At 42.4% G+C, this 57,671-nt stretch carries 52 protein-coding genes (2 of these 52 running past the window's edge); 32 read left to right on the forward strand and 20 right to left on the reverse strand.

Annotation, left to right across the window (positions count from 1 at the left end; translation table 11 throughout):
* The 12 genes from ES754_RS09930 to lpxC form a co-directional block, all read left to right on the forward strand.
* On the forward strand, positions 1 to 1,340 hold the 3' portion of the coding sequence (locus ES754_RS09930) for an Lnb N-terminal periplasmic domain-containing protein (RefSeq protein WP_227677815.1). 916 nt of this gene lie to the left of the window's left edge; 1,340 of the gene's 2,256 nt are visible here — the last part of the coding sequence; its start codon lies beyond the left edge, outside the window; its stop codon occupies positions 1,338 to 1,340.
* 52 nt (positions 1,341 to 1,392) lie between these two features.
* Complete coding sequence (locus ES754_RS09935) at positions 1,393 to 2,226, forward strand: SDR family oxidoreductase (protein ID WP_147224035.1); 834 nt, start codon at positions 1,393 to 1,395, stop codon at positions 2,224 to 2,226.
* A 103-nt stretch (positions 2,227 to 2,329) separates the two neighbouring features.
* Positions 2,330 to 3,337 carry a hypothetical protein gene (locus ES754_RS09940; RefSeq protein ID WP_147224036.1) on the forward strand — a complete coding sequence of 336 codons (1,008 nt, stop codon included), beginning with the start codon at positions 2,330 to 2,332 and terminating at the stop codon, positions 3,335 to 3,337.
* Positions 3,338 to 3,385: 48 nt separating this feature from the next.
* Positions 3,386 to 4,072 (forward strand): orotate phosphoribosyltransferase, encoded by a 687-nt coding sequence (pyrE, locus tag ES754_RS09945; RefSeq protein WP_147224037.1) that lies wholly within the window; start codon positions 3,386 to 3,388, stop codon positions 4,070 to 4,072.
* A 53-nt stretch (positions 4,073 to 4,125) separates the two neighbouring features.
* Positions 4,126 to 5,106 (forward strand): glutathione synthase, encoded by a 981-nt coding sequence (gshB, locus tag ES754_RS09950; protein ID WP_147224038.1) that lies wholly within the window; start codon positions 4,126 to 4,128, stop codon positions 5,104 to 5,106.
* A 251-nt stretch (positions 5,107 to 5,357) separates the two neighbouring features.
* Positions 5,358 to 6,455: an undecaprenyldiphospho-muramoylpentapeptide beta-N-acetylglucosaminyltransferase gene (gene murG, locus ES754_RS09955; protein WP_147224039.1), complete on the forward strand. Its 1,098-nt coding sequence runs from the start codon at positions 5,358 to 5,360 to the stop codon at positions 6,453 to 6,455.
* 130 nt (positions 6,456 to 6,585) lie between these two features.
* Entirely contained in the window at positions 6,586 to 8,058 is a 1,473-nt protein-coding gene (gene murC, locus ES754_RS09960; RefSeq protein WP_147224040.1) for a UDP-N-acetylmuramate--L-alanine ligase, read from the forward strand.
* 214 nt (positions 8,059 to 8,272) lie between these two features.
* Positions 8,273 to 9,187 carry a D-alanine--D-alanine ligase gene (locus tag ES754_RS09965; protein ID WP_147224198.1) on the forward strand — a complete coding sequence of 305 codons (915 nt, stop codon included), beginning with the start codon at positions 8,273 to 8,275 and terminating at the stop codon, positions 9,185 to 9,187.
* A gap of 408 nt (positions 9,188 to 9,595) precedes the next feature.
* Entirely contained in the window at positions 9,596 to 10,372 is a 777-nt protein-coding gene (locus tag ES754_RS09970; protein WP_147224041.1) for a cell division protein FtsQ/DivIB, read from the forward strand.
* A 193-nt stretch (positions 10,373 to 10,565) separates the two neighbouring features.
* Positions 10,566 to 11,858 (forward strand): cell division protein FtsA, encoded by a 1,293-nt coding sequence (gene ftsA, locus ES754_RS09975; protein WP_201538802.1) that lies wholly within the window; start codon positions 10,566 to 10,568, stop codon positions 11,856 to 11,858.
* 176 nt (positions 11,859 to 12,034) lie between these two features.
* Entirely contained in the window at positions 12,035 to 13,231 is a 1,197-nt protein-coding gene (ftsZ, locus tag ES754_RS09980) for a cell division protein FtsZ (protein ID WP_147224043.1), read from the forward strand.
* 326 nt (positions 13,232 to 13,557) lie between these two features.
* A complete protein-coding gene (lpxC, locus tag ES754_RS09985; RefSeq protein WP_201538801.1) occupies positions 13,558 to 14,475 on the forward strand; it encodes a UDP-3-O-acyl-N-acetylglucosamine deacetylase in 918 nt (305 codons plus the stop codon).
* Positions 14,476 to 14,762: 287 nt separating this feature from the next.
* Here the strand turns inward: lpxC and ES754_RS09990 are convergent, their stop codons facing one another.
* A complete protein-coding gene (locus ES754_RS09990; RefSeq protein WP_147224045.1) occupies positions 14,763 to 15,266 on the reverse strand; it encodes a DciA family protein in 504 nt (167 codons plus the stop codon).
* 164 nt (positions 15,267 to 15,430) lie between these two features.
* Between ES754_RS09990 and ES754_RS09995 the strand changes: the two genes are divergently transcribed.
* The gene (locus ES754_RS09995) at positions 15,431 to 16,138 is read left to right on the forward strand and encodes a CHAP domain-containing protein (RefSeq protein WP_147224046.1); all 708 of its coding nucleotides are present in this window, start codon (positions 15,431 to 15,433) and stop codon (positions 16,136 to 16,138) included.
* 184 nt (positions 16,139 to 16,322) lie between these two features.
* Here the strand turns inward: ES754_RS09995 and ES754_RS10000 are convergent, their stop codons facing one another.
* Positions 16,323 to 17,129, reverse strand: a complete 807-nt coding sequence (locus ES754_RS10000; protein ID WP_147224047.1) for a DOMON domain-containing protein — start codon at positions 17,127 to 17,129, stop codon at positions 16,323 to 16,325.
* A gap of 178 nt (positions 17,130 to 17,307) precedes the next feature.
* The gene (locus ES754_RS10005) at positions 17,308 to 17,619 is read right to left on the reverse strand and encodes a YhbY family RNA-binding protein (protein ID WP_147224048.1); all 312 of its coding nucleotides are present in this window, start codon (positions 17,617 to 17,619) and stop codon (positions 17,308 to 17,310) included.
* A 435-nt stretch (positions 17,620 to 18,054) separates the two neighbouring features.
* Here ES754_RS10005 and ES754_RS10010 point away from each other — a divergent pair, with 435 nt between their 5' ends.
* The 7 genes from ES754_RS10010 to ES754_RS10040 all read left to right on the forward strand — a co-directional run bounded on the left by ES754_RS10010 (position 18,055) and on the right by ES754_RS10040 (position 25,599).
* On the forward strand, positions 18,055 to 18,687 hold the full coding sequence (locus tag ES754_RS10010; protein WP_147224049.1) for an RlmE family RNA methyltransferase: 633 nt from the start codon (positions 18,055 to 18,057) through the stop codon (positions 18,685 to 18,687).
* Between the two features lie 361 nt (positions 18,688 to 19,048).
* Positions 19,049 to 20,941 (forward strand): ATP-dependent zinc metalloprotease FtsH, encoded by a 1,893-nt coding sequence (gene ftsH / locus ES754_RS10015; protein ID WP_147224050.1) that lies wholly within the window; start codon positions 19,049 to 19,051, stop codon positions 20,939 to 20,941.
* A 160-nt stretch (positions 20,942 to 21,101) separates the two neighbouring features.
* Positions 21,102 to 22,010 (forward strand): dihydropteroate synthase, encoded by a 909-nt coding sequence (gene folP / locus ES754_RS10020; RefSeq protein ID WP_147224051.1) that lies wholly within the window; start codon positions 21,102 to 21,104, stop codon positions 22,008 to 22,010.
* A 68-nt stretch (positions 22,011 to 22,078) separates the two neighbouring features.
* Positions 22,079 to 22,372 carry an FAD assembly factor SdhE gene (locus ES754_RS10025; RefSeq protein WP_147224052.1) on the forward strand — a complete coding sequence of 98 codons (294 nt, stop codon included), beginning with the start codon at positions 22,079 to 22,081 and terminating at the stop codon, positions 22,370 to 22,372.
* 78 nt (positions 22,373 to 22,450) lie between these two features.
* Positions 22,451 to 22,909 (forward strand): protein YgfX, encoded by a 459-nt coding sequence (locus ES754_RS10030; RefSeq protein ID WP_147224053.1) that lies wholly within the window; start codon positions 22,451 to 22,453, stop codon positions 22,907 to 22,909.
* A gap of 233 nt (positions 22,910 to 23,142) precedes the next feature.
* Entirely contained in the window at positions 23,143 to 23,859 is a 717-nt protein-coding gene (locus ES754_RS10035) for a YidB family protein (protein WP_147224054.1), read from the forward strand.
* A gap of 282 nt (positions 23,860 to 24,141) precedes the next feature.
* Entirely contained in the window at positions 24,142 to 25,599 is a 1,458-nt protein-coding gene (locus ES754_RS10040; protein WP_147224055.1) for an anion permease, read from the forward strand.
* 18 nt (positions 25,600 to 25,617) lie between these two features.
* Here the strand turns inward: ES754_RS10040 and ES754_RS10045 are convergent, their stop codons facing one another.
* The 3 genes from ES754_RS10045 to trmB all read right to left on the reverse strand — a co-directional run bounded on the left by ES754_RS10045 (position 25,618) and on the right by trmB (position 29,522).
* Entirely contained in the window at positions 25,618 to 26,694 is a 1,077-nt protein-coding gene (locus ES754_RS10045) for a regulatory protein RecX (protein ID WP_147224056.1), read from the reverse strand.
* 35 nt (positions 26,695 to 26,729) lie between these two features.
* Positions 26,730 to 27,788, reverse strand: a complete 1,059-nt coding sequence (gene recA / locus ES754_RS10050; protein ID WP_147224057.1) for a recombinase RecA — start codon at positions 27,786 to 27,788, stop codon at positions 26,730 to 26,732.
* A gap of 1,002 nt (positions 27,789 to 28,790) precedes the next feature.
* Positions 28,791 to 29,522, reverse strand: a complete 732-nt coding sequence (gene trmB, locus ES754_RS10055) for a tRNA (guanosine(46)-N7)-methyltransferase TrmB (RefSeq protein WP_147224199.1) — start codon at positions 29,520 to 29,522, stop codon at positions 28,791 to 28,793.
* A gap of 359 nt (positions 29,523 to 29,881) precedes the next feature.
* Here trmB and ES754_RS10060 point away from each other — a divergent pair, with 359 nt between their 5' ends.
* Complete coding sequence (locus tag ES754_RS10060; RefSeq protein ID WP_147224058.1) at positions 29,882 to 30,811, forward strand: DUF2628 domain-containing protein; 930 nt, start codon at positions 29,882 to 29,884, stop codon at positions 30,809 to 30,811.
* 105 nt (positions 30,812 to 30,916) lie between these two features.
* Here the strand turns inward: ES754_RS10060 and ES754_RS10065 are convergent, their stop codons facing one another.
* The 8 genes from ES754_RS10065 to gmk form a co-directional block, all read right to left on the reverse strand.
* Positions 30,917 to 32,806 carry a monovalent cation:proton antiporter-2 (CPA2) family protein gene (locus ES754_RS10065; protein WP_147224059.1) on the reverse strand — a complete coding sequence of 630 codons (1,890 nt, stop codon included), beginning with the start codon at positions 32,804 to 32,806 and terminating at the stop codon, positions 30,917 to 30,919.
* 112 nt (positions 32,807 to 32,918) lie between these two features.
* Positions 32,919 to 33,623 (reverse strand): hypothetical protein, encoded by a 705-nt coding sequence (locus ES754_RS10070; protein ID WP_147224060.1) that lies wholly within the window; start codon positions 33,621 to 33,623, stop codon positions 32,919 to 32,921.
* A 696-nt stretch (positions 33,624 to 34,319) separates the two neighbouring features.
* Entirely contained in the window at positions 34,320 to 35,516 is a 1,197-nt protein-coding gene (locus tag ES754_RS10075; RefSeq protein WP_147224061.1) for a cation diffusion facilitator family transporter, read from the reverse strand.
* A 184-nt stretch (positions 35,517 to 35,700) separates the two neighbouring features.
* Positions 35,701 to 37,959 (reverse strand): primosomal protein N', encoded by a 2,259-nt coding sequence (locus tag ES754_RS10080; protein ID WP_147224062.1) that lies wholly within the window; start codon positions 37,957 to 37,959, stop codon positions 35,701 to 35,703.
* 161 nt (positions 37,960 to 38,120) lie between these two features.
* A complete protein-coding gene (locus ES754_RS10085; RefSeq protein ID WP_147224063.1) occupies positions 38,121 to 38,501 on the reverse strand; it encodes a Rid family detoxifying hydrolase in 381 nt (126 codons plus the stop codon).
* Positions 38,502 to 38,624: 123 nt separating this feature from the next.
* The gene (locus ES754_RS10090; RefSeq protein ID WP_147224064.1) at positions 38,625 to 40,814 is read right to left on the reverse strand and encodes a RelA/SpoT family protein; all 2,190 of its coding nucleotides are present in this window, start codon (positions 40,812 to 40,814) and stop codon (positions 38,625 to 38,627) included.
* Positions 40,815 to 41,205: 391 nt separating this feature from the next.
* Entirely contained in the window at positions 41,206 to 41,466 is a 261-nt protein-coding gene (rpoZ, locus tag ES754_RS10095) for a DNA-directed RNA polymerase subunit omega (RefSeq protein WP_062533720.1), read from the reverse strand.
* A 156-nt stretch (positions 41,467 to 41,622) separates the two neighbouring features.
* Positions 41,623 to 42,249 carry a guanylate kinase gene (gene gmk / locus ES754_RS10100; RefSeq protein WP_147224065.1) on the reverse strand — a complete coding sequence of 209 codons (627 nt, stop codon included), beginning with the start codon at positions 42,247 to 42,249 and terminating at the stop codon, positions 41,623 to 41,625.
* Between the two features lie 268 nt (positions 42,250 to 42,517).
* On the opposite strand from gmk, the gene ispH reads away from it, so the two are divergent.
* From ispH to ES754_RS10150, 10 genes are all read left to right on the forward strand, one after another.
* Complete coding sequence (ispH, locus tag ES754_RS10105) at positions 42,518 to 43,474, forward strand: 4-hydroxy-3-methylbut-2-enyl diphosphate reductase (protein ID WP_147224066.1); 957 nt, start codon at positions 42,518 to 42,520, stop codon at positions 43,472 to 43,474.
* Between the two features lie 107 nt (positions 43,475 to 43,581).
* The gene (locus ES754_RS10110) at positions 43,582 to 44,397 is read left to right on the forward strand and encodes a thioesterase family protein (RefSeq protein ID WP_147224067.1); all 816 of its coding nucleotides are present in this window, start codon (positions 43,582 to 43,584) and stop codon (positions 44,395 to 44,397) included.
* Between the two features lie 222 nt (positions 44,398 to 44,619).
* On the forward strand, positions 44,620 to 46,653 hold the full coding sequence (gene htpG / locus ES754_RS10115) for a molecular chaperone HtpG (protein ID WP_147224068.1): 2,034 nt from the start codon (positions 44,620 to 44,622) through the stop codon (positions 46,651 to 46,653).
* Positions 46,654 to 46,884: 231 nt separating this feature from the next.
* Positions 46,885 to 48,387: a C13 family peptidase gene (locus tag ES754_RS10120; protein WP_147224069.1), complete on the forward strand. Its 1,503-nt coding sequence runs from the start codon at positions 46,885 to 46,887 to the stop codon at positions 48,385 to 48,387.
* A gap of 287 nt (positions 48,388 to 48,674) precedes the next feature.
* Entirely contained in the window at positions 48,675 to 49,583 is a 909-nt protein-coding gene (fghA, locus tag ES754_RS10125) for an S-formylglutathione hydrolase (protein WP_147224070.1), read from the forward strand.
* 283 nt (positions 49,584 to 49,866) lie between these two features.
* Positions 49,867 to 50,130, forward strand: coding sequence for a TIGR03643 family protein (locus ES754_RS12375; protein WP_276528570.1), 264 nt, complete (start codon positions 49,867 to 49,869; stop codon positions 50,128 to 50,130).
* A 55-nt stretch (positions 50,131 to 50,185) separates the two neighbouring features.
* Complete coding sequence (gene rpe / locus ES754_RS10135) at positions 50,186 to 50,884, forward strand: ribulose-phosphate 3-epimerase (protein ID WP_147224072.1); 699 nt, start codon at positions 50,186 to 50,188, stop codon at positions 50,882 to 50,884.
* A 131-nt stretch (positions 50,885 to 51,015) separates the two neighbouring features.
* Entirely contained in the window at positions 51,016 to 51,378 is a 363-nt protein-coding gene (locus ES754_RS10140) for a hypothetical protein (protein ID WP_201538800.1), read from the forward strand.
* Between the two features lie 101 nt (positions 51,379 to 51,479).
* Positions 51,480 to 51,791 carry a hypothetical protein gene (locus ES754_RS10145; RefSeq protein WP_147224073.1) on the forward strand — a complete coding sequence of 104 codons (312 nt, stop codon included), beginning with the start codon at positions 51,480 to 51,482 and terminating at the stop codon, positions 51,789 to 51,791.
* Positions 51,792 to 51,963: 172 nt separating this feature from the next.
* Positions 51,964 to 52,275: a hypothetical protein gene (locus ES754_RS10150; protein WP_147224074.1), complete on the forward strand. Its 312-nt coding sequence runs from the start codon at positions 51,964 to 51,966 to the stop codon at positions 52,273 to 52,275.
* Between the two features lie 131 nt (positions 52,276 to 52,406).
* Here the strand turns inward: ES754_RS10150 and rpmG are convergent, their stop codons facing one another.
* Positions 52,407 to 52,562 carry a 50S ribosomal protein L33 gene (gene rpmG, locus ES754_RS10155; RefSeq protein WP_068037488.1) on the reverse strand — a complete coding sequence of 52 codons (156 nt, stop codon included), beginning with the start codon at positions 52,560 to 52,562 and terminating at the stop codon, positions 52,407 to 52,409.
* A 39-nt stretch (positions 52,563 to 52,601) separates the two neighbouring features.
* Complete coding sequence (rpmB, locus tag ES754_RS10160; protein WP_147224075.1) at positions 52,602 to 52,838, reverse strand: 50S ribosomal protein L28; 237 nt, start codon at positions 52,836 to 52,838, stop codon at positions 52,602 to 52,604.
* A gap of 485 nt (positions 52,839 to 53,323) precedes the next feature.
* Here rpmB and ES754_RS10165 point away from each other — a divergent pair, with 485 nt between their 5' ends.
* On the forward strand, positions 53,324 to 55,378 hold the full coding sequence (locus tag ES754_RS10165; RefSeq protein ID WP_147224076.1) for a hypothetical protein: 2,055 nt from the start codon (positions 53,324 to 53,326) through the stop codon (positions 55,376 to 55,378).
* Positions 55,379 to 55,573: 195 nt separating this feature from the next.
* On the opposite strand, the gene ES754_RS10170 is transcribed toward ES754_RS10165, so the two are convergent.
* The 4 genes from ES754_RS10170 to ureE all read right to left on the reverse strand — a co-directional run.
* A complete protein-coding gene (locus tag ES754_RS10170) occupies positions 55,574 to 56,152 on the reverse strand; it encodes a HupE/UreJ family protein (RefSeq protein ID WP_147224077.1) in 579 nt (192 codons plus the stop codon).
* Between the two features lie 58 nt (positions 56,153 to 56,210).
* Complete coding sequence (ureG, locus tag ES754_RS10175; RefSeq protein ID WP_147224078.1) at positions 56,211 to 56,858, reverse strand: urease accessory protein UreG; 648 nt, start codon at positions 56,856 to 56,858, stop codon at positions 56,211 to 56,213.
* Between the two features lie 84 nt (positions 56,859 to 56,942).
* Positions 56,943 to 57,632, reverse strand: a complete 690-nt coding sequence (locus ES754_RS10180) for an urease accessory protein UreF (RefSeq protein WP_147224079.1) — start codon at positions 57,630 to 57,632, stop codon at positions 56,943 to 56,945.
* Between the two features lies 1 nt (position 57,633).
* On the reverse strand, positions 57,634 to 57,671 hold the final stretch of the coding sequence (ureE, locus tag ES754_RS10185) for an urease accessory protein UreE (protein WP_147224080.1). Its footprint extends 433 nt past the window's final position; the window shows 38 of its 471 coding nt (coding positions 434-471); the start codon falls outside the window, past its right edge; it ends in the stop codon at positions 57,634 to 57,636.

Raw genomic sequence — 57,671 nt, forward strand, 5'->3', positions numbered from 1 at the left:
TCGATGGCGATACTGCCGATAGTTTTGTTGTTTTTGCGATTAAAGCCATGAGCGGTGGCTATAATAATAGTATTGAGATTGACCCTTATCCAAAAAAGCTAGCAGATTATCTAAAAGACGATGAGCGTGATACCTGGACCTATCAGTTAGATTTGACCCCAACCGAGGTTCGCCAAATTATGGCGCACGTCTGGGAGACTAAAGATCTAGAGATACCCTATTACTTTGCAACCGATAACTGTGCCTCTGAGATTTTACGTCTTATCGATGTGGTGCGTCCTGAAAAGCATCTGCTAAGTCAACTGCCTTATGTAGTAATTCCATCCGATGTGGTAAATTTACTTGATAAAGAAAAAATGCTGGTAAGTACACGCTATACGCCATCTGATAGCACCGTACGCCAAGCACAGCTGAACACAGCCCGTCAGGCTGCTAAATTAGGGTATCAAGGTTTAGATAAAGAGACTGAAAACAAGATTAAATCAGCCGCTAGCAATCCCGCATCGAGTATGTCAGAGGATAAGCAAGTATTACAAGCGCCGATGATTGCCGTTTCTAATAATAATCCACTCGACCGTCATCCGCTGCAGCGTGGACAAATGGGCATCGGTCATCGCGGCGACAACAGCTATATCGATGTTGGTCTACGTGCTGGTTTTCATGACATCCTTGATCGTCCGGCAGGCTTTAAGCAGTTTTTTAATTTAGAAGGTGTTGATGCGACGCTACGTTTTTATGATACTGATGATGACAAAGACAATAAGCAGCCATCAAGCGTAGTATTGCAGAACTTTACGCTAATTCGTGGGCGCTCCTTTAATCCAGTGAATACCGCACAAAAAGGTCAAACTTGGGGCGCAAATATTGAGGCCACCCGTATCAATGACGGCTCTCAGCAAGAAGGCACAGACCATCTAGTGGGCAGTACTACCCTTGAATACGGCAAGTCATGGGCATTTGGCACGCCGCGCACTGGGCCATCGGGCTTAGTGACCGGTGAGATGCCGCCGCAGCTATGCTATACCTTAGCAACAGGCACTGTACAAGCAGGGCGCGGGATTAATAAAGGTTATCGGGTTGGCGCTGGTGTGAATGCCGGTTGTCTGTACCAGATTAACAATCAGTTACGCGCGCAAGCTGAATTGCAACTGCCATATTGGTATCATGGCAGCAGCGATGAGCCTGATGTTCGTGGGCACTATTGGCAACCAATCACTACCTTGGGTCTGCAATACGATATCGATAAAAAACAGGCGTTACGACTCAATGCCAGTTATGACTGGCAAGATCGCGTTGATGCCAATGAGGATATAAAACTGGCTTATATGCGCTACTTTTAAGCAGAGTTCTTAAGCAGCAATTTATTAAGGTAATTATAAATAAGGGTGTTTTATGATGAACCAACAATTTTTTATTATCGGTCAAGGTGATATCGGCTTGCCAGTGACCAATATGCTGGCTCAAGATGATTTATCTGTTACTGGGCTGGCGCGTAGTGAGCGTGCCCATTATGACTTAGATGACAAAGCCAAGTTTATGCAAGCCGATGCGCTTAAACTCAGTGCTGATCAATTGCAGGATTTTACTCGCATTGCGATTATTGTGACGCCTGATGAGTATTCAACCAGCGGTTATAACGACAGCTATTTAGGTATTTGTCAGCATATCGCTGAGCTGGCAGCTAAGCTGACGAACCTCGAGCGGATAATCTTTATCTCATCGACGGGTATTTATGGCCAAGATAATGGTGAATGGATTGATACGGATACTGCGCCTGTGACACCTAAGCGTGATGCCTCCAAAGTAATATTACAAGCAGAGCAAGCGCTACAACAAGGCTTTGGTGATAAGGCTATCATCATTCGCCCCAGTGGTATTTATGGCCGTGAGCGTTTGATGCGCCTGCGCAAAGCACAAGAGTCACATAAAGCGCCTATTGCTGCCAAAGAGTGGACCAACCGTATTATGGACACTGACTTGGTAACGATTATTACCAAAGTGTTGACCACAGATATGCCCAAGCCTATTTATATTGCGACTGATTATTTGCCGGTAACCTCGTTAGAGCTGACCACTTGGCTCAGCAGACAAGTAGGGGAGACGCTGCCAGAAGTTGATACTAATAAAACCTCTGTTGCGGGCAAGCGCTTGCATAGTAATATCCCATTGGCTTGGCTCAATTATCCTGATTGGCAAGCAGGTTATCAGGATATTTTGCAGCATTAAGACTTATAATATCAAGAGGTATACCATCAAGCTTAGCACTAATATTATGTCAGTTAAGCATAAGTGTTATTAATAATAAGCTTCTTACCGTTTTGGAAACCGCATGACTCAGCCATCTACTTTTGATGATAGTTCACCTAATATGCAGTCAAAATTAGGGCAGGGTAAGAGTGCAGAAGACAGTGCTGAGCGGGCATCTAAGCTGGGTGATAGTGCTCAACCTGCAATTATCCACCCTAACTTCGACCCTATGCAGACGCCACTTGATCCCGCACGACCGCTGACTGATATTCCAGAACCAGCACGGCGTATGAATGGGCAGTTACGGCGTTTATATGGCAAATCCACTCGCTTCTATCAGTCTAAAGAGCAGTCGCTATCGAAGTGGCAGTTGATGGCCTCTGAACCTTTTTCAGAATATTTAGCACTCCTAACTGCGGCCAAGCTTATAGCATTGCCTGACAGCTTTTATCGCTATTCTCATAGCCCAAGCTCGCAGCCGTTATTGTCCTCGCTTGAGAGTATGAGGTTATTAGATTTGTTGGATATTCAACGGATTATGACTCAGTATCCACAACTAACCCGCTATGGGTTTAGTGCTACTGCTAGGGTAGCCAAAAGTTCAGATAGCACCTCAAATGGTGATGATAAAGAATCTATCACCCTACGCGCCATCACCAAAAGCTATAACCCAGATGAATTGCTAAACAGTCTGTACGCCGATGATTGGCAAGTGGTATTACAACCAGAGCAGTTCGAAACGGGCACAGGAAGTTTAGTAACCGATATTATGGCCTGTAGTGTGGCGGTGCATGTGCTCAAACAAAATGCGACTCGCAAAAGTATCAACCAAAGCTATAGCGCCGACCAAATCTGTCACTATGTCCGCAGCTATTTACTCAGCCAAGTTTGTCGCTTGCCTGCGCATCGTTATCAGTATCGACAGATTCACTTATTTACTGGACATATTATTGTCGCTGCTGCCTATCTAGGGTGGGATATGCAAGTGAGTGCCGATGGCTCTTGCTATTTTAATATCTCATCGCGCTGCGGTCTGCTGACACGTTATGCCAATATGCAAGATTATCTTATCAATGGTTGGTCAAGCTGAACAGTATTGCGTACAATGATGCAAAAAATTTACCCATAGGAATGCCTCATGAACACCCCATCATTTACCCCTCATGATTTTATTCAATTAGCCTTAGATAATAAAGTCCTTAAGTTTGGTGAGTTTGTGCTTAAATCTGGACGTATCAGTCCCTATTTTTTTAATGCGGGCTTGTTAGCAACAGGTGAGATGCTGTCGTTATTGGCACATGGTTATGCGGATGCATTAGCTGAGCAAATGCAGAATGATGCTAATAGTGACAACAATAAAGAGCTGGTCATTTTTGGCGCCGCTTATAAAGGTATTCCGTTTGTTGCTGCCACTGCACAGGCATTATGGCTACATCATGGTATCAATGCGGAGTGGGGCTATAACCGTAAAGAAGTAAAGACCCACGGCGAAGGCGGTAATTTGGTCGGTGCTGATGTCAGCGGCAAGGCGGTTTGGATACTCGACGATGTCATTACCGCAGGCACAGCCATGCGCGAAGTCATTGAAATTTTAGAAGCTGCAGGTGCTAGCGTCGCCGGTATTATTGTCGCCCTTGATCGTAAAGAAAAAGGACAAGCAGAACAATCAGCCATTCAAGAGCTGGTCGCTAACTTACAAGTACCAGTACACGCACTTGTCAATATGGATGACTTAATCGTTTATTTAGCTGATGATCATAGCGAACACAAAGACGCTACCCAACTTGCAAAAATGCAGCATTACCGCACTCAGTACGGCGTATAATTTGCCATATTCTTTAGCCCTACTATCAATAACAACAAGTAAGTGAGCCTATCATGAGCCAAGCTGCCCCCTCCAACGTATTAAATAGTCGTTCTTTGAACATACTGGTTATCATGGATCCTATTGAGCAGGTTAACTATAAAAAAGACACCAGTCTGGCGATGATGTGGTCGGCTCAAGATCGAGGGCATACGCTAGGGTATTGTCAGATTCATGATTTGTGGTTAGATCGCGGTCAGTTAATGATAGATTCGCAGCCAGTAACGGTAAAGCGTGACCCGCAAGACTTTTATACTTTAGGTGAAAAAGCCACTTGTCCGGTCAGCGATTATGATGTGATTTTGATGCGTAAAGATCCGCCGTTTGATATGCGTTTTATTTATGCTACTTATTTATTAGACCACGCCAAAGCGACAGGCGTGCTCGTCGTTAATGACCCAAGCGCGATTCGTGACTGTAATGAAAAGCTATTTGCTACATGGTTTAGTGACTATATGAGCCCAACGATTGTGACCAGTAAACAGGCACATATTCGTAAATTTATCACTGAGCAGCAAGACGTTATTGTCAAGCCGCTTGATGGCATGGGCGGTACGGGAATTTTTCGTCTCACGGCTGATAGCCCTAACATCGGTGTCACGCTTGAGATATTAACTGAGCTTGAAACCTTACCGATTATGGCGCAGCGTTATTTACCAGAGATTAAAGAAGGCGATAAGCGCGTATTGATTGTTGATGGGGTAGTGGTCGATTTTTCGTTAGCGCGTATTCCGACCAAAGGTGAAACCCGTGGTAATTTAGCGGCTGGCGGGAGCGGTGTTGCGATGCCGTTGACTGATATCGAACGTCAAGTGGCAGAAGTAGTGGCACCTATCGTGAAAGAAAAGGGCTTAATGTTTGTCGGACTCGACTTAATTGGCGGTCGTATTACTGAAATTAACGTGACTAGTCCGACTTGTGTACGCGAGATTGACGATCAGTGCGGTACTGATATCGCTACAGACTTTATACGCGCAATAGAATCACGTTTTTAAAAGTTAGTATTTAAAATAAGCTTAAAGATCAGATAAAATACGTAATAAAGTGTTGATTAACGCAAAGTTTTTTAATATATAAAACTGTTATTCAATCACCTATTTAGCCTATAAAACGCTATATATACAGAGATGATTTCATCTATACTATGCGGGCTTTACGATATGGCATTTTATTAGGCATTGCGTCTATTAATCCACGATTTATAAGTGCTTACTACTCATTAAAAAGATAAGAAAGGCTGAGGGCAATGAAGACACCGTACGTATTAATGATGGCTGCAGGTACTGGCGGGCACGTGTTTCCAGCGCTTGCTGTTAGTGAAGAGCTAACTCAGCGCGGCGCGGTGATTCATTGGCTTGGTACGGCAAATGGAATGGAAAATCGTTTGGTTGAGCCAACCGGTTATACCTTTCATACCATCGGCATGCAAGGCTTGCGCGGGAAAGGCGTAGGCCGTTTGCTTAAGATGCCCGTTACTTTGTTATCAGCAACTATGGCAGTCATCAAAATTATTCGTAGTAATAAAATCGATATAGTAGTGGGCTTTGGTGGTTATGTAACAGCGCCAGGTGGTATCGCTGCCCGTATGACAGGTACGCCGCTGATTATCCATGAACAAAATGCGATAGCGGGTATGAGCAATCGCTATTTGGCCAAAATTGCCACCAAAGTTCTGCAAGCCTTTGAAAATACTTTTGCCAATAGCCAGCTAAATACTGAGTCTAATAACAAGCTTGAAACGGTTGGCAATCCAGTACGTAATGCCATCAGAGGCGTTGCCGCACCTTCTGACCGTTATGATATTAATGATGACTCTCCACTACGCTTATTAGTCGTAGGCGGCTCATTAGGTGCGCAAGTGCTTAATAATACCGTTCCCAAAGCGTTAGCACTTATAGACAGTCCGTTTGAAGTGCGTCATCAATGCGGCCGTGATAATGAAACGGCAACTCAAGCTGCCTATGATGTTGAGGATTTGAGCGCACACCAAGTCACTGTGCAACCTTTTATTACGGATATGGCAGCTGCTTATAAGTGGGCAGATATTATTGTTTGCCGGGCGGGCGCGCTGACGGTTACTGAAATTCAAAACGTTGGGGTTGCCGCGATTCTTGTGCCCCTGCCTAGTGCCGTTGACGATCACCAAACTGCTAATGCGCGTACCTTAACGGGATATGATGCCGCGATTTTACTACCGCAACCTGAACTAACCCCTAAACGATTAAGTGATGAGCTGGCTGTACTTGATCGACGTGCCTGTTTAGAGATGGCCAAAAAGGGTCATGCGCTTGCCAATCGTAGCGCTAGTCAGCAAGTGGCTGATATTATTTGGCAAGCACTTTAGTACTTTTTTTATTTTAATATTGGTTCTAACAGTATTACGATCACTGAGTGATACATCGTTTAATGTTACTGGCCTATTTTAATAACCATCATCACCGTATTTTATGATTCCTTACTAAAGAGAAACCCTTATGTCCACAGCCGCTCCTGTCAGTGTCACATCTGCTGCGCTTAATAATAAATCTTTACCTACACGTCTGATTGAAATACCAGAGATGCGCCGTATCCAGCATTTGCATTTCGTGGGCATTGGGGGTTCGGGTATGTGCGGCATCGCGGAAGTGATGAGTAACCAAGGGTATCAAGTGAGTGGCTCAGATATCTCTGAAAGTCCGGTAACTAAGCGCTTACAAGATATTGGCATCGAGATATTTATCGGTCATGATTCGAAGAATATCGAACATGCCGATGTGGTGGTGGTGTCAACTGCTATTGATCGTAGTAACCCTGAGATTACAGCGGCGCTCAAAGCGCGTCTGCCAGTCGTGCGCCGTGCTGATATGCTCGGTGAGTTGATGCGCTATCGTCATGGTATTGCCGTTGCTGGCGCGCACGGTAAAACGACGACGACCAGCTTGCTGACCACTATGCTTGCGGAAGGGCAACTTGATCCGACGTATGTGATTGGAGGCAAACTGAATGCCTCAGGCAAAAATGCCGCACTGGGTAGCAGTCGTTTTTTAGTGGCTGAAGCTGATGAGTCCGATGCCTCATTTTTAACCTTGCATCCGATGGCCGCGATTGTGACCAATATCGACCAAGATCATATGGAAACTTATGATAATAGCTTTGAGAAACTAAAAGCCGCTTATATTCAATTTTTACAAAATATGCCGTTTTATGGCTTGGCAGTAGTCTGCGGTGATGATCCCGAACTTTATGCGATGATTGATGATATCGGGCGTCCGGTATTGACCTTTGGGCTTGAACCTTTTAACGATGTACAAGCCATTGACGTGGTGGTTGAAGGTACTAAAACCCATTTTACGGTTCTACGCCGTGACCGCGAACCATTACATTTGACCTTAAATATTCCTGGTATCCACAACGTATACAATGCACTAGCTGCAGTTACCATGGCAACCGATGAGGGCGTCGACGATGAAGCGATTAAGCGTGCGCTACATAAGTTTGAAGGCGTTGGTCGCCGTTTTGAGCAGCATGAACCTGTTGTTATCGGTGAAGGCGATGTGTTGTTAATTGATGATTATGGCCATCATCCAAGAGAAGTTGATGCCACAATTAAAGCCGCACGCCAGAGCTTCCCTGATCGCCGTTTGGTCATGCTGTTCCAGCCACACCGTTATAGCCGTACTCGTGACTGCTTTGATGATTTTGTTGAAGTATTATCGTCAGTTGATGAGCTGTTATTATTGGATGTCTACTCAGCAGGAGAAAGTCCGATAGCTGGAGCAGATACCAAGGCTTTGGCACGCAGTATACGTTTGCGCGGTGCAGTTGAACCGACGATTATTGATAAAAATAATATAGCTCCAGTCATGCAACGCTTACTACAAGCGAACGATATGCTTTTAACCCAAGGTGCTGGAAATATTGGTCAAATTGCTATTGACTTGGCCGCTAACAATCTATATCTCAGATAACTCTTAATAAATAGGTTTCAAGAAAATTTTAGGAATTTTACTTATGTCGAGTAATAAGAATCAAGAAAATATAAATAACTCTGAATATGTTGCTGCTACTCCAGACGAGAAAACTATTGTTAATCCGGAGCTGGCTTTAGCAGCTGCTGCGCAAACTGATTATGATAATAATCAAAAAGTTAACGAGAAGATTGTAAGCGTACTTCCTGTCAAGGTGCATGATGCCAGTGTATTTGGTAAAGTTGCTGTGGTTTATGGTGGTAATAGCAATGAGCGTATTATTTCGTTAGATAGCGGGGCAGCAGTATTGCAAGCGCTTCAAAATCAAGGTGTTGATGCCACCCATTTTGACCCTAAGCATCAAGACGTGACTGAGCTGCGTGATTTCGATCGGGTATTTAATGTTCTACATGGCCGTGGCGGTGAAGATGGCGTGCTTCAAGGCATGCTGCAGTGGTTAGATATCCCGCAGACTGGCTCAGGGGTATTGGCATCAGCACTGGGTATGGACAAAGTGCGTACCAAGCAACTGTGGCAAGGTTGTGGCTTATCAACAGCACCGTTCTCACTGCTTACTGCGGCTACTGACTGGCAGCAAGTGGTCAATACACTCGGACTCCCGTTAATTATTAAACCGGTGCATGAAGGGTCTAGTATTGGCATGACCAAAGTAAATCATTTAGATGAGCTACCAGCAGCTTACGCTACCGCCGTACAATGTGGTGACGTCGTAATGGCAGAGCGCTGGATTACCGGCCGTGAATTTACCATTGTCATTATTGATGAGGAAGCTTACCCAGTCATCCGTTTAGAGCCTGCTGATATCACTAATTTTTACGATTTTGAAGCCAAGTATAATCGCACTGACACCGGCTACTACATTCCCTGTGGTCTGAGTGATAGCGAAGAGAAGCATCTGCAGGCATTAAGCCTTGCAGCATTCCGTGCCGTTGGTGCTAAAGGCTGGGGGCGTGTTGATGCGATGCAAGATAATGATGGTAACTTCTGGCTACTTGAAATCAATACTGTACCTGGAATGACCAGTCACAGCCTAGTACCCATGGCAGCAAAAGCGCGCGGTATGGACTTTGATGCGTTATGTTGGCATATTTTAGCGCAAACTTTATAGTGAAAAGCTCATCCCAGTAAGTCGAGTATTTCAAATCGAGATAGCAGTAGTAACACCATTGATGTGTCCCTAGTTATGCTAAACCATAGCTTAGTGTAACTTCGTGTAAATTTAACAGTTACAGCTTGGGTTAAGCTATTGTTTATGATGAAAATACGTTAATATTGTAAGTGTAAATATAAACCCATAATATTAAGTTATTTTGCGTGTTGAATTCCTTGCATCATATAAATAATTATTATTAGATAGTAATAGTCAATTATGACTAACGGGTCAAAGTTAAACGCGAGTTGAGAGTAGCGAAAATATATTGGCACTATAATATTTATTACTTTTCTCCTTCTATTGAATAAGACTGATTAAACATATCAAATATAAGTTACATTAAAAATAAGGGCGAATGTGATTATGGCTCAAGCTGTCAACGATATAACTGACTTAATGAGTGATAAGATTAATCGCCCAAAACATAGCAAACCAATGCTACCTTCGGCCAAATATCTCTTCATGGCACTGGTGGTAGGGTTGTTATTATTGATATTAATTATGGGTGGTAAGGCCTTACGTGATGCGCCACCAGCTGCTATTGAAGTCAGTCATCAAGGGCTAACGATAACGCAATATCAAGCGTTGCAGCAGACCATGAACCAACAGTCGGTAAGTGGTTTTTTTACCACTGACTTACAAACCCTGCGAGACATTGGTATTAATTTGTCTTGGGTAGATCAAATCAGTGTTACCCGAGATTGGCAGCGTGGTATTGTTATTACGGTATTACCAAAAAAGGCAGTCGCTAACTTCGGTACAGAGCGTCTTGTTGATGCCAAAGGTGAAGTGTTTGTTCCGGCTGACAATGAAGAGCTGACGCAAGCGCAGTATGCCACTTTACAAGGTGAGCTCACTCAAGCTCCGGTTATTATGCAGCAAATGCAACAAATTAATGAGTGGTATGCGCCACTCGATATGCAGGTTGAAGATATTATTCTGTCCCCACGTATGACTTGGTTGGTACGTTTTGATAATGGTGTACGTGTTATTGTCGATAATGAGAATACCGCGCAAAAGTTGCTCAGTTTGAGTAAGATCTTAGACAATCAATTACGCATGCGCCGTAATGATATACAATCGGTAGACCTGCGCTATAAGAACGGCTTTAGCATTACATGGCATACAAAAGAAACATAAGCTGAAAAAGATAGGGCGACTGAGTCATCCACATTGCAGCTTAGATATACGGTATTACTGCTTATTGAGTGCAGAGCTCTGTTCGACCTTATGTTTTTTAAATATAAAACCCTTATTTGAATTTAGTATTCACTTTGATGATTTAATGGAGACGTCATGTAGTCTCCTGTTTAGCGATAATTTGTTTGGTACCATGAAAAATACTGAGAATCTAGTTGTTGTCCATTTAAGTGCCACTGCTGTGTATGCGGTGATCGGTAGTGTCGTGTCTGCAAAAGATATTCGCATTATGGGCGTTGGACAAGTTAAGAATAGCGACTTTTATCAAGGCCAAATTAAACACCGAGAACGCTTACAAAGCGCAATCAAACAAGCGATTCAAGAAGCTGAAGATACTGCCAACTGCCGCGTTCATAGTGTGTGGTTAACTTTATCGACTCCTGAGCTATTGAGTAAAAACAGTACCGGTCACGTAGTAGTCGAAGAAGACGTGGTGCGTACTAGAGATATGGTACAAGCGTTGTCTAACGCTAAATCACAAGATTTGCCGTCTGATTACTATTTGATGCATTGCTGTCAGCAAGGTATTTATATTGATGATCACGATAATTTAGTGGATGATGTGATTGAGATGATTGCAGAAGATATCACCGTGATGTATCACATGATGATGATGCCGGTTTCCAGTCGTCAAAACCTTCAGAAGTTATTACAAAGCTGTGATGTTGGTGTCGATCATGTGGTGTTCGATGCGGTTACTAGCGCTGAGTATAGTCTTATAAGCGAGGAACGTCAGCAGGGTGTTTGTTTGATAGATATTGGTGCCAGTACCACCAGTATTTGTGTTTATAAAGAAAACAAGTTGGTTTTTACCCATTGCGTGGCAAGCGGCAGCCATGAAGTGACCATGGATATATCAGCAGATTTTGGTGTATCCATGATAGAAGCTGAAAAGCTTAAAAAATTGCATGGCACATCCGATGTCAGTAGCATTGATCCCAGTGCGTTTTTTATATTTAGACCACAAGGATCAGGTGATGAGATTAATGTGAGTGTTTACAAGCTCGCCCAAATTATTGAAGCCCGTTATGTCAGTATTTTTACTGAGGTAGTCAAACAACTGCATCAAGCGGGTCTAATAGGATATATTGATCGCGGTATGGTACTGACGGGTGGGGGTAGTGCTATTAAGGGGATGGTACCATTTGCAAAGAAATTACTAAAAATGCCCGTAGTAATGACTAATACTCATCCTTATATTAGCGCCTATAATCATTTTGGTAATGAAGATACCTATAAGCAGCTGAATACTCACATACATGACCGAGCCTATCATACTGCTTTTGGTACTTTGTTATACAGTCAGAGCGAACAGTTTCGTCATAGCGAACAAAGTGAGATCGAAGCCATAGAAAAAATTAAGGTTAAAGGCGCTTTTCAAGGTGTTGGTCAGCGCTTTAGTAGTTTATTTAAAAAAATACTTTAGCATTTTTTTGAGATAAAATCAGAAACTTACTAAATTAAAATCTGAGAAATTTTATATAAGCTTTATTGTTATTACCCTATTTTATTTGTATGCATTTATATATAGTAAGTCGATAGCATGCGAGTGCGTTATCATCTATCGATTCTCATGCTATCTGCAACTGGAGCAATTTTTTTATGTCAAAATACACCATGCCGGATGATAATAAACCTCAAAATAATGGTCAAGCCCGCTTTATCGTATTTGGAGTTGGCGGCGGCGGCGGTAATGCGGTTGAGCACATGGTACAACAAGGGATTAAAGGTGTAACGTTTGTCTGTGCCAATACGGACAAGCAAGCCCTTGACCGTCTGACCGCTCCTCATAAGTTACAACTAGGCGCAAAAAGTAATCGTGGCCTTGGTGCTGGAGCCAATCCAGAAGTGGGTCGTGAAGCTGCTGAAAGTGAAGAAGAAGCGATTCGTGCCTTACTTGAGCACTCAGATATGGTATTTATTACCGCTGGGATGGGCGGTGGTACTGGTACCGGTGCTGCGCCTGTCGTGGCTCGCATTGCAAAAGAGATGGAAGTTCTGACCGTCGCCGTTGTCACCACCCCTTTTAAGTTTGAAGGTGGTAAGCGTATCAAAGCTGCTAAGGCTGGCATTGAACAATTAACTAACTTTGTTGATTCTATTATTACCATCCCAAATGATAAGCTAATGAGTGTCTATGGTAATCTGTCAATGCAAGATGCCTTTAAGAAAGCGGATGATGTACTTATGCATGCCGTACAAGGTATTGCTGAAACTATCGCTCGTTCAGGGTTGGTAAATATTGACTTTAATGACATTCGTACCGCAATGACGGCTAAAGGTCATGCCATGATGGGTATTGGCCGTGCTAGTGGTGATGACCGTGCACGCGAAGCGACGGAAAAAGCGATCAAATCACCATTACTGGACGATTTGCGTTTAGAGAATGCCAAAGGCCTATTGGTTAACGTAATTTCTTCACAGAGTCTCTCGTTAGATGAGTTTAGTAAAATCAGCGAAATCGTTGAAGGTATTACTGACACCGATGATGCTAATATTTTCTATGGCTCAGTAGTTGATGAAGATATGGGTGATGAATTGCATGTGACCGTTATTGCGACTGGTTTGACTTTAGATGAATATGCAGGCCAAGATGCCAAAATACAACAGCCTGTACCCTCTGTGAACAGCACCCAGCCTGTTGATCCTAACTTGCATACCAGTGCTTTAAACAGTCAGAAACAGTCAAAAACCCAGATGTATCAAGACAACACTAGCCACTCTCAAGCGCCACAAGAACAACCACAGACTAAAACAAATAGTATTCAAGATTATCTTAAACGTCAACAGAACAAGTAACGTTAATGATACTTTTTCTGTACCTAGTGTAGTTAACTTGCAGTCATCTTAGGTAGTTCAATAAACGCAAAAAAGCCAGCATCTCAGTGCTGGCTTTTTTGCGTTTATTCGCTGTAAATAATATTAGACAGTGTGTTTTTGCTTGTTATTAAGTTAGATTTTTTTATTTTCTATTCAATTTAACCCGTAAAAAGTGTTTAAGCACGGTCTGTAATAAGTGTAATCAAACGAAGAAATGAGTAAATTAGTGTTTTTTGACTATAGCGAATAAGGGCTAGCTAATGGTACACTATGGCAATTGTAACAAGATATGTGAGAAAGCAGTCATGAACCAACGAACTATAAACAGAGCCATAGCGATTACAGGTATTGGCTTACATAGTGGGCAGCCCGTTGACTTAGAGTTTCACCCACAGCCTGTTAATACTGGCGTTGTCTTTGAGCGCTCAGATATCGCTGATTGTGCACCAATTCCTGCCAGTGCTTTTTTGGTACAGGATACTATGATGTCATCCAATTTAGTATTTGGTGGAACGCGTGTGGGTACGGTTGAGCACTTACTAAGTGCGATTGCTGGTCTTGGCGTTGATAACTTATTGATTCGTGTGTCCGCAAGCGAGATTCCTATTATGGATGGTAGCGCTGCGCCATTTGTAGGCGTGTTACTACAAGCTGGATTTTGTGAACAAGACAGTCCAAAGAAGTTTTTGAAAATAGTGCGCCCGGTGCGCGTCAAGGTTGATGATAAATGGGCAGAGTTACGTCCGTACGATGGTTTTGAGCTAAATTTTGAGATTGACTTTGATCATCCTGCTTTTGATAAAGACTTTCAGCATGCACAGCTTCGCTTTTCTACTCAAAACTTCATTGAAGAATTGAGTTCTGCCCGTACTTTTGGTTTTTTACGTGATATCGAAACATTAAGGAAAAATAATCTAGCTTTGGGTGGCAGTATGGACAATGCTATTGTTATCGATGAAGCGAAAATTCTTAATGCGGAAGGTTTGCGGTTTGCTGATGAATTTGTTCGTCATAAAATTTTGGATGCGTTAGGCGATTTATACCTCATCGGTTATCCGATATTAGGACGTTTTAATGCCTACAAATCTGGTCATGCATTGAACAACTTATTAGTCCGTGAGATTTTATCAGATAAGAATAACTATAAATTTGTAACTTTTGATGACAATGTAACTTGTCCAATTGAATATTTACCTTTAACCTCCCTAACTGTTGAGGGATGAATACACGAACATACACGATGTATCGCAACATTTACGTAAGATTACATAAAGACGAGAGTGGATGGATGTCATAATATCATTATCAATATTTGTATTATTATAGCCGTCTGCTTAACCGTAGTTACCACCAACGCTTCGCGCTATAAAAAAACGTCTGATTCTCAAATCCATAATCTAGATTTGAGAATCAAACGTTTTTTTTATTCGTGAAAGTATTAAAAAACTGTCTTGTTGGTCAGCTTACTGCTATTTTCTTTACACAATCTTACATTGTAAGGTAAGTATTTTTAGTCTTTTAGCAGGCGTAAAAGTGCTTCTTTGAGGTTTTTATCAGTGGTGACATGCTTTGCAGCCTGTGATATAGTCCGTTTTGTTCTTTGGCTAAGAGGCTGATTTTCATTGGCTTTGTGAGTACTTAACAAGGTTGGTAGTTGCCTAGTTAAAGGATTAGAAGCAGAGTTTTTGACTACCACGACACGTATCTGCTTGAGTTGTTGAAATGTAATAGACTGCTCCGTTAATACTTTAAGATAAGCGTTTTGTAAGTAGCGAATGTGATTTGCTGCCGTCATCGAGCTTACACTGAGGGTCAGTTGTTCAGTAGAGAGACCCACAACCCAACAGGTATCAAGTATCTCATCCGGTAGACACTCTACCAGAAGCTTTTTTATCTCATTGGTAGCTTGTGTATAAAGTTGCATATTATCAGCAAGGCTTCGAGGTAGTGCGCTACCTGCAAAAGCCTGATGATCAATAAGCTGAGCGAGCCGATTAGGCTGTTTTTTTGACATTGTAATTACTCATCTAATAGGTGATGTTAAAGCAAATAGATTTAAAACGCACACTGTTAACCTTAGAATTTTATCATGTTTGTCTGATAACTATATTCTCTAAATTAATTGCTGCTTTGTCATGGATGACGAGCAATCTTGCATTAACAATAGGTAGTAAATTTATGAAAAAGGCTTTATTAATATTGTCAGTATTGGGTATGGGTGTGGCACAAACGAGTGGTGCCGCTGTAAATACCATCTCAAATAGTACACTGACTTATACCAGAGCAAATATCTCTAATTCCTACGGTTCTTCGCAAAATAGGTACAGCACTAACAATGGTGGGGTGCACGTCTCTAACAATAGTGAAATCACCCGCGCTATTAATGTTCTTAAACAAAAAGGTACTGAGCTCGATTCTTTGTCTCGTCGTTTATACTCTGAAAAACAACAGCAGTTTAGATCAGTTTTAGATCATAATTCAGCTCCAGCTGTCGCAGCTGCTCGTGCCTCAAGAGTAGCATTGTCTAGAAGCTCTGGTCGTTGTGCGCGTTATGTACGCCAAGCGCTACAATCTGCCGGTTACGAATTCACGCCTAATCCTTCAGCTTACCAGTATGCGACTCGCGGTACACTTGCTAATGCAGGCTTTAGCAAAATCAGCAATAATATGCCTATACAAGTCGGTGATGTGGTTGTCTATGATCGCAGCTCAAAACATCCGCATGGTCATATCCAAATCTTTGATGGTGCAGCCTGGGTGTCTGACTTCCGTCAAAACAGCATTAGTCCATATGGTGGTAGCTACAGCTATACCACGTGGCGCGATTCACAATACATAGACGACGCATCGAACCGTGGCATTTATCTTGCTATGGCTGATAAATAGTGTCTGATAGGCATAGTATTTAATAAAGTAGGGTATTTTTAATAAGCTCCCCGCTGTCTCCTAGCTCAGCAATGGTCTTAACGACGTTGCTGAGCTTTTTTATGCCAGTTTTGTGGTTTCAAGTTTTGATATTTATAGATGAAGGTTACTGATTACTATTTTTAAAAATGCTGCGAGATGACATCTATTCCGAGAGTGCTGCTTTATAATCAAAGAGAGGCCAGTAAGAATGGTTATGGAAGTCGGGCGGAGAGGCATGGGCGGAGGCAAAATATAAAACAGTATCACTGAGTCGCAAAATGACACAGGGATGTAGCTTTTCGATACAGGCACTATTAGAAAAGCTATCATTAGAGATGTAAGAAGGCAGTTGGTTTAAGGGAACACCAAAACTGCGCTGGTAAAAATGGCGTGGTTTAAATGAACAAGCTGTCAAATTGTTAATGACCGTTGTCAATTTATTATTTGGTAGAAGCTTTGACACCCGAATGTTTTGTGGTTTTGTTGGTTCGGTAGACCAATTGATATGAGCTTGTGACTTTTTATCTGTTTTTAGTTTTCCATCTTTATGTAATAAAGGGGTTGGCGGAAGAGTGGGCGGGGTACGATAATTTTCAAAGTAATAAAGGGCGTAACGACCATTTGGACTGGCATTAATTTCGATATAGCTTTTCGCTTCGTTAGTTTTCTTTACCTCATCAAGAACTAAATTGCTGCCTGCTATAAAACACTCAAGACAGGTCTGCTCCCATAAATAGTCAGTAAAGCTGACCTGTGCCTGCTCCCAAGCTGGCCAGCTCAATTGCGTAGCTAAATCCGCATTAGGTAATTGGATACTATAGGTGAGCCATAGCTGCGGATCTGGCTGCTGAATAATCGAAGCACTAACCTTGACGTGAATATGTTGTAGTTGTTCGGGCGTTACGCCCAGCTGCTGCGCGTCGACAGCTAGAGTATCAGTCGCTAAACGTAGATTGAAAATTTGACTCATGGGGCGGCTTTGTAATTAGTAGTGGTTTATAACTCATAATGTTAGAAAACTGTCAAAATATTTCAATATTCAAAACTTGGATAATATAAAAGCCGCGAGCACTCATGCGACGCGGCTTATATACTTTGCAATGGCAATGGTAATTACACATTGCATTGCTCAAACTAATACATGCAAGCTACTGGGCGTGACGTGCTAAATTCGACAGCTTTGGATTGGCATTAGGGTTTTGGCGCAGCAATAATACCATACGGCCAATCGTATGAATTACATAAGCATTGGCTGTGGTGGCAAGCTCGGTGCTGACCACATCACGGTCATGCTTGCTACCGGCTGGTAATTTTACCTTGATCAATTCGTGATCTGATAGAGCACGGTTAATTTCTTCAGTAATGGCAGGCGTAATCCCATTATTGCCAAGCATGACAATAGGTTTGAGCTCATGACCAATACCTTTTAGGCGTTTAATCGTAGCGTTATCAAGTTCCATAAAATTCCTAAGCGTTGGTAAATATAAAAGTCAGGGTTAATAATTGTATCATCATAAATAATGTTAACATCATGATAATAGTGATTAAGATGAGCATTATTTAAAAATAGACTACAATATCATTTAAAAATCTAATAATCATTATAAATAATCTACGTCTATCTCGCATGAAATCATCGGGATTTCGCACGATTTTACGTGATGGAAATGTTAAACTGACTGTCTTGCAGCATTATAAACACTACTGACTTATAAAGCTGCTAAATCCTTTGTGTTGAAGTCAATTTAGGTTACCGTCTTGTAGTTTCCATCTTTAACCGCATATATCAATCAAACCCTATTTTATAGATTATTTAATGTTTAGCTTAATTATTAAATAGTTAAGCATAGATATATTGCACATTGAGATATCAGTTAATAGTAGGAGCAGTTACTTTGGCCACGCGTATTAAAAATAAAAATCTGTCAAAAAGTAGTAGTGCCTGGATGAAAGAGCATCTTGACGACTATTACGTAAAGCAAGCCCAAAAAGAGGGCTATCGTGCACGTGCCGCTTTTAAGTTGCTTGAGATTAATGATAGAACAAAGCTGATTAGTAAAGGCATGACGGTGGTTGATTTAGGCAGTACGCCTGGCAGTTGGTCACAAGTAGCAGGTAAATTGGTCGGTGAGACTGGAACTTTAATTGCTTCTGATATTTTACCGATGGATAATTTGGAAAATGTCACTTTTATTCAAGGTGATTTTCGCGAAGCTGAAATTTTTGATAAAATTATGGCTGAAGTCGGAGAGCAACAAGTAGATGTAGTATTGTCTGATATGGCGCCTAATACTTCAGGTAATAGTGGTGTGGATCAGCCAAGAATGATGGACTTGTGTGAGCTTGCAATAGACTTTGCTTTAGAGAATTTACCAGAAGGTGGTGCTCTGATTATGAAAGTATTTGAAGGCGCAGGGGCACAAGACTTGCGTAAGCAGATGCAATCAAAGTTCAGTAAAATTCGTAGTATTAAACCTGCTGCTTCACGCCCTCGTTCAAAAGAGATATTTTGGATAGCGATTAAATAGAAGATAGTTCCTATAAATCGTCGGTATTTTCTATACATTATGTAGATAATAACCTTCAGTATAATTTACAGAAGATGGACGTGTGAATAATTGAAAACTGCTACAATTGTTAACTGAATAAATTCAGATTCTGCTTGAATTTTTCAAGTGAAAACCAAATATAATGGTATATTAACTTTGTTTTAGGCACTTTTTTTAAGAAATTGTTTTGAGCAAAGCCGTTTAAAAGTAAGACACTTATTGTCGCAATTTTTTATCTTTAGATAATTGAATAAGATAAAACTTTAGCAGACAAGGATGATTACTTTGAAAACGTCACGTGTTTAGTAAACACACCAATAAGTAAGGGATGGGAAAACTTGTGAGCGACATGGTAAAAAATACCTTATTGTGGCTGGTGGTAATCGGCGTTTTGGTACTGGTGTTTAGCGGCTTTGATCAATCGTCTGAGCCGGACAGCCTTAACTACTCTGAATTTGTGACCGCAGTGTCCGAAAATCAAGTAGCCAGTGTTGAAATTGACGGCGAGCAAATCACCGGCGAGAAGAAAAATGGCTCATCATTTGAGACTATTAGACCCGCAGTAGCTGATGAGCAGCTACTGCCGCTACTGCGTGAGAACAAAGTCGATATCCAGGGGACTGCGCCAAAACGTCAAAGCGTAATGATGCAGCTGCTAATTGCAAGCTTCCCAATCTTACTGATCATTGGTTTGTTTTTGTTCTTTATGCGCAGGATGCAAGGTGGCGTTGGTGGTAAAGGCGGCAGTCCGATGAGCTTTGGTAAGTCAAAAGCAAAAATGCTTACTGAGGATCAAATCAACGTCAGCTTTGAGGATGTCGCTGGTTGTGAAGAGGCGAAAGAAGAAGTGGTAGAAGTGGTCGAGTTCTTACGTGAGCCAGATAGGTTTACTAAGCTTGGCGCGACTATTCCACGTGGTATCTTGATGGTAGGGCCACCAGGTACTGGTAAGACTTTATTAGCAAGAGCCATTGCTGGCGAAGCTAAAGTGCCGTTCTTCTCAATCTCAGGTTCTGATTTTGTTGAGATGTTCGTGGGTGTCGGTGCCTCACGGGTACGTGATATGTTCGAACAAGCTAAGAAAAGTGCACCTTGTATTATCTTCATCGATGAAATTGATGCGGTCGGTCGCCATCGTGGCTCTGGTACGGGCGGTGGCAATGATGAGCGTGAGCAAACCTTGAACCAACTACTGGTCGAAATGGATGGTTTTGAAGGTAATGAAGGCGTTATTGTCATTGCTGCGACCAACCGTGCTGACGTTCTGGATAAAGCACTACTACGTCCCGGTCGTTTTGACCGTCAGGTACAAGTGGGTTTGCCAGATATCAAAGGCCGCGAACAAATTTTAAAAGTGCATTTGCGTAAATTGCCGAATACCACTGGTGTTGATGCCAACTCACTGGCGCGTGGTACGCCTGGCTTTAGTGGTGCACAGTTGGCCAACCTTGTTAACGAAGCGGCTTTATTTGCAGCTCGTCGTAACAAACGTAGTGTCGATATGAATGACTTTGAAGACGCAAAAGACAAGCTATATATGGGTCCTGAGCGTAAATCAATGGTGATTCGTGAAGAAGAGCGCCGTGCAACTGCTTATCATGAATCAGGTCATGCGTTAGTCGCTGAGCTGTTACCCGGTACAGATCCAGTTCATAAAGTCACTATTATGCCACGTGGATTTGCCCTTGGTGTAACGTGGCAGCTGCCTGAGCATGATCAGACTAGTCTTTATAAGTCTAAAATGCTGAGTGATATTGCTATTTTGTTTGGTGGTCGAATAGCTGAAGAAGTGTTTATCAATCAGATGTCAACAGGAGCATCTAACGACTTTGAACGGGCTACCAAAATGGCACGGGCTATGGTCACTAAATACGGTATGTCAGATGCGCTCGGCATCATGGTGTATGAAGATGATGAGAATTCACAAGGCTACTTTGGTGGTACTCGTGCTATTTCAGAAGCAACGCAGCAAAAGGTTGATGAAGAAGTACGTAGAATGCTAGAGGAGCAGTATGATATCGCGCGCGAGTTGATTGAAGGTAATCAAGATAAAATGCATGCGATGGTCGATGCCTTGATGAAATGGGAAACAATTGACCGAGATCAGTTGCAAGATATACTAGCGGGTGAAGCGCCTCGTCCACCGAGAGTTTACCAACATACTGAAGTAAACTTATCGAAAGATAATATGAAAGCTACAGGTTCGACACCGCCTCCTTTACCAGCGATGTAACGTCAAAAAAATATCATAATTGATAAAAAAGCCCTTTTCAATAAAAGGGCTTTTTTATGGTCACTGTTTCAACCTAGTATAAGTTTAGGCTGGCATAAGGTTTGCTGGTATGATGGGCTTAAGCATGTATTTATAAAAATTTATTCACCATGGATTTGCTATGTCATTGTTCCATCCGTTACCTGCCTATAGCGTTACCAGTCGAGGTAAAGTGTTAGATTTATCACAGCCCCATATTATGGGTATTTTAAATGTGACGCCAGATTCGTTTTCTGATGGGGGACAGTTTAATGCGATTGATACAGCTATAGCGCATTGTCAGAAAATGGTAAACGCAGGCGCTACTATTATTGATATTGGTGGTGAGTCTACCCGTCCGAATGCTGATACTGTCGCTACTAGCGAAGAGGTTCAGCGTGTTGTACCAATAGTGAAAGCGATCCGAGAGCAGTATGGTGATGCAATTTGGTTATCGATTGATACTAGCAATCCTATAGTTATACAGGCTGCATTTGCAGCAGGCGCTGATATTTGGAATGATGTACGGGCACTTAAACGTGATGGTGCGGCAGCAATGGCTACCAAGCTTGATATACCAGTGATGCTGATGCACATGCGTGGTGAGCCAACCTCCATGAATAGTTTGGCGCAGTATGACGACATTATCAGTGAAGTAAGCGCAGAATTAAAAGCTCGTATTGATGAGGTAATAAGAGTTGGTGTTAAACGTGAAAAAATTATTATTGATCCTGGATTTGGCTTTGCTAAAAATTATGAGCATCATTGTGCCTTATTAACCCAGCTCAAGAGCTTGCAAGTGCTTGGCTTACCAATGATGTTTGGTATCTCGCGCAAACGCTTTTTATCAGAAGTGCTCACAAGAAGTGGTGTCCCAGAAGTTACAGAAACTCGAGCATCAGAACGAGACGCTGCTGGTACTGCTGCTGGAATTTTTGCCTTACAGCAAGGCGCTAGTATTATTCGTACCCATAATGTGGCAATGATGCAGCAAGCAGGAGCGTTGTGGAGCCAGCTGTCTGATTATAATAAGCAAAATACTAATAACTAATACTGTTGTGTAGCACGGCCACTCTATATTCTAGTTTAAATATAATATTAAATAATGAGACTAACTTTATGACATCAAATAACTTAGATATACAAAGTCAGCCAGAGCCTACTAATGAGCAGCGGCGTATTATTTATCAAGCGCGGCGTGGGCTGAAAGAATTAGATTTTTATATCGATCCTTATGTGAAAGAGCTATATTTAACTGCAACGGCTGCTGAGCAAGAAACCTTTGCACAAATGCTTACTCATGAAGATCCAGACTTGTTAGATTACTTTACCAATCAGAGCCAACCTGAAGATGATGCAATTTGGACATTGGTCAATAAAATTAAAACCTGGCGTCATGCAAAAGATCTTTAGTGGTCATCAGAATTGTCGATATAACTGATCAATTAGGCGAACTCAGCTCTTTAGAACAAGTATTATGGTGATCAAAAGATGACCCAGTTAAAGTCTTTACGCATTGACACGCCAATAAAGCTATCAAGCTATCTTCGTACGTTGCTATATATTATCTTGTCCAGCGGCCTTATATTGTTGGCATGGCTCGCAAAGCTGTCTTTAGGACACTATGTATTGATACTGGTTATCACTGCGTCAGTAGTGAGCTACTTAGCATTGTCTCGTCCAATAGTGCTACATTTAAGTCAACCACCTCTTGATCAGCGTATTGACCAAAACTGGCAAGTACTAATGCGTACAAATCGCGGCGATGCACTCTGGCAAGCCGATTTGTTTAAGGTACATCGTTATCCTCTATTTATTCATTTCGAGTTTACAATTATTGAGCCTTACCAGCGTGCTTTAACAGTGACTGTGTTTCGCGACCAAGTTACGGATGAACAATGGCGTGAGCTCAACATTTTAGCCAGCGTTAGCCCGATAACAGCCACTTGAGCAAGCGACAGTTGCTCATTTATTGTGAATACATATTGGTTAATTATACAGTACCGTTAACATTTTATTATTAGCACTTCTTTAACTGATAGGCTAACGAACTTCTACACCCTATAACAAAACACCTATCTAGCGAACGGAAGAGATTTGCTATATTAGCTAAGAATTTGTTTGATATTGATTTATAAGAACTTTAACGAGAAACGATTTATTAATAATAAAAGGACGATATTATGAGCTTATTAGGGAATTTAGTATCACAAGTTGCGCGCAGTGCTATTGATCCAGAAGATCACCAGCGTAATCCTATTAACCAGAAGATTACCCCGCGTCGTACGGGTGGCCTTGGTGATATTTTGGGCGGCGTACTCACTGGCAGTCGCAATCAACCCCGCGATTATAATCCACAGCAGTATGAGCGCCAGCAGGACAACCACTTCGGTTTAGATGATCTTTTGGGTGGTTTGCTCGGTGGTAATAATCAAAGTAACACTCGTGCAAGTTCTGGTGGAATGGGTGATATTTTAGGTAGCGTGTTGGGAAGTCAACGTAGTAGAGGTGGCTTTAGTGGTAAAGGAATGTTGGTTGCCGCATTGATGCCGATGGTGTTAAGTTGGATTCAGCGTAACGGTGGCCTTAGTGGTGCTTTATCAAAAATAACTGGCATGGGCTATGAGAATCAAGCACGCTCTTGGATGAGTAATCATGAGTTAAATGATAATCTTGACCCTCATGATATCAATCGCTTATTTGATGAGGAAGAAATTCAGCAAGTAGCGACGCATACTGGCGCTAATGACATGGAAGTTCGTCAGGGACTGTCTGAGCTGTTACCTGAAGTCATGAATCAGTTAACTCCTCACGGTAACTTAGACAACGAAACAGAAGCCAATCAGGAAATTGAGCAGATTATTAGCCAATTATCTAGCCGTCTGCGGGCGTTAAAGTAAAAATATTGCTTTTAATATAAGCATCATAGTTTTGTAAGTTAGAACTATCAGTAAAAAAGAGCATGCCTAACGGTGTGCTTTTTTGTGCCTTAAATCCTAATCTAATATGAGCATCGTTGATAGCCTAATTTTATTTTAACCCTTAAGTAGACAGGTGAAAAAAATTGAATGTTAAAATAAATTAGTAATAACTATTATATGTGTGACTATATAATTAATTTAATTTTACTTCATGGTAGGATGTATTTTATAAATTAAGCATTTTACAAGGAGGTATTACTGATGCCATTTAAGCCTATTCCTGCCGCTATTGCCATTTTAGTTGGTTTGATAATTTGGTTTATCATTCCAGTACCTACTGGCGTTACGCCCGAGGCGTGGCATATGCTGGCGCTATTTATTGCGACCATCGTTGCTATTATTGGTAAAGTGCTGCCCATTGGCGCGATTGCTATTATTGCAGTCACGTTAGTAGCGGTCACAGGTGTGACCAACGAAAGTCCACAAGCTGCAATAAGTGATGCCTTATCAAGCTATTCAAGTCCCCTAATTTGGCTCATTGGTATCGCTGTGATGATTTCACGGGGCTTGATAAAGACGGGCTTAGGTCGGCGTATTGCTTATTACTTTATCTCTATCTTCGGTAAAAAAACTATTGGTGTTGCTTACTCATTGACTGCTGCAGAGCTGATGATTGCACCGATTACGCCTTCTAATACTGCCCGAGGTGGCGGGATTATTCACCCTATTATGAAATCTATTGCCCAAAGCTTTCATTCTACGCCAGAAGAGGGCACCCAAAAGAAGATTGGCCGTTATTTAGCCATGGTTAACTATCACGCCAACCCAATTACATCAGGTATGTTTATTACGGCTACTGCACCGAACCCTTTAGTAGTCGATTTGGTTAATAAGGCTACTGGCAGCGAGATTCAATTGTCTTGGACGACTTGGGCAGTCGCGATGTTTATTCCTGGGATGCTATGCTTGATATTGATGCCGCTGGTGATTTATCTTATCTATCCTCCTGAAGTTAAAGTTACTCCTGATGCTAAGAATTTTGCTAAAGATAACTTGGCGGAAATGGGACATGTGAGTCGCCATGAAAAAATAATGCTTGGCGTATTTGCTTTGATGTTGCTTCTATGGGCAAATATTCCTGAGCTTATCTTTGGTGAGAGTTTTGGCGTTGATGCGACGACGACTGCATTTATTGGTCTGACGACGCTAATACTAACAGGTGTGCTAACGTGGGAGGATGTGCTCAAGGAGAAATCTGCTTGGGATACAATTATTTGGTTTGGTGCGCTGATTATGATGGCGTCTTATCTGAATAAACTGGGCTTAGTTGGTTGGTTCTCAAGTAATATTGAACATATGATTGGCATGACAGGTGTTGGATGGATGGGCGCAGTTGCCATTCTAACCTTGGTCTATCTTTATATTCACTATTTTTTTGCTAGCACGACTGCGCATATTACTGCCTTATTTGCCGCCTTTTACGCAGTGGGATTGAGCTTAGGCGCACCGCCGATGTTATATGCGCTGATACTCGCGGCAGCCGGTAACATTATGATGACACTAACCCATTATGCGACTGGTACTGCGCCCGTTATCTTTAACTCAGGGTACGTAACGTTAGGAGAGTGGTGGAGTATTGGGGCGATAATGAGTGTGGTCAATCTAGTGGTGTGGATTGGTGCTGGTTTAATTTGGTGGAAGCTACTCGGCTACTATTGATGTGTTGTAAGGTTTGAGCTAAAAGCGCTCATCTAAGTTATCTAAAGTATAGTTGAGCGCTTGAAAGCAAATATCCATGTTAAAGCCGCGATATTGCAAAAACCGCAGTTGCTTTGCTTTGTCTTTTTGTTCAGTGGGGATATTATCGCCATATTTTTTGATGCGTGCGGTGACCGCAAGCTTAAGCCAATCAACCCCTTCAACTAGACTGTCTTTGCTATCGTCAACGAACTCTCTAAATTCATCAGACTCTGCATTAGCCATGTCAATCAACTCGTCAATATTATCAGGCATGGCTACTTTCTTACGATAAAACTCTTGCTTAATATGACCGTGTCCACGACCTTTACGGATGCTTTCCCGAATGAGCATCAAAGTCGTACGATAATCACTTTGATAGCCTTTTTCTTCGAACTCCTCCAGTAGCGCATCAATCTTTTCCGGACCTTGTTCTTTATCAAGCAATTTCTGCTTCAATTCAGCCTTGCCATATTCACGCCGTGATAAGTAATAAAAAGCCAACCAACGCAGACGGCTTTCGGCTTTGATAGCGTCCGTTTCCGCTTGCCGCTGTTCGGGAGTACGCAGGTAAGCTTTGAGCGCTGATGGTAGATTATCGGCTTCCTCATTTGCCATATCATATTCTGAATGAGCCTCTATATTTATCGCGTTATCAGTAACGTCTGAATCATTATCCTCGCCATGAATTTCGCGTTTTACCTCCGCAAGCATCTCTTGAATACTTTGCGGTGCAGGCACTTTATAGATAGGTGCATCATTGGATTCAGCGATAAAATTTGCAGCAGGATGAAAGCGTTTTTGTCTTTTTTTTGTTTTGGTTTTAGGGGTTTTAGATGAGGAATGAGTACTAGTAGTAGAGTCAAAAGTAGTGAAATCATTAATATTATCGGCGTCAGAAGAGCTGTACCGTTTAGAATTTGGGTATTCTACCCTTGAGTCAGTAGAGAGTTTATCTGAGTTATTATCTGCTATAAAAGTCTTTTGCCTTTCATAGCTTTTTTCTTTAGGTGCAGACGAGCTAGCCGAGTCAGAATCTGACTCGGCTAGTATTTCGGCTAACGTTTTAATCTTCATAATTATCAATCAATAATTAGTAAGTGACTATTTGGCTATTGTACCGGTTCTGCTTCTAATTCTTCTTTAAGTTCAGCAGTATCTGGTACTTTACTATCATCGGTTACACCAAGTTTTTCGGCACGGATTTTAGCTTCAATTTCCTCTGCAATCGCAGGATTCTCTTTTAAGAATATGACCGAGTTGGCTTTACCTTGACCAATTTTTTCATCGCCATAGCTATACCAAGATCCTGCTTTACCAACAGCACCAATCTCAACACCTAAATCAATGACTTCGGCTAAGTGGTTGGTACCTTCACCATACGTGATTTCAAATTCAGCCTGACGAAACGGCGGTGCCATTTTATTTTTAATGACTTTGACACGGGTTTGGTTACCAATAATTTCATCACCATTTTTCACTGCGCCAATACGGCGAATATCCATACGTACTGAAGCATAGAATTTCAGCGCATTACCACCAGTTGTGGTCTCTGGGCTACCAAACATGACACCGATTTTCATACGGATTTGGTTAATAAACACCACCATACAATTCGAGCGTTTGGCATTACCGGTAATTTTACGCAAAGCTTGGCTCATCAAACGGGCTTGCAGACCCATATGTGAGTCGCCCATCTCCCCTTCAATTTCAGCACGCGGCGTCAAAGCGGCAACTGAGTCAATGACAATCATATCGACTGCGCCTGAGCGTACCAACATATCAGTGATCTCAAGGGCTTGCTCACCGTTATCAGGTTGTGAGATTAATAAATCATTGGTATTTACCCCAAGCTTACGCGCATAGACTGGATCTAACGCATGCTCAGCATCAATAAAAGCACAAGTGCCACCTTGTTTTTGACACTGTGCGATGGCTTGTAGTGTCATAGTCGTTTTACCAGAGCTTTCAGGACCGTAAATCTCAACGATACGACCTTTAGGTAGACCACCAATCCCAAGTGCAATGTCTAAGCCTAATGAGCCGGTTGAGACCACATCGACGTCAAGCGCTGCTGAACTATCACCTAAATGCATAATCGTGTTTTTGCCGAACTGCTTTTCAATTTGACCTAAGGCCGCTTTGAGTGCTTTGGCTTTGTTGTCGTCCATAATGGAATACCTTGTCGTTAATGAATAATGTGAGAAAGTGAATCGAAAGAGATGTTTTTATTGAGTAGTGCTATTATTTAATTTGGCGGTATTTTAAATCGCGGTATAAAACCAGTAATTAGAGAGTTATAAAGTGAGTCATTGAGAGAATGTTTTAATAAACAATATCGAGACGTCACTTTACTATACAGTAGCAAGGAACAATAATAAAAGTGAAAAAAAGTTTAGATTTATAAGGTGTTTTTTTACTCTCCAAACGTTGACTCTCTACTTCATCCTTTGCTTTGTTAGGGTCATTATACCAAAGACTAAGGTTTATAGCATGGGAGATGGCACGTCATGCGACAGTGAATGTCGCCTATAATTATTATAAAAGTATAAAACATTACTATGATTTGCTAGAAAAAATCGCTTTTACTACAGTAAGCTTGAATTGTCTTTGATTGAGAAAGTTATAGATTTTCTACTGTCTACAAGGTTGTTAAAACAACAATCTGTGAAACATTAAGTTTAATAGAATCTATTTTCAAATAAATAGGAAATAAATACACTTTATTTTTTAGCTCTTAAGCTATTGATTTATTTGAATAAATTAATTGTATGAAAAGTAACCAATTTTACTTAACCCTTTAACCTATCAAGGAAAATAGCTGTCAAGCGACTGGTTATCCACAGGGTTATCCACAGCTTATGTGGAGAACTCATGTATCCCTTATGTTACCAATGGTTGGGACAATACTGAAAGTGGATAACCTCTTATCAAGTGCCTATTTTATTGGTGTTGATGCAAGGAGAAACCTAATAGACAAAAGGTTTGACATAGGTTTCACACCGCATATCATTGTCCACCGTTCTAATAGGATAGTCCTTGATGTACATAACGGACTCTCATAATGAACTATACAGATAAAGGTGCGTGCCTATAAGAGATGGTGCTTATAAAAAAGCAGCTATCAAATTAGCCGCTAAATATAAAAGAGATAACTAATTAAAATACAAACCCTAGTCTTTGGTATAAATCAGATCCCATACGCCATGACCGCGCTCTAAGCCTCGACGCTCAAATTTAGTCATCGGACGAAAGTCAGGTCGGGGAGTAAAGTTGCCATTGCCGGCTTGATTGCTGAGCCCGGCAATGTTATCTAACACGTCGACCATCCAAAATGCATAATGCTCCCAATCGGTTGCGGTATGAAACCAACCGCCACGCTTTAAGCTACGAGTAAGAATAGCCATACGTTCCGGACTCACAAAGCGGCGTTTATAGTGGCGCTTTTTTTGCCAAGGGTCAGGGAAATAAAGTTGGATGCGATCGATATGATTTTCTGGCAATTGCTTGAGCAATTGAATGGCATCACCGTTGATAATTTTAACGTTGGTCAAGTTTTGTGTGCCTGCCATATAAGCACATTTACCGATGCCTGGCTCATGCACCTCAATACCGACAAAATTCCGTGTAGGTTCAGCCGCAGCCATCTCAATAAACGAGTCACCCAAACCAAAACCGATTTCAAGGGTAAGCGGTGCTTCGCTGCCGTTCGAGGTATCCGTAAATAATATCCGCAAATCATGAATGTCATTAAGATTGCCATCACCGCAGCTATTGTTAACCAGATATTCAGCAAACTCTGGATCGGTCAGTGCTTGCTCGGCATTTTTATTCATATGTGTGCGGCGTTTCATAAAGGTATTAACGATGCGTATATGTTTGCTAGGATCAGCTTCCGTACTCATTTTATCGGTTTCAATATCGCTAGTATTGAGCGGGCTAAGACTTTGTTTGATAGTATTAGTATTATCGTCTTTGGATGACACGTCGAGTTTGGTATCGATATCTGTTTGAGTGTCTTGACTGGTAAGGTTATTCATAGAGTGACTGTTCATAAAGTGACTAGGGCTTAATAAAGTTAGGGATATGAGCCTATTATAGGCGAAATAATTTATCGTGTGAACGTCTATCATACTTTCGTTTATTTGCAACATTCCGGGTTGGTTTGATAGTCATCATATACATATGTCTTGGCATTATCATATAATATAATGAGAGTTATAGGGGTTATACCTTTTTTTATTAGCCAACCGAGGCTACTGATATGTTATTTATCGAGACGGACTCGCCGCCACCGTTTTATCAAGAAAAACTAACGGCTGCAAAGCGCAAGCAGCTGGATCAATGGTTTGTTGGACATCGTACGCAAAGCTATTATTTGAAGCGTTTTGAGCAATTCGATCAGCAAGGCTATTTATCACCGAAATGGCATTGGGCAGCATTTTTTATTACCTTTCCGTGGCTGCTATATCGTAAGCGTTATATGGATGCGATTGTTTATAGCGTTGCTGGTTGGTCATTTATTCAGCTCAATGTCGCTCTCGTACTAGTGTTTGTTGAGTTCGCGGCGATGTCACATATTCCAGATGCTTATCAGATGGCAACGCGAGTCGGTATTGCGGCGATTATTTGGCTGTTCTGGTCGTTTATGGTGGCACGCTGGACAGATGCCTATTATTACCGTATGGCTCGGCGTGAAATTGCGGATGCTATAGAGGACAACCCGCGTGATGACGCGGCACAAAAATCTCATCTACAGCGTGAAGGTGGGGTTAGTTCATATGGATTAGGATTAGGTTTTGGATTTTTTGCTTTTGCGCTCATGGTCATTAACGTTCAGTTTTTACCCATTGTCGCTAAGCCAAAAGAGAATGAAGTCTTATTTAATACTTATGACATCGCCAAAACCACGCAAAACAAAGTAGCGCTAGTCTATCAGCAGACAGGAAAGTGTCCTGTTGATTTACCACTAAATATTAATGAGCAGCAGGTGCGTATCCAAATTGCTACCCAAGCAGCTGGCGCGCCTAAAACAGACTGTGCGGTCTTGGCGACTATCCAAAACGTTAAATTTCCAATCCGCTACCTGAATGATCAAACCTTAATGTTTTATCATAATGTTGATGATAATAGCTGGCGTTGTACAAGCTCGCTTAATGAAAAACAAGTGCCGACATATTGCGTTGAGGATTAAGAGGCGTTGTGTATCAAATAAGGCTAAATACTCATAGTTAGAAAATAAGTATTTAACCTTATAAGAACTTAACCTTATAAGAGTTTTAAAGTTATTTAAGTAAGATTACGTCTTGAAATCAGTAGCGCTATCTTCTGAAGAATTATCGACTGGCTTTGTCTTATTTTTTAATACATCATAAAAATCAGCTAAGTCTAGCTTACGCGATTTATCGATATCTTCATCAAATAAACTTTCAAGCTCTGCCATTGCGGACTGTGCCGATTCAATCATCCGCGCCTCATCATCATAAATAGCTTGCTGACGTTCAAGCAAATCATCATCATAATCACGAAACGTTTTGATGGTTTCGCGGGCTTTTTCAGGTGAAATACCCAATAGTTGTAGTGATTCACGTGACATATCTAAGGACGATAAATAAGTCTCCCGCCAAATATGACGCACACCGACTTCACGTAGGCGGTAGTAATGTTGCCGATCGCGCGCGCGCGCCAGTATGATAAGGTCAGGATAATTACGGTGTAAATACTGCGCTGTGGTAACAGAGCGTTCTAAATCATCAACTGCGATGATAAAGAGTCGAGCTTTCTTAATACCCGCAGCGCGAAGAATTTCAGGGTTTTTTGGGTCGCCATAATAGACTTGATTACCGAATTTACGGACGAAATCCACCCGATTTGCCGAGCGTTCAATAGCGGTAAATTCGATATTATGCATACGTAGCACGCGCCCAATAATTTGTCCAACCCGTCCAAAGCCTGCAATAATTACCGGATGTTCGTGGTCAGGAATAGTGTCGTATTCACGGCTGGGTTTGCGCTTAGCAAAATAAGGTTCACCCAGTTTTTCTAATAATAGAAAAGCCAGCGGTGTCAGTGCCATAGAAATAGTAACGATAAGATTGAGCATATTTGCCAGCTCAGGTTGCAAGACATTTTGTGTGCTGGCCACACTAAACAACACAAATGCAAACTCACCACCTTGAGCCAGCGTCACCCCAAGCCGGATACTGGTCGGCCAGCGGTTGCCTGAGACCTTTGCAATAGCAGTAGCGACGGCAAACTTGGCCAGCATTAATCCAATCGCACAACTGATAATAAACAGCGGCTGTGACATGACCAGTTTGACATCAGTCAACATACCTACGGACATAAAGAATAAACCAAGCAGCAGGCCTTTAAACGGTTCAATACTGGCCTCTAACTCATGACGGTATTCGGAGTCAGCCAGTAGTACACCAGTTAAAAATGCGCCCAGCGCCATCGACAGGCCAATCTGCTCCATCAAGATAGAGACGCCCATAACGATAAATAGCGCCACAGCAGTCAGCAATTCAGTGGCACCACTTGACGCCACAAATTTAAAAAATGGTCTGACGATATAACGGCTAGAGAAAATTAAACCAGCAAAGACGGCAAAGACTTTCCCAAAATAAATCAAGTCGTAGCTTTGTTCGCGCACCCCTGACAAAAATGGAATGACTGCTAATAGCGGAATAACAGCGATATCTTGAAAAAGTAAAATAGTGAAAGCTTCGCGCCCATGGGTGCTTGAAAGTTGCTGTTTTTCAGTCAGAATTTGTAGGACGAAGGCAGTAGAGGACAGGGCTAGGCCAAAACCAACAATAAAAGCCGTGTCTAAATGCAAGGAGAAGAATTGATATAAAATGCCCATCAGCAAAGTGCCAGTAAGGCCTACTTGCAAACCGCCAAGTACAAAAATAGAACGCCGCAATGCCCATAAACGCGAGGGCTGAAGCTCAAGTCCAATGATGAACAGTAGCATGACCACGCCAAACTCAGAAAAATGTAGCAAGCTCTCAGCATCACCTGCAACATCCAGCGCGCTTGGCCCTAATATCAGTCCAGTTACTAGATAACCTAAAACAGTGGCCAGTCCGAAACGTTTGCCAAGCGGTACAAACAGCAGCGCTGCCCCCAAAAAAATCGTCGCTTGTAACATTAAGTTTGGTGAGCCGACGGCGGCAGCGAGCATATAAATTCCTTAGCAAACACTTTAAAATAAGTACTATCAAAATAAACAATATTAAAACAAAAAAGGTTGAGCAAGTATGATGATTAATAATTAAAACAGCACTTAAACCACTTTATTTCTTATGATAAATTTTCCATACATCGTTATTTGCAAGCGGGTTGCTATAGGCATCATTACGACGCTTGCGCGGGGTTTGCCGGCTATCAACAATTTTAAAATCAGGCAAAGCATGGACAATCAGTCCGGTACGATAAAAACGGATACGTTCAGGCTCTAACATCTCACCTTTATGGTCACGGCAAAACACATAAGCACGCAGATCAATAAACTCACGGTGCGCCACCAATCGTGCCTCATCATCGCTATCAAATACTGCCGCCATGCGCTCAATTTCTTGCGGCGTGTAGTCACCACATTTATCCGTTAATGCACCAACTGAACCGAAGCTTTTGGACTCTTTGGCACGGGTTTTGGTCAGATGCAGACGCTGCACATGATAGATAAATTGTGGTATCTCTAAGCTGGCGGGTAAGGGCAGGTTATCAGGCGGCAGGTAAGCAGCTGGGTAAAACGCCATAGCGCGTTCAATTAAATTTTGCCAACGTTGCTGATAGGCTTGGACTTCGGATAAATTACCTTCATAGATAGGCATATCACGGATTTGACGCAAAATATCAGGTGGAAATTGCTCATCTCGGAAGCCAGCAATATCCTTTTGCAGCGTTGATAGCAAAATTTTAGCGTGTTTTTTACCCTCTTTTGTGAGTGGGTCGTCAATATAACTGGGTGCTACAAAGGCAGCTGAGCGTCTAGACATGGCAGATCTTCATCGTGTAAATAGAGAGTTTCATCAAATAAATGGAGATAAGTTAAACCAGTATATATAAGTTATAGAGTGAGCAATAGATAATCTGCACTCTCATTATTTTTAATATCCTAACACAAGGCTATGAATTAGCAGGGATTAGTTTATTGATAGTTCTTGAACCCATCGTCTACATATTATGCATGTCTCATTTTGATATGCGCCTTTATGTTCTACAGCAGGGGTTAAATGAGTAACTTCTATAAAAATGTAATGAAAAGGTTATATTAAGAGCTTGACAGCATTGATAGTCAGCAGTGGTTAAGGAGATTTGCGTGTATAAAAATAAAGATAAAAAAATAAGAACGAATTATAAAGGGCATTAGCTCATTGTATTTGTACTGAGTAAAGTGATATTAAATTTATTAAGCACTGGACTATTGCTCTTATTTGGATATTGGCTATTTTTTACCTCCAATATGGGTTCTGCTTATTTACCCAACGTTAGAGATGGGCGTTTGATATGAGTATTCGATTTACTTTAATAGCTATCGCTATCGCTACGCTGGTCTGGCTGCTAACGCCTATTTAGTTTTTATGGTCGAGCACACGTTATATTCACTCTAGCTATCAGACACATAAACGCAGTCCTCTAGCGGATACATCGAATAGTGCCTCTTAAGTTTTCCCTCGTCACTTTAATTTACCTTAATGCGAATGACCAATATGACCACCGCTATCCTTAACGGGGCGCGCTGATATATCACAGACTAACGCATCACTATGCGCTTTGGTTTGCGGATGTTCAGCACTTTCAACTTGAATAGTGGCATGACTGATGCCTAAATCTTGCAAGCGCTGCTCAAGCTCTGAAATTAATATACTCGATTCATAGATGTTCATATCACCGTCAACGACCACATGACACGAGAGCGCATGCAGTCCACTGGTAATACTCCAAACATGTAGGTCATGCACTTTTTGTACTTGGGTGTGGTCAATCAAACCCTGCTCGATAATCTCTAAAGACAAGCCTTTGGGCGTGCCTTCCATCAAGATATGTACCGAGTCGCGCACCACGCGATAACCACTAAATAATATTAATATGGCAACGATGACCGAGGCTGCAGCATCCGCCCATAGCCAACCAAAAGCTATCATTAATAACGCGGCAATAATGGCGGCAACCGAACCCATCAAGTCACTGAGTACATGCAAATAAGCGCTTTGCATATTGAGGTTAGCTGGTTTTTCATTCTTGGACGCTTTAGAAGTGTCAGCAGCAGTAGCAGAAGTCGCGCCATGATCGTGCACATGACCATCACCATCATTGCTACTACGATGCATGAGCCACGCCACTAAAATATTGACCAACATGCCGATAGTGGCAACAATGAGCATGCCTTGAGTCGCAATATCGGGCGGCGAGTTAAAGCGTTTAATAGCTTCATAAAAAATCATCAGCGCGATAATAACTAACGTCGCGCCATTGACCCCAGCGACTAGAATCTCAAAGCGTTTATAGCCAAAGGTTTTTTCACGGGAGGCTGCTTTTTCACCGATTTTAAAGGCCATCAGTGTGGCACCAAGTGCTACCGCATCGCTGAGCATATGACCAGCATCTGATAATAGTGCCAAGCTGCCCGTCAGCCAGCCGCCAATGGCCTCGATAAACATATAACCGGTAATGATGATAAAACTAAACAACAAGGTGCGCTGATAACCTTTGGTGTTTTGCGTGGCACTGCCTTTGTTATCGTCAATCATAGCAACGTGGTCGTGGTTATTATTTATATCGTCGTGTTGATGGCCATCGTTATGTTCGTGTTCGTGGTTGCTAGAGGAGAGGTAACTGTCTGAGTGTTTGTCATTGCTAGGTTCATGATGTGGATGTTTGGGGCTCATAATGACACTCAGAATAATGAAAATTGGGTTTATCTAGGAAGAAAGTTGTTATAAAAATATAGTAAATTTAGCATATCTGAGTGTTATAAGCTTTAGTGAAGCCGTAAAAATAAATATAGACAGATAAGTTTTAGTGACTCAAATTTAATGACTAGGTTTTAGCGATTGGTGCAAACAACTGATGCTACCAACCGACAGGGTCAATATCTAGGGTTAGCTTTAAATATTTAGCGCTTGGTAATGCAAGCACCGGCTGCCACCATTGATTCAAAATATGATGTAGTTGGTTGCGGTCTTTGGCCAATAGTAGCAGCTGAGAATGGTAGCGACTGTTCTTCTTACTCATAGGTGCATCGATAGGGCCAAGCACCGCAAGATTATGCGCTGCTGGCAAGCTTACAATCGCATCTTTTAAGGCTTGGGTGGTCGCGAGTAAGGTTTTACCTTCACAGCGTATCAAGGCGGCGTGGCTATAAGGCGGTAGCCCCATCATTTTACGCTCTTGTAATAATTCGCGCGCAAAGGGTAGGTAGCCATCTTTGACCAGTTTAAGGAGCAAGGCGTTGTCCGGTTGCAAGGTTTGAATCAAAACTCTGCCTTGTTTATTACCACGTCCGGCGCGCCCTGCCACTTGAATCATCAGCTGTGCCGTGTGTTCTGGAGAGCGAAAATCTGCTGATAAAAAGCCGCGATCGGCATTCGGCAAACAAACCAAGGTGACATTGGGAAAATGATGACCTTTGGCCACCATTTGGGTGCCGACTAATATTGCGGGCTTGCCCTGGTTAATCTGTTCGTAAATTTTCTCCCAGCTGTCTTTTCGGCGGGTGGTATCACGATCAATCTGAATGATAGGATATAAGTCTTTACTGGTTTGCGGATTGGCAAAAATAGCATGTAGGTTCTCGCTTAGCCGTGTGGTGCCCATACCTTTGGCATCTAAGTTTTGGCTGCGGCAATCTGGACAGGCAGCAGGAATATAGGCTTGCCAATCGCAATGATGACATTTTAAATAGGAGTTATGATTAGCCTGATTGCTATAATGGACAGTTAAATGGGCATCACAGCGTGGACAATCCGCCTGCCAACCGCAAGCTTCGCAGAGCAAAACGGGTGCATAGCCACGCCGATTGAGGAATATTAATACTTGATCACCCGCCTCTAAAGTCTGGCGAATTGCACCAATCAGAATGTCGGTCAGACCAGTATCGTAGCGTGCGCCATCATCTTGCGCTTGCTGATGGGTGCTTTGCTGGCGCGCATCGATGAGCTGCATGGTGGCAAGCTTGGCACTGCCGGCACGGGTTCGCAATTGGCACTCGACCAGTTTACCATCATCGACCAGCTTTAGATGTTCGAGAGTAGGCGTTGCCGTACCGAGTACCACCGGAATATTGTATTGCAAGCCTCGGTATAGCGCCACATCAGCAGCATGATAGCGCAAAGTATCTTGCTGTTTATAAGAGGCATCATGCGCCTCATCAACCACAATTAGCCCCAGATTAGCAAACGGATTGAGCACTGCTGAGCGCGTACCGATGATGATTTGTGCATGACCGGTACGGCAGTCTTGCCAGCCTTGTAGTCGGTGGGTATTGCTCATACCAGAATGCAGCAATACAATTTGCGCGGCAAAGCGACTGGCAAAGCGTGCGCGGGTCTGCGGGGTCAGTCCAATCTCAGGTACTAAAATGAGTACCTGTTTACCCGCTTCTAATACTGCTTGCATCGTTTGTAGATATACTTCGGTTTTACCACTACCTGTAATGCCATTTAATAAAAATCCGCTGTATTTACCAGCATTATGTGCGGTGAGAATAGCGTCGACTGCAAGCTGCTGCTCTGCATTTAAATCAAGCGGCATTTTGGCAAGGCTGACTGGCTTCGGGGCAGATTTGGGTTCGATATAGCGCTCAATCAGTCCCTTTTCTTCTAGCGTCTTTAGGAATGGCCGCTGCATACCTTCTAGTAGTAATACATCTTCACTCGCGCCGCGCGCGCCATGCAGTTTAAGCATATCGAACTGCTGTTTTTGCTTGTTAGCATTAGTATGAAAGTCGTTATCACTGACATTTGGCAAAATGCGCCAATGAGTGATAAGCAAATCCAGCGGTCGCCCTTGCCGAATAAACGTAGGTAACATCACTGCCAGTACATCACCCAGTGGGTAATGATAATAACGCGCCATCCACGACGCTAGTGCCAACATATTTTCATTGAGAATAGGCGCATCATCCAAGCAATGATTGATAGGTTTTAGCTTATTACTGGGCACACTGCTGGTTGCTTGCGCAATATGGGCGACGGTGATACCGATTAAGGTTTGCCTGCCAAAGGATACTTCCACGCGGCTGCCGATAGCAGGTAAAGCATTGTCTTCCATCGGTACGCTATAATCAAACACCCGATAAAGGGGGACAGGTAGAGCCACTTGTACCAACATAAAGCGTGCGCCTCGCAACCTTTCATGGATAAATTAACGATTAATAATGATAAGTTAAATTAAAAAATTAAGCCCAAACAGTTCTCGTTTAAGAACAGATATTTGGGCTTAATGTTGATTTATTCAATAGTTTTGGGGGTAACGGTTATTTTGCAGTAACCCTATTCTATATATAAAATTGACTCGATTTCGACCGAACCACCTTTTGGCAAAGCTGCTACCTGTACCACAGCGCGGGCAGGATATGGCTTGCTTAAGTTGGCAACGAATAGCTCATTTAAGGCCGCAAAGTCATTTAAATCAGTTAGTGACACATTAAATTTGACCACGTCATCAAGGGTGGCGCCTGCTGCTTCACAAATGGCTTTGATATTCTCAAATACTTGCTTTGATTGGGTTGCAAAGTCTGGAGCTATCTCCATCGTTTCAGGGTCAAAACCCAGCTGTCCTGAGATATAGACCGTATTGCCTACTTTAACGGCTTGTGAATAGCTGCCAACAGCGGCAGGGGCTTTATCGGTTTGAATCGTTTGACGGCTCATTATATGTCCTTGTTGTGTTCGCAGTGGATTAATATACTAAATTTTTAGTAAGTAAAGTTAGCATCTTTTTAGTCAATATTTCAAACTATTCATTATTTTTATTAAAGTTCTTTGGTAACCAGGCTATAGCTGATATAGCCGCATAATATTAGGATACCCGAGTAAGGAGCGCAACTCGCGGATACCCTGGGCTAAATGAATACGGCTACGTACGATAATATGGACAATAGTGTCACTACTACGTACATCGACGGTTTCGACACCGATGTTCAATTGACGTAAGTGATAAATCACTTCGCTGATTTGCTCATCGCTCAGCGCAATGGATAGTTTTAAATAAGCAGGAAAGCGGATTTTTTCGTCGTATTCGCCATTTTCTGTACGCCTAAGTGCTTTATCATCGCGCCAGCGCAACTGAATGACCTGATACGGGTTGTCTTTACGAATATCATCGAGTGAGAAACATTTGTGTCGATGAACAACCAGTCCATGTCGTGATAAGTGCCCAACAATAGGGTCGCCATAAATCGGGTGGCAGCAGTTGGCAAAGTCCAGCTCAACGCCTGCAGCGTTAGCAACCAACTGCTGCGGCTGGGTAGGTTCATGGCTGTGTTCTTCGGCATGTAATCTGGTTACCTCGTCACTAAATAAACGCGAAACCACCAATTGTGGCAATAAAGTACCGGAGCTAATTTGCTCAAACAAAGCATTTTTTTCACTTAATCCGCGCCATTCAATGAGATTATCCCAGTCACTAGTGCTCAGATCTTCAAGACTTTTTTGATAGGTTTTTAAGGCACGATCTAACGCTTGCTGACCATGGCGCTGCTTGTCTGGTGCAGATAAATCTTTAAACCAACGTAGGATTTCCTCACGTGCCTTATTAGTCACCACGAAGCCGAGCCATTCTGCTTTAGGTTCAGAATTATTACCAACTTCAATCTCGACCAACTCGCCATTTTTGACGACGGTACCCAGTTTGGCCTTCTTGCCATCAACGTTTGCGCCTACAGCAACATTACCTACCATTGGGCCAACCGCATAGGCAAAGTCTAGCGCTGTCGCTCCTTGCGGTAACTCATAAGCGCGACCTTGCGGACTGTAGCAGAGGATTTTACTGGAATGTAGATAATCCATTAACTCATTAATCGTAGAGATGGTACCCATAAAATCAGGGCTATTACTATCTAAAGAGTCTTCATCAATTAACTCTTTCATATTGCGTAATGACGCTTGAATGACCGATTGGCTCACATCAGAGGCATGCTCGGCGCCAATCACCCCAAGCCTTGCCGCTTGTTGCATTTGCGTTGTCAAAATCGTCACTTTAACAAAATCATTATCTCGCTCATAAATAAGCGTTAATGATTGATTGCCGCCCGGTAATGGTCTGCGAATATTATCACTAATATGACTGTCATCAATCTGATATTTTTTAATTAAATAGTAAGCCAGCTTGTCACAAGCCTCGATATTATCAAGTACAATCTCAAAAGCATAATGGCGTAGTAACGCATTAACTTCACCACGATTTCGGAAAAACTGCCGATAGATAACCACGCGATTATCCAGAACTTTTACATGTCCGCTGCCAAGTCCCAAATTATTCAAAACAATCGTCAAATAACGATGAATGGCTTCTCTTTGAAAATTACGCCCAAGGCCGTGTTGTAGCAGTTTATCAGACAATTTATTATACATATCAGAATCAAGGTTACGGTAACACAGCACCTCAATATAGTCGGCAATGTCATTAAGCCCCATTAGGCGTGCAAATGGGACGTAAAAATCTAGCGTTTCTTGAGCCGTAGAACGCTGCTTCTCAGGGCGTACAGCATCGAGGGTAGACATATTATGCAGGCGGTCGGCAAGCTTAATGATTAAAACTCGGGGATCATCAAGGGTTGCGGTCAGAATTTTATGAAAGGTCGCTGCTTTATTTTGCTGTTTATTGTGACTGGAGGATTTTAGTTTGGTCACCCCATCCACTAAACGCGCGACCACTTCGCCATAACGCTGTGCGAGTTGGTCATCGCTGACCTCAGTATCCTCTACCGTATCATGCAAAATAGCGGCAATAATCGTATCACGATCTAAACGAAAGCCCGCTAATATTTCAGCGACCGCAATCGGATGCGTAATATACGGCTCCCCAGATTTACGTTTATCTTTGATATGGGCAATATCACCGAACTCACAAGCATCAATAATATCAAGACGCTCAGCGGCGTTCAGATAGCCGACTGAGCGTAGTAAATTATATTGAGCTTCATCAACCATATGATGACTGAGTTTGGGCAAGGTTTGGCTCATGGAGTGACTGTCCTGTTGTTTTTGCTGGGCGACTTAGCTGAACGGTAAGGTTATGGCGATAAGGGTATTGAGAAACAAAACGGTTAAAGCAATTTTGTAAAAGAGCGAAGATATGGCAGAGTTGCTGATTGTTATAATTACTAAACCACCCTCTAATTAATCGTAAATTGCACTAAATGTCAACTACTAAGCACAAAGTCCTTATGAAAACTAAAAAATACTTCAAATGACTATGAATTTCTTAATAGAAAAATTAAAGTTGCAATCCGTATAAACGGCAAAAACCACAGCATAATACTGTGGTTTTCAATTAAGTTTTCTGTCTGCTTTTTTGCCTAAATTACAGTTGTGTAAGCTAAGAACTGTTAAGCCTTTGCTATCCTATCGATGCTTAGAAACCATGATCACCTGATAACGCTAAATCTAATGAGCTGGTCGCAAAATGATGCTCCGGCTGATTTAGGATATCACGGGTAATTTTGCCAGCAGCAATCTCACGTAATGCCAGTACGGTAGGTTTGTCATTATCGACATCAACCATTGGCTCTGCAATACCTTTAGCCAACTGACGGGCGCGCTTACTGGCAACCAATACCAGCTCAAAGCGATTATCCACATTATCTAAACAATCTTCAATCGTCACGCGTGCCATAGTTAGCTACCTCGGTTATTTTTATCAGTGCCGGATAAGGTCCGTCTACTGATAATAGTATAAAAATATAGGGAATAACCGTCTATTATAGCATTTTTTGCTTAGGCGCGTAGTTGCTTTTTTACTTAATACATTAGCGGTTAATATCACTCAGAGTTAATCAGTTGTTAGGTTACTGAGTAAGGTAGTAATCGTGCTCTGATAACGGCGCTGCTGCCGTACTAAAGTCTGTCTGTCAGCTACAATAATAGCTTTTAGCTCCGTGAGTGCGACTTCAAAATTATCATTAAACACCACGTAATCTGCATGCACATATTGTGACATCTCATGGACTGAACCGGACAGTCGCTGTTCAATAACAGCGGTGCTATCGGTGGCGCGTGTTGATAGACGCTGGCGCAAGGTGGCAATGCTGGGCGGTAAAATAAAAATCATCGTGGCGTCAGTAAATATCTTTTTGACTTGCAGCGCACCTTGCCAATCTATCTCTAAGATGACATCGACACCTGATTCCAATTGAGTGCGCACGCTTTGTTCAGCGGTACCATAATAATTACCAAACACCTCAGCATGCTCCAAAAATTGACACTCATTAATAGCGCTGATGAAGGCTTCTACCTCAGTGAAATGGTAATCGTGGCCTTCGATTTCACCAGGGCGCGGTTTGCGGGTAGTATGCGAGATACTTACGGTCAAGTCATTGGTGGTAGCCAGTAACTGCTTGACCAGTGAGGTCTTGCCAGTACCAGAGGCGGCAGTGATAATAAACAATGAACCTGTCATAAAAGTGTCCTAATAGGATAAGAAAGCTAAAAATGGTAAAGTGTAAATGACAAAAAGTATAAATAAGTAAAAATGGTTTTAATAATAGCGGTTTTAAAATATCAATTTTACGCCCAAAATCTCGATAAGACTGGGGCGGTGGTATTTTAAAAGGTTATAAAATCAAATTATGATAAAGTAGGGTATTCCTTTATCCTAGCTTTCTAAATTGAAAGTTTTTTAAATGTAAAGTTTTCTGAATCTAAATTATCCAATGATAGGTCGTTTTATGCAAATTTATCTTGCCAATCCACGTGGGTTTTGTGCGGGTGTGGACCGCGCGATTGCGATTGTTAATCAAGCGTTGACCCGTTTCGAGCCACCCATTTATGTGCGTCATGAAGTGGTACACAACAAGTTTGTAGTATCCGACTTGGCCAATCGTGGGGCAGTATTCGTCGAAGAGCTGAATGAAGTACCTGATGGCTCGATCGTTATTTTCTCAGCGCATGGGGTCTCAAAAGCGGTCGAAGATGAAGCCAAACGCCGCGATCTCACCGTATTTGATGCCACTTGTCCGCTCGTTACTAAAGTACATATGGAAGTCGCAAAATTTGCTAAAGAAGGCATGGATGCCGTGCTTATTGGGCATGCTGGTCATCCTGAAGTGGAAGGTACGATGGGGCGTTTTAGTCATCGTTACGGTGGCAATATCCATTTAGTGGAAAATGAGAGTGACGCTGCCGCTTTAACGGTACAAGATCCTGAACGCTTGGCTTTTGTCACCCAAACCACGTTATCAATGGATGACACGGCTCGCGTTATCGATGCGCTACGTGATAAATTCCCCAGTATTCAAGGGCCGCGTAAAGACGATATTTGTTACGCGACCCAAAACCGTCAAGATGCGGTCAAAGACTTGGCCGGACGTTGTGAGGTGGTGTTGGTTGTAGGCTCACCAAACTCATCAAACTCTAACCGCTTGCGTGAGCTGGCAGAGCGCATGGATTGTCAGGCTTATTTGATTGATAACGCGAGTGAGATGGATAAAAGCTGGTTCGATGGCGTACAAAATGTCGGAGTAACCGCTGGCGCGTCAGCACCTGAAATCTTGATTCAGGAAGTATTACAGCAATTGCAAGATTGGGGTGGTCAGATACCGAATGAGCTGGCTGGTATCGAAGAAAACGTCTTTTTTAGTTTGCCAAAAGAGTTGCGTATTCCTGTGGCACAAGTCAGCAATTAGCAACAATCAGCAACAATTTGATATATTGTGATTACTTCATCTTCAAGAATTAAGCGGCATTAATAAAGGCTTGTTTTAAAAATATAGTAAAGAATTTAAGGATTAGCATGACTGCTTATTACCATTTTATTCATCGGGAACAGCAAGCCGATGGCAGCAGTGTTGCGCACTATCAGCCTACCGAGCACACTCAAGGAACGTGGAATCAGCTTGACCAACATATGGCCTCGGCAACTGGCTTGCTAACTCGTGAGCTGAATGTTTTTAGTGCGCAAGCTGATATGCGTATTGCCCGTATTAGCCTTGATATTTTAGGCCGGATACCTTTAGCGGAATCTACTATTACTACTCGCTTTATCCGCTCAGGCAAAACCATTGAGCTGATAGAATCTGTATTAAGCAATGGTGGACGTGATTGTATTATTGCGCGTGCTTGGCGCTTGATGACACAAGATACTAGTATCATTGCAGGGCTTGAAGACCAAAGTGCCGCCTACCAGCCTGAACAATTGCCAGAGTGGATGCAGATGCATGAATGGCCGGGTGGTTATATCAAAACCTTGCGCTTAGTTTCAGAGCCAAACCGTCGACCCGGCAAAGGCAGGGTGTGGATAACTAATGATACTGAGATGGTTGCAGGCGAGCCAACCGATGATTTAGTGCACTTAATGGGTATGGTAGATACTGCAAATGGCGTGGTGCCGCGCTTAGGTTTAGGGTTGTCCGATGCTGAGTGGATGTTTCCTAATACTGACTTACAGATCCATATGTACCGTTCGCCACAAGGACGTTGGTTGGGCATTGATGCGGTACAACAATTTGGTGCTGACGGCATCGGTGTGACCAGTAGTGTACTGCATGATATTCATGGACCATTTGGGCGAAGCGAACAGATTCTAACTATTCGTCCAATGCCGGGTTAGTTCTATCGTTATCAATTATAATTGCTGCACATACAAACTAAGAACGATAATAAAGATCACTTAAAGTAGTAGGGGCGCTTGAATTTTTTTTCAGCGCCCCTATCTGTATAAACAGTCTAGCGGAATTTAAGGTTGAACTGGATATTTATCCTTATCAGCAACCTCAGCTTAAAATTAACTATTTTATAATAAATTTTGCAAAATAAATTAAAGGAGTTTTTCATGAGTGAACAAACCCAAGGTAATAGTAAAAGTGTTGATGAACAAAACGTTGACACTAAAAGTGCTGATAATCAAAGCAATGATAATCAAAAACCTGCACTCAAAAAACATACGTTTGAAGCAGAAGTTGCGCAATTATTGCATTTAGTGACCCATTCGCTATATTCTAATTCTGATATCTTTGTCCGTGAGTTGGTCTCAAATGCCTCTGACGCTTGTGACAAATTGCGTTTTGAAGCGACCAATGATGACAGTCTTTATGAGGATGATGGCGAATTACGCATTCGTATTGCGGTTGACGAAGACGCTAAAACCATCACCTTTATCGATAACGGTATTGGCATGAATGAGGCTGACGCGATTGAGAACTTAGGCACGATTGCCAAGTCAGGTACCAAAGCTTTCTTAGACAAATTGTCTGAATCACAAAAACAAGATGGTCAGTTAATCGGTCAGTTCGGTGTTGGTTTTTATTCAGGTTTTATCGTCTCCGATACCATTAGCGTTGAAACGCGCAAAGCGGGCGATACTGCTGATAAAGGCGTGCGCTGGGTCTCTGATGGCACTGGCGTCTTTACCGTTGAGCCTATTACTAAAGCTGAGCGCGGCACGTCCATTACTTTACATCTTAAAGAGCAATACTCTGAAGGCGAAGACAGCTATTTAGACCGCGGTAAAATCAAGCAGTTAGTGAATAAGTACTCTGACCATATCAGCTTACCGATTCAGATGCGTAAAGAGATTTGGCAAGAAGATATTGCTGATGGCGAAGACGACTCAGATGAAAATGCCGCTCCGACTGGTGGTGAGATGGTATTGACTGACGAGTGGGAAACCATTAATAAAGCCAGTGCGTTATGGACACGTTCAGCATCTGAGATTGAAGATGACGAATATGTCGATTTTTATAAAAACATCACTTATGATATGGACGCCCCACTTACGTGGACGCATAACCGTGTTGAAGGCCGCGTACAGTATACCCAGCTGCTTTATATTCCTAAAAAAGCACCAGTAGACTTATATACGCGTGAGCAGCAGCATGGTTTGAAGCTGTACGTTAAGCGGGTCTTTATTATGGATGACGCTGAGCAGTTGCTACCGATGTACCTGCGGTTTGTTAAAGGAGTCATTGATTCAGCTGATTTACCATTGAACGTCAGCCGCGAGATTTTACAAGAGTCGCGTGACGTAAAGTCGATTCGTGATGGTAACGCTCGTCGTATTTTAACGTTGCTGGCAAGCCTTGCTAATAGTGAAGACAGCGATAAGCAAGCCAAATTCGCTGAGTTTTACGCAGAATTTGGTGATGTTATCAAAGAAGGTGTTGGCGAGGACATGGGCAATCAAGAACGTATTGCCAAGTTATTGCGTTACGCGACCAGCACCCAAGATGGCGAAACCACCAGCTTTGAAGATTACAAAGCGCGCATGAAAGATGGTCAAAAAGCCATCTACTATTTGACCACTGATAATATTGCTGCTGCCAAAAATAGCCCACAATTAGAGCTGTTTAAGAAAAAAGGTATCGAAGTTATCCTGATGACCAGCCGTGTTGATGAGTGGGCGATGAACTTCTTGACCGCATTCGATGAGACGCCACTACAAAATATCGCTAAAGGTGCCGTTGATTTAGGCGACTTGCAAGACGAAGCTGAAAAGGCCGAAGCTGAAAAGGCCGAAGAAACGCTCAAGCCTGTCGTTGATAAATTAAAAGTAGCATTGGGCGAGCGCGCTAAAGACGTAAAAGTGTCTACGCGTTTAGTAGATAGTCCAGCTTGTTTAGTGGTTGGCGAAGGTGAGTTATCACCGCAAATGATTCAGATGCTCAAACAAATGGGGCAAGAAGTACCAGAGAGCAAACCCACGCTTGAGGTTAACCCTGACCATCCCTTAATTAAAAAGTTAGAGACCAGTGAGCATTTCGATGACTTGGCACAAGTGATTTTTGATCAGGCATTATTAGCTGACGGTGGCCAGTTAGAAGATCCAGCAGCTTATCTTAAACGTGTTAATGAGCTGTTGATGCGCTAGTCAGTAGAGATAAGTCAGACTGTTTTGTAGAAATGGTTATACGTAAAAAGAGGTCTTATAGTAAGACCTCTTTTTTTATGGGTTTTTTATATTTCGCTTTACAAATTAGCCTTATCGTCTTAACTCACAATCCGTTACAATCGCGATAGATTGGCAGGATAAACTGGTCAACTGTGTAATCTTTATCTGATTATATCTTCATTTCTCTTGGCTGGATAGAGGTCTACGTCTTTGTCACTCTCGTCGCTCAAAACCATCTCTCTTCAGCGCTTTTCGCTTAATTTCGCTGCTAATATTATTGCATCTTTGTGGATGCTAGTCGGGTCAACGCGCGCGTTTTCTTGGGTTAAGCCCACTTTCATACAGTTTACTGTTTTCGCGTCGTTGGCGCTCGGTAGTAACGTTTTATTTTCATGGCTAGCTGCTGAAAATGGTAGTGTCTTTAATGAGCAAGGATTGGTCAGCTATCTGATTTGGCCAACTATTATTTTATTGGGCGGCATTATTTTAGCCCGACGCGCTGGCAATCAAAGCCTAGTTTTTGTACCTGTAGTTCTATGGTTAGTAGCCGATACGTTGTCAGCGCTGCTGCAAAGTTTCGTGCAGTTTTTGGGCAGTCATGGCTGGCTACCGGACTGGAGTTATTCGTTCTTACCAATCCTGTTTTTGCTACTGTTTTTATGGCAAACTTTGGCACTGCTATGGATTTTTGCCCGACGCCAGCGTACTCCTTGGTGGGAACGTATCCTTGTATTGGTAGGCGCAGTGGCGCTACTGACCATTTGGCAAAATAACGTCGCTGACCAGCCTATATTTAAACAAATACCTGTTCAGCCTATATTAGAAGAGGCGGCACTTTATGAGCAGCCGCGTTTATTACAGCAAGCGCTAGATAGTATTAACCCGAGCATAGCGGGCAAAAGTGACTGGTATTTTATGGGAGTAGCAGGCTACGCTGAACAAAACGTTTTTCGCTCGGAGATTAATAAAGTTCGCGAATTGTTCGATGTCCGTTTTGGCACCAAGGGCAACTCGCTAACACTGATTAACAATACCTATAGCTGGCTTGATGAGCCAGTAGCGACTAAGACCAGTATTTTGCAAGGGCTCAAGCGTATCGGCCAGCAGATGAATGCTGATGAGGATGTGTTGCTGCTGACATTATCATCGCATGGTGACCAAGATATTTTACAGTTAGAGAATCCACCGCTTGAGATGGATAACTTAGATCCGGCATGGCTACGTGAAGCACTTGATGCTTCAGGTATCCGCTGGCGGGTAATTATTGTATCCGCTTGTTATTCCGGCTCATTCATTGATGAATTGGAATCGCCAACCACTGTCGTGATTACAGCGTCAGCTGCGAATAAGATGTCGTTTGGCTGTACCAACACTGCTGAGATGACGTATTTCGGTCAAGCCTTCTTTGCTGAGAGCTTGCGTGAAAACACCAGCTTTGCAGCAGCGTTTAAAGATGCCAGTTTGCGAGTTAGTGAGCGCGAAGGATTTATGGGCTTTGAGCCCTCAGAACCACAAATGGTGATTGGTAGTCTTATGGAGACGGCATTACCGGCCTTTGAGCAAGTGCTGTTCGATAAGGCACGGCCAGTAGTGGCAAATATTAACCCCAACAATGTTAATAGTTCTAATAATGTGAATCAGGCGACGATTAATATTGTGCCTGATAGCATATCTGAATCAGTGCCTAATACAGCACAAGCCAGTGAGCGCTAGTTAATTTAGTTAATTAAAATGGTTTTAACAAAGACACCCACAAAGGCTACGTTGTAGCTGCTAGGAATTTGTATACTAGTCACTGGCTAGCAGCTATTCACAGAAAACAATAAAAATAAGCGCTACTGTCATAGGTTCTAGCGCTTATTTTTATTGTTTTCTGTGAATAGCTTTTACTTTGTTTTTTTTACCATCAGGTTATTAAATAAGACCAACAAATACTGATTCTATATAGCCAATACCAATTTTTAAAATACACAAAAGATAAGATAAAGAGGATGTCTAATATGAGTGATTATTATAGCTTCAATTTACCAGCCAGCTCGAAGTTAACGTCTGTCAGTGTTAATCGTTGCTTTGATGGCGAGCAGCATTACTATAGTCACCAATCAACGGCGACTAAAACGCCGATGACTTTTAGTATTTATCTACCTGATGAGGCAATGGCAGGAAATCGCTGCCCTGCGGTATTGTATTTATCAGGTCTCACTTGTAATGCAGATAACGTTACTCATAAAGCACATTTCCAACAAAGATGTAGCGAGCTTGGCATGATATTTATTGCGCCAGATAGCTCGCCTCGCAGTTCATCCAGTAGCGATGCTGATGGCGCTACTGACGTACCCAATGACGAACGCTATTTTGTTGGTCAAGGTGCCAGCTATTATGTCGACGCTACCCGCGAGCCGTGGGCTGACAATTTTAATATGCAAAGTTATATTGTCGATGAGTTATACGACTTGCTACGTGCTGAATTCGCTATTAGTAGTATTGGGGTCATGGGTCATTCTATGGGTGGACACGGCGCGTTGTTACTAGGCTTTAAGTTCCCTAGTAAGTTTGTTAGCATCTCAGCCTTATCACCAGTATGTGCCGCTAGTGAGTCAGCATGGGGACAAGCTGCTTTTACTGAATATTTTGGTGAAGATAAAGCTGTCTGGAAAGAGTTCGATGCATCTCATACCGTGGCAACAGTTGGCCAGCAGTATTCTAGTATCTTAGTGGATCAAGGCGCAGCCGATGAGTTCTTAGCAGACGGACAGCTACAAACGCCTAAGCTTCAGCAAGCTTGCGAAAAAGCAAAACAGCCCTTAACGCTACGTTATCAAGCAGGTCATGACCACAGTTATTACTTTATTCAAACGTTTATCAATGATCATCTCGAGCATCACTGGCGTATGGCGCAGCTAAGCTAAATGGGGATTGGTCCATACCAATACGATGTTATTACATATAGAAAATAAGCAGTAGACAACAAAACATATAAACACGCAAAAGGTAAGTTTTATGGCAAGTTTTCAAGCATTATCAAAGCATGATGGTTCAGATATAAAGCAGCAAAACTCCCAGTCATCACTTGCTCTTATGCAGGCTGATATAGAGCAGGCAATGGCAGGTAAGCAGCAAGCAAAACGTCAAGGCCATACTGTTGATTTAGATACTCTTAAGTCAAGTAAGCTGCTGTCAAAAGTAACGGATGTGGCAGATAATAAACGACTTGATACCGTGCAAACGTCACGAGTGATAGAGATGGCATGGGAAGATAGAACGCCGTTTGCAGCGATAGAATACAGCTATGGTCTTACTGAAGCAGATGTCATCATATTGATGCGCCAGGAGCTAAAGGCGTCTTCTTTTCGATTGTGGCGTCAGCGAGTAACGGGTCGTATGACCAAGCACCAAGCAAAACGTCCGTTTTTAGTAGGCCGTGCTTATTGTGCCACCCAATATAAACCGCGCTAGTGCTTTTTTCTATTCCCATTAATATTTTAAGCAAACATTAACTAGGTAGCTTCCTATGATTTGTCCGTCTCAGCCTTATCTAATCGCCCCTTCTATCTTATCTGCTGACTTTGCTCGGTTGGGTGAGGAAGTGGATAATGTTCTAAAAGCGGGGGCCGATGTGATTCATTTTGATGTGATGGACAATCATTATGTGCCGAACCTCACTTTTGGTAGTATGATTTGTAAGGCTCTGCGTGATTATGGCGTTGATGCACCGGTTGATGTCCATCTAATGGTGTCGCCTGTTGACGGTATGATTGAGCAGTTTTTGGAAGCAGGGGCCAGCATCATTACTTTTCATCCAGAAGCCAGCGGCCACGTTGATCGCTCATTACAACTGATTAAAGATGGCGGCGCAAAGTGTGGTTTGGTGCTCAATCCTGCAACTTCCTTACATCATTTAGATTATGTGATGGACAAAGTGGATCAAATACTGTTGATGAGTGTCAATCCAGGTTTTGGTGGTCAGTCATTTATTGAAAGCACCTTAGATAAAGTACGCGATGTGCGTAAATTGATTGACGCCAGTGGGCGTGATATTCGCTTAGAAGTGGATGGTGGTATCAAAGCCAATAATATTCGTGCTATCGCTGAAGCCGGTGCTGATATGTTCGTTGCAGGCTCTGCCATCTTTAACGAGCCAGACTACCGTGCAGCTATTGATGCCATGCGCCAAGAACTGTCACTAGTAAATAGCGTCATCAGTAAGTAATTATTGAGAAAGTCTATTTCATATATACTATATTAAACCGTTGGTTTGTGAAGATATGGCCTCATTAAAGTAGAGATGCACAGTAAGATTATTAGTTCGCAACCTAATTGCAGGTATAACAGAGGTGAGTTATGGATACGCAAAACACGTTTAGTCCGACAGCGCCCAATCAAGTACAGAAGAATATTCAACCGCACGAAAAGCGTAGCTTAGTACCCAAAGGCATTACTATTGGTTTGGCAATATTTGCTTTAATATTAAGCCTTGCCGGTTACGCCTTTCGCATTCTCGCTGGTGAAGAGGTGGGCGTCGTGCTGCGTCATGCAGCTGTATTAGTGCCTGCCTTTGTGATTGGTATTCCGTTACTGTTTTGGCTGGGTTCGCGGGTCTTTAATAAGCTTAACGGCATGCATATCGAGGGTTGGAATGCCATCAGTCTTGGTTATCTCACAGCCTGTATCTCGATGCTGTGGCTGATGGGTGGCTACAGCTAATTAGAATGGGTTTTTTGAATATCTTTACCGGCTCGTTACTTTCTTAAGCTTGAATATGTGTTTTTTAATAAAGTCATGCGTGATGCTGACTGGAATTTTACATGCAAATCATACCGACCAGAATTGCTAATATTATTTATCCCAAAGACTTGCCGCATGGTCTATTTACCAGCTTAATTATCGGCTGTCTTTTATTAGGCTTGGCATCTTTACGTCACGGTACTGACTTACAAGGGTGGCTAAACGTTATTGAGAATTGGCTGTTAATGCTGCTTATCTTACCTACTGCGACCGCTGCTGTAGCATTGCCATTCAAGTATCGTGATCCAACTTTAGAGCTTAAACTGGTATATTATTTAGGCATGTTTGTTGCTTTCTTATTTACTGTAGCAAAACTACGTTATTGGCGTTAGCTTGTAGCCTTATCTCATACTTCTGAGAGTGACTCATTTATAAGACTTGTGTGACAGCCCTTGAATTCTAAGGTTAAAGCGTCCATTGTAATAGTATTATATATTTACCCCTTCTGCCATGAGATGATAAGTCTTGTAGGATTACTAGACGGGATAATGAGGAAAACGCCAAATGCCATACGATATTGATAACGAGATAGAAGTAGACAATGACAGTACGGACCAGTTCGCTGGATTCGCTAAAGAGACCACGCTTGAGCTGGTTGAAGCCGATGATGGTAAGCTATTATTACGTGATGCTGAGAACGATGATGAACCGCTGATGACCATTGATTTTTCTGATAAGCTCAAAGATCTACTCGGTAGTGATACCCAGTCGATTGGTCAGCATATGATTCATGCCGCTATTCAAGTCATCATGAAAAAGCAGATGAGCAAGTGGCACGCGCATGTTTATGATAAAGAGCCAACCCACTATAGTTAAAGTAAGTAAAGAGTGAGGCTAAGAAATTACCGTCATATATAACTATAAGAAATAATAGACAATAAGAAAAGGGCTTATCAATCGATAGGCCCTTTTCTTATTGTCAAGAAATAGCTATTTTTTAATAGCGATTATTTGATTTTTGCTTCTTTAAAGATTACGTGTTGGCGAATTTTCGGATCAAACTTTTTGATCTCCATTTTGCCAGGCATCGTACGCTTGTTTTTGGTAGTGGTATAGTAATACCCAGTACCAGCGGTTGATACCAACTTAATTTTATCTCTCATGATAGCTTTCCTTTAAATGATGGCATGCAAGCGCGTGGCTTAAACTTTTTGACCTTGTGCGCGCAAATCTGCTAACACTTTATCAATACCTAGTTTGTCAATGATGCGCATACCTTTAGTAGAGATACGTAGGCGCACAAAACGGTTTTCAGACTCTACCCAAAAACGATGACGTTGAAGGTTTGGTAGAAAGCGACGACGGGTTTTGTTGTTTGCGTGCGAAACATTATTACCCACCATAGGGCGCTTTCCAGTCACTTGGCAAACTCTAGACATGGCGAACTCCTAATCTATGAGGTATGAGGGTTTCTCATACCAGTCTGGGCAAGTTGCGCGCATTTGCGGCATGGACACAGCAAGCGGCACCGTTGCACCAAACAAAACTATATGAAGGTTGAGCTGATATTTCTGTCATCTAAAGGCTAATAACAGAGCCACCAATTCAGAAAATTTTAAAGCCGACATTTATACCACAAATTTTACCAATATTCAAATTTTTTGTAGCAAAAGTCGTCATAAAAGCTGCCCATTATACCCTGAATCCACCTTGCTATGTAGCTCATTACTCAAGGTAAAGCGATAATTTTCAGTTGTAAGTTACAACAAAAGTCAGTAAAGTTGCTGTTAGAAATTCTATACAAACTGTTACTGCATCTATTACTGTCATAAACTTACTTATCGCTCCTGTTATTTCTCAAATAGGGTAGCGATTCTTTGCTCTTTTACCCATATAAATTCTCGTTGCTGCGGAGTCCGAAAACATGTCATATAGCCCACACCCTTTTACTTTCAAGCTATTTCAGTTAACAGCGCTGACGTTAGCTTTAACGTTAGCCGGCTGCGGCGGTGATTCGGTAGATGTCATTACCCCAGCACCTGGTGGTAATGGGGGACAACCGGGTACGGGAGGTGGCAATAATAATGGAAACGGAAATAACCCAGGCATGCCAATAAGTGCGGTTAATATAACCCCTATAGCTTTAACCGATACCAACGGGAATTTGACTCGTATCATTACATCAGCAGGGGTCAGCGCAAAAGTAACCGTTACCGATAATAAGAGAGAACCAATTGGTAATGCTTTAGTGACTTTTGAAGGTGACGGGGTAAAGTTTGGAACCAGTAATGGTGCTGTATTGACCAACGAGAAAGGGGAGGCAGTCATATCTGTTAAACCTTTGGACAATACAAATACAGGTAGCTATCAGTTAAGAGCCACTACCAGTTATAACAACTTGACCGCTACCACGGACAGTTACAACTTTTCTTTACAGTCCATCCAAGTGGTATTGGCTGATGTGGTTTTATCTTCTAGTAGTTTAGAATCTGGCGGCAATACAAACATCACGTTAAAAACTAAAGACTCTACTAACAATATTTTCCAAAACGATGTCACGGTAAATTTTGATACAAGCTGTGGGACTTTTGATAACAAAAGTATGGTCTCAAGCAATCAAGGTGATATCACGACAACCTATAAAGCCATAGATAACAATGGGAATTTATGTGAGGGCAACCAAACCATCACTGCGACTCCTGCAAACAATCCTGCAAACAAACGCACCTTAACGGTCAATATTGCTAGTGTAGAAGCTAACTCGATAATATATAGCACTATGGATAAGGTCCAACTGGGTAGCAGTACGAGTGGCTCATCCATCTCGAGCAAGATAGAGTTCATAGTCTATGCAAACGGTAGGCCTGCCGCCAATCAAGCGGTTGAGATCAGTAAGACGTATGCACCTGCTGATTTTAGCTTTGTAAAGTTAAACAATAGACCTACCGAGACCGTCATCAGCAACTCGCAAGGTAGAGTAGTGGTTAATTTATATCCTGGCGCATTACCTGGACCGGTAGAGATAAAAGCAGCTTTAAGATCAAATCCTAATATATTTGCGTTATCGAAAGATGTCTCTGTTGCAACAGGACGGGCAGTACAGAACGGTTTTAGTGTTTCTGTGACCAAAAACGTGCTGGCTATTGGCACAGATGGTGATACGTCAACTTTTACTGCAGCGTTAGTTGATAGAGTCGGCAACCCTGTACCTGATGGTACGGTAGTCAGTTTTATTAGCGAAGGGGGTAGAGTCACGCCAAACTGTTCAACTAAAGCAGGCGCTTGTAGCGTTGAATTCAGTACACAAAATCCACGCCCAGTAGATAGTCGCGTTACTGTTATTGCTTATGTAGAGGGAGAGAAACAATATATCGATGTGAATGCAGACAACAAGTATACCGCTGGTATCGACATATTAACCAGCAATATTGGTGACTTCTTCCGCGATGATAATGAAAACAATCGATATGATCAAAATTTAGGTGAGTTTGTCTATAGAAGAGGTGCCTCAGGTGCTACGTGTGCTCCTTCATCATTCAATCAGCCTAATATCCCAGGTACTTGTGACAATGGTCTAGCGGCTACGTTACGGTTTCAGTTCGTGTTAGGTCTAGCTTCAGATACTCCTGTATTTACAGGTTTACCTACTACTCTTATTGCTAATTCAGCCAATAACTTAAATATGCCTAAAATGATTAACTTTAAGATGTTTGGCAATTCAGAACAAACCGTTTCCATGCCATCGGGTACCACCATTAGTATTGCTACCGAAGGAGCAGGAGAGTGTAAAGCTGAGTTTACCAATGGGAATCTGACTGTTCCTAAAGTTGTTAATTTAGGTAATAACACAGTCAGTACTAGCAATGTTAGTTATGGGTTCAGTTATACAGGCTGTCAAAAAAACGACAAAATCAAAATAACTGTTAATTCGCCAGCTCCAGATGCTACGACAACAACTAAAACCCTGTTTGTACAGTAGGAATAGAGTTTTTTAGAAAAACCCTCAATGTTATGTTGAGGGTTTTTGTGTTATTAACTTAAATGCTTATGAGTAATTCTCACTTTTAGCAGTAACGCCGCAGACAATACAGTAAAAAGACCCCGTCAAAACGGAGTCTTTTTATTTTTAATTCTATATTTTAATACTCAATTGGTGTGCGTTAAGTACTGCTACTTACACAGCACTTATTATAGCAACCACACCGATGCTAGCAATGGCTACGCCGCTTATTCTCAAAGCTATGGTTTGCCATTTAGTTGCCACTACGTAACCAGCAGTATGTAAGGCTATTGTGGCTAGCGTAAAGCCTATAACATAGCTAACCGCGCCTTTTCCAGCTGGTAACTCAATACCGTGCGCATTGCCGTGTAGCGTCCCGAACAGTGCACAGCATACCGTCAGTACCCATAGAGAGCTGGTACGTCCAAGTGCTAACAAACCACCTAACACCACTAGTGAGAGCAGAATCCCACTCTCTACTGCCGGAATAGCTAAGCCGTTCATACCAAATAGAGCGCCAATTAGCATAAAGCCAACGAATGCTAATGGCAGTTGCCATGCAGGTTTGTTACGTCCCATTACCGCGAGCATACCAACGGCAACCATAGCCAACAGATGGTCCCAGCCTAATAAAGGATGCAACATGCCTGAAAGCATGCCAGAGGTGTCATGACCAGGGTGCGCAAATGCGACTGATGGCAATAGGCCGAAGGAGGCGAGTAGTAGAGCGTGGCGTATTTTATGTGTGTTCATAAGGTTCCTAACTGTAGATAATAGGGCAACGATGGGTATGTGTTGATAAAAGGGCAGCTTATTGAGCACTGGTTGCTACTGAAAAATCAGCTGGTAAGGGCGCAAGCATACCTTCATGCTGAATAAATTTAATAATCTCGAGTACACCATCACCGCGTTCTAAGTTTGCAAATACAAAGGGACGTTCGCCACGCATGAGCTTGGCATCGCGTGCCATCACCTCAAGTGAGGCATTAACCATTGGCGCTAAGTCTGTTTTATTAATAATTAATAAGTCAGACTTGGTAATACCGGGACCGCCTTTACGAGGAATTTTATCACCGGCACACACATCAATCACATACAGGGTGAGGTCAGATAGCTCAGGGCTAAAGGTAGCGGATAAATTATCACCGCCACTTTCTACCAACACTAATTCTAAATTCGGATGACGCTCTTGTAGGGTATCAATAGCAGCCAAATTCATTGAAGCATCTTCGCGAATCGCGGTATGCGGGCAGCCACCGGTTTCAACGCCCATAATACGATCTTCGGTCAACGCCTGATGACGCAATAAAAACTCAGCATCTTCTTTGGTATAAATGTCATTGGTCACTACTACCAGATCATAATGACCACGTAACGCTAAACACAACTGACGCAATAAGGCTGTTTTACCGGATCCAACAGGACCGCCAACACCGACTCGTAAACATTGAGTGGTCATAATTAGCTCCAAAATAAATGAGTGTTAAGGGGTTTGGTTATAAAACAATGCGTTTGACAACCAAGAAATCGTTTTATAAATGAACTAGCTGCGAAACAAACGCGAATATTGCGTTTCATGAATGCAGCTGGCGTGTACTTGCCCTGGTAAACTCCAGCCAAGTTGCTCATCTTCGAGCTGTTGCGCCACGAAAAAATGTGCCAATAGCGCAGGTTTGAGGGCAATGAGTAACCGCTGGGCGGAGGTTTGTCCTAACGGAATGGTTTTGCTGGCTACCGTGAGTTGGTTTTCAAGCCAGCTCCATAAATAACCCAACGCTGCCCATGAAGGGTTCAGTCCCCAATGCTCAGCAGCAAGACTATAGACTGCCATAAAGGCAGGTTCAATAGGCAATGATGAGACATCTAATGCTTGACCTTTAAGCAACCGTACCAATGCCAGCGCTTGTTGTTCATCTTCAAATAGTAGCTCGTAGCTTTCACGGTTGGCGCGTAAAAAGTCACTCCAATATTGCAATTGCTGTTTATCGTTTTGAGCTCTAGCGCTACATAGTCGCAGCAACACTGGAATGTCCAAATGTGCCATACCCTGTAACATACCCTCGAGCCAGCTTTGCAAATCCGCTTCAGTATTTACCCAACCAAGCTCGATTGCCGACTCCAAGCCGCTAGAGTAGGCAAAAGCACCGATTGGTAGAGCAGGACTCGAGAGATGTAACAATGCTAATAATTGATTGGCATCATCGTCTATCGCTGTGTCCACAGTCGCACTCATATCAGTGTTCATGGTGATGATTGTGGCTGTGCTCAGGAC

This window comes from Psychrobacter frigidicola, assembly GCF_007997305.1.
Classification (GTDB): Bacteria; Pseudomonadota; Gammaproteobacteria; order Pseudomonadales; family Moraxellaceae; genus Psychrobacter; species Psychrobacter frigidicola.

Coding starts and splice junctions, on each gene's coding strand:
- ES754_RS09935 (WP_147224035.1), top strand. CDS start 1,393: ATGATGAACCAACAATTTTTTATTATCGGTCAAGGTGATATCGGCTTG.
- ES754_RS09940 (WP_147224036.1), top strand. CDS start 2,330: ATGACTCAGCCATCTACTTTTGATGATAGTTCACCTAATATGCAGTCA.
- pyrE (WP_147224037.1), top strand. CDS start 3,386: ATGAACACCCCATCATTTACCCCTCATGATTTTATTCAATTAGCCTTA.
- gshB (WP_147224038.1), top strand. CDS start 4,126: ATGAGCCAAGCTGCCCCCTCCAACGTATTAAATAGTCGTTCTTTGAAC.
- murG (WP_147224039.1), top strand. CDS start 5,358: ATGAAGACACCGTACGTATTAATGATGGCTGCAGGTACTGGCGGGCAC.
- murC (WP_147224040.1), top strand. CDS start 6,586: ATGTCCACAGCCGCTCCTGTCAGTGTCACATCTGCTGCGCTTAATAAT.
- ES754_RS09970 (WP_147224041.1), top strand. CDS start 9,596: ATGGCTCAAGCTGTCAACGATATAACTGACTTAATGAGTGATAAGATT.
- ftsA (WP_201538802.1), top strand. CDS start 10,566: ATGAAAAATACTGAGAATCTAGTTGTTGTCCATTTAAGTGCCACTGCT.
- ftsZ (WP_147224043.1), top strand. CDS start 12,035: ATGTCAAAATACACCATGCCGGATGATAATAAACCTCAAAATAATGGT.
- lpxC (WP_201538801.1), top strand. CDS start 13,558: ATGAACCAACGAACTATAAACAGAGCCATAGCGATTACAGGTATTGGC.
- ES754_RS09990 (WP_147224045.1), bottom strand. CDS start 15,266: ATGTCAAAAAAACAGCCTAATCGGCTCGCTCAGCTTATTGATCATCAG.
- ES754_RS09995 (WP_147224046.1), top strand. CDS start 15,431: ATGAAAAAGGCTTTATTAATATTGTCAGTATTGGGTATGGGTGTGGCA.
- ES754_RS10000 (WP_147224047.1), bottom strand. CDS start 17,129: ATGAGTCAAATTTTCAATCTACGTTTAGCGACTGATACTCTAGCTGTC.
- ES754_RS10005 (WP_147224048.1), bottom strand. CDS start 17,619: ATGGAACTTGATAACGCTACGATTAAACGCCTAAAAGGTATTGGTCAT.
- folP (WP_147224051.1), top strand. CDS start 21,102: ATGTCATTGTTCCATCCGTTACCTGCCTATAGCGTTACCAGTCGAGGT.
- ES754_RS10025 (WP_147224052.1), top strand. CDS start 22,079: ATGACATCAAATAACTTAGATATACAAAGTCAGCCAGAGCCTACTAAT.
- ES754_RS10030 (WP_147224053.1), top strand. CDS start 22,451: ATGACCCAGTTAAAGTCTTTACGCATTGACACGCCAATAAAGCTATCA.
- ES754_RS10035 (WP_147224054.1), top strand. CDS start 23,143: ATGAGCTTATTAGGGAATTTAGTATCACAAGTTGCGCGCAGTGCTATT.
- ES754_RS10040 (WP_147224055.1), top strand. CDS start 24,142: ATGCCATTTAAGCCTATTCCTGCCGCTATTGCCATTTTAGTTGGTTTG.
- ES754_RS10045 (WP_147224056.1), bottom strand. CDS start 26,694: ATGAAGATTAAAACGTTAGCCGAAATACTAGCCGAGTCAGATTCTGAC.
- recA (WP_147224057.1), bottom strand. CDS start 27,788: ATGGACGACAACAAAGCCAAAGCACTCAAAGCGGCCTTAGGTCAAATT.
- trmB (WP_147224199.1), bottom strand. CDS start 29,522: ATGAGTACGGAAGCTGATCCTAGCAAACATATACGCATCGTTAATACC.
- ES754_RS10060 (WP_147224058.1), top strand. CDS start 29,882: ATGTTATTTATCGAGACGGACTCGCCGCCACCGTTTTATCAAGAAAAA.
- ES754_RS10065 (WP_147224059.1), bottom strand. CDS start 32,806: ATGCTCGCTGCCGCCGTCGGCTCACCAAACTTAATGTTACAAGCGACG.
- ES754_RS10070 (WP_147224060.1), bottom strand. CDS start 33,623: ATGTCTAGACGCTCAGCTGCCTTTGTAGCACCCAGTTATATTGACGAC.
- ES754_RS10075 (WP_147224061.1), bottom strand. CDS start 35,516: ATGAGCCCCAAACATCCACATCATGAACCTAGCAATGACAAACACTCA.
- ES754_RS10080 (WP_147224062.1), bottom strand. CDS start 37,959: ATGTTGGTACAAGTGGCTCTACCTGTCCCCCTTTATCGGGTGTTTGAT.
- ES754_RS10085 (WP_147224063.1), bottom strand. CDS start 38,501: ATGAGCCGTCAAACGATTCAAACCGATAAAGCCCCTGCCGCTGTTGGC.
- ES754_RS10090 (WP_147224064.1), bottom strand. CDS start 40,814: ATGAGCCAAACCTTGCCCAAACTCAGTCATCATATGGTTGATGAAGCT.
- rpoZ (WP_062533720.1), bottom strand. CDS start 41,466: ATGGCACGCGTGACGATTGAAGATTGTTTAGATAATGTGGATAATCGC.
- gmk (WP_147224065.1), bottom strand. CDS start 42,249: ATGACAGGTTCATTGTTTATTATCACTGCCGCCTCTGGTACTGGCAAG.
- ispH (WP_147224066.1), top strand. CDS start 42,518: ATGCAAATTTATCTTGCCAATCCACGTGGGTTTTGTGCGGGTGTGGAC.
- ES754_RS10110 (WP_147224067.1), top strand. CDS start 43,582: ATGACTGCTTATTACCATTTTATTCATCGGGAACAGCAAGCCGATGGC.
- htpG (WP_147224068.1), top strand. CDS start 44,620: ATGAGTGAACAAACCCAAGGTAATAGTAAAAGTGTTGATGAACAAAAC.
- fghA (WP_147224070.1), top strand. CDS start 48,675: ATGAGTGATTATTATAGCTTCAATTTACCAGCCAGCTCGAAGTTAACG.
- rpe (WP_147224072.1), top strand. CDS start 50,186: ATGATTTGTCCGTCTCAGCCTTATCTAATCGCCCCTTCTATCTTATCT.
- ES754_RS10140 (WP_201538800.1), top strand. CDS start 51,016: ATGGATACGCAAAACACGTTTAGTCCGACAGCGCCCAATCAAGTACAG.
- ES754_RS10145 (WP_147224073.1), top strand. CDS start 51,480: ATGCAAATCATACCGACCAGAATTGCTAATATTATTTATCCCAAAGAC.
- ES754_RS10150 (WP_147224074.1), top strand. CDS start 51,964: ATGCCATACGATATTGATAACGAGATAGAAGTAGACAATGACAGTACG.
- rpmG (WP_068037488.1), bottom strand. CDS start 52,562: ATGAGAGATAAAATTAAGTTGGTATCAACCGCTGGTACTGGGTATTAC.
- rpmB (WP_147224075.1), bottom strand. CDS start 52,838: ATGTCTAGAGTTTGCCAAGTGACTGGAAAGCGCCCTATGGTGGGTAAT.
- ES754_RS10165 (WP_147224076.1), top strand. CDS start 53,324: ATGTCATATAGCCCACACCCTTTTACTTTCAAGCTATTTCAGTTAACA.
- ES754_RS10170 (WP_147224077.1), bottom strand. CDS start 56,152: ATGAACACACATAAAATACGCCACGCTCTACTACTCGCCTCCTTCGGC.
- ureG (WP_147224078.1), bottom strand. CDS start 56,858: ATGACCACTCAATGTTTACGAGTCGGTGTTGGCGGTCCTGTTGGATCC.
- ES754_RS10180 (WP_147224079.1), bottom strand. CDS start 57,632: ATGAGTGCGACTGTGGACACAGCGATAGACGATGATGCCAATCAATTA.